This is a genomic window from Streptosporangium sandarakinum (genome assembly GCF_050942225.1).
GTDB lineage: Bacteria > Actinomycetota > Actinomycetes > Streptosporangiales > Streptosporangiaceae > Streptosporangium > Streptosporangium nondiastaticum.
On record NZ_CP192034.1, the window covers coordinates 6,751,052 to 6,807,978 of the forward strand.

At 73.5% G+C, this 56,927-nt stretch carries 47 protein-coding genes and 1 pseudogene (1 of these 48 cut by a window edge); 18 read left to right on the forward strand and 30 right to left on the reverse strand.

Annotated elements, in window-relative coordinates:
• Positions 1 to 17: 17 nt before the first annotated feature.
• From ACQP10_RS31015 to ACQP10_RS31025, 3 genes are all read right to left on the reverse strand, one after another.
• Positions 18 to 2,504: an ATP-binding protein gene (locus ACQP10_RS31015; RefSeq protein WP_433540207.1), complete on the reverse strand. Its 2,487-nt coding sequence runs from the start codon at positions 2,502 to 2,504 to the stop codon at positions 18 to 20.
• 356 nt (positions 2,505 to 2,860) lie between these two features.
• A complete protein-coding gene (locus ACQP10_RS31020) occupies positions 2,861 to 4,360 on the reverse strand; it encodes a peptidoglycan D,D-transpeptidase FtsI family protein (RefSeq protein ID WP_399500204.1) in 1,500 nt (499 codons plus the stop codon).
• Positions 4,361 to 4,517: 157 nt separating this feature from the next.
• Positions 4,518 to 4,880: a MerR family transcriptional regulator gene (locus ACQP10_RS31025; RefSeq protein ID WP_312873491.1), complete on the reverse strand. Its 363-nt coding sequence runs from the start codon at positions 4,878 to 4,880 to the stop codon at positions 4,518 to 4,520.
• Between the two features lie 91 nt (positions 4,881 to 4,971).
• On the opposite strand from ACQP10_RS31025, the gene ACQP10_RS31030 reads away from it, so the two are divergent.
• Positions 4,972 to 5,910, forward strand: a complete 939-nt coding sequence (locus tag ACQP10_RS31030) for an aldo/keto reductase (protein ID WP_346019291.1) — start codon at positions 4,972 to 4,974, stop codon at positions 5,908 to 5,910.
• Between the two features lie 104 nt (positions 5,911 to 6,014).
• On the opposite strand, the gene ACQP10_RS31035 is transcribed toward ACQP10_RS31030, so the two are convergent.
• Positions 6,015 to 6,671, reverse strand: coding sequence for a TetR/AcrR family transcriptional regulator (locus ACQP10_RS31035; protein WP_433540208.1), 657 nt, complete (start codon positions 6,669 to 6,671; stop codon positions 6,015 to 6,017).
• Between the two features lie 71 nt (positions 6,672 to 6,742).
• On the opposite strand from ACQP10_RS31035, the gene ACQP10_RS31040 reads away from it, so the two are divergent.
• The 3 genes from ACQP10_RS31040 to ACQP10_RS31050 all read left to right on the forward strand — a co-directional run bounded on the left by ACQP10_RS31040 (position 6,743) and on the right by ACQP10_RS31050 (position 10,196).
• On the forward strand, positions 6,743 to 8,074 hold the full coding sequence (locus tag ACQP10_RS31040; RefSeq protein ID WP_433540209.1) for a GH1 family beta-glucosidase: 1,332 nt from the start codon (positions 6,743 to 6,745) through the stop codon (positions 8,072 to 8,074).
• A 295-nt stretch (positions 8,075 to 8,369) separates the two neighbouring features.
• On the forward strand, positions 8,370 to 8,768 hold the full coding sequence (locus tag ACQP10_RS31045; RefSeq protein WP_179824740.1) for a hypothetical protein: 399 nt from the start codon (positions 8,370 to 8,372) through the stop codon (positions 8,766 to 8,768).
• 9 nt (positions 8,769 to 8,777) lie between these two features.
• Positions 8,778 to 10,196 carry a hypothetical protein gene (locus ACQP10_RS31050; protein ID WP_433540210.1) on the forward strand — a complete coding sequence of 473 codons (1,419 nt, stop codon included), beginning with the start codon at positions 8,778 to 8,780 and terminating at the stop codon, positions 10,194 to 10,196.
• A gap of 45 nt (positions 10,197 to 10,241) precedes the next feature.
• On the opposite strand, the gene ACQP10_RS31055 is transcribed toward ACQP10_RS31050, so the two are convergent.
• A complete protein-coding gene (locus ACQP10_RS31055; RefSeq protein WP_433540211.1) occupies positions 10,242 to 11,159 on the reverse strand; it encodes a coiled-coil domain-containing protein in 918 nt (305 codons plus the stop codon).
• A gap of 186 nt (positions 11,160 to 11,345) precedes the next feature.
• Here ACQP10_RS31055 and ACQP10_RS31060 point away from each other — a divergent pair, with 186 nt between their 5' ends.
• Positions 11,346 to 12,779, forward strand: coding sequence for an aldehyde dehydrogenase (locus tag ACQP10_RS31060; RefSeq protein ID WP_346019286.1), 1,434 nt, complete (start codon positions 11,346 to 11,348; stop codon positions 12,777 to 12,779).
• A 214-nt stretch (positions 12,780 to 12,993) separates the two neighbouring features.
• Here the strand turns inward: ACQP10_RS31060 and ACQP10_RS31065 are convergent, their stop codons facing one another.
• Positions 12,994 to 13,788, reverse strand: a complete 795-nt coding sequence (locus ACQP10_RS31065) for a GbsR/MarR family transcriptional regulator (RefSeq protein ID WP_346019285.1) — start codon at positions 13,786 to 13,788, stop codon at positions 12,994 to 12,996.
• A gap of 261 nt (positions 13,789 to 14,049) precedes the next feature.
• Here ACQP10_RS31065 and ACQP10_RS31070 point away from each other — a divergent pair, with 261 nt between their 5' ends.
• Both ACQP10_RS31070 and ACQP10_RS31075 read left to right on the forward strand, forming a co-directional pair.
• Positions 14,050 to 14,712: a DUF4097 family beta strand repeat-containing protein gene (locus tag ACQP10_RS31070; RefSeq protein ID WP_346019284.1), complete on the forward strand. Its 663-nt coding sequence runs from the start codon at positions 14,050 to 14,052 to the stop codon at positions 14,710 to 14,712.
• An 80-nt stretch (positions 14,713 to 14,792) separates the two neighbouring features.
• Complete coding sequence (locus ACQP10_RS31075) at positions 14,793 to 15,938, forward strand: serine hydrolase domain-containing protein (protein ID WP_433540212.1); 1,146 nt, start codon at positions 14,793 to 14,795, stop codon at positions 15,936 to 15,938.
• 111 nt (positions 15,939 to 16,049) lie between these two features.
• On the opposite strand, the gene ACQP10_RS31080 is transcribed toward ACQP10_RS31075, so the two are convergent.
• The 4 genes from ACQP10_RS31080 to ACQP10_RS31095 all read right to left on the reverse strand — a co-directional run bounded on the left by ACQP10_RS31080 (position 16,050) and on the right by ACQP10_RS31095 (position 21,579).
• Positions 16,050 to 17,180 carry an acetate/propionate family kinase gene (locus ACQP10_RS31080; RefSeq protein ID WP_433540213.1) on the reverse strand — a complete coding sequence of 377 codons (1,131 nt, stop codon included), beginning with the start codon at positions 17,178 to 17,180 and terminating at the stop codon, positions 16,050 to 16,052.
• Between the two features lie 113 nt (positions 17,181 to 17,293).
• On the reverse strand, positions 17,294 to 19,390 hold the full coding sequence (pta, locus tag ACQP10_RS31085; RefSeq protein WP_433540214.1) for a phosphate acetyltransferase: 2,097 nt from the start codon (positions 19,388 to 19,390) through the stop codon (positions 17,294 to 17,296).
• A gap of 106 nt (positions 19,391 to 19,496) precedes the next feature.
• Positions 19,497 to 20,447 carry an alpha/beta hydrolase gene (locus ACQP10_RS31090; protein WP_346019280.1) on the reverse strand — a complete coding sequence of 317 codons (951 nt, stop codon included), beginning with the start codon at positions 20,445 to 20,447 and terminating at the stop codon, positions 19,497 to 19,499.
• A gap of 184 nt (positions 20,448 to 20,631) precedes the next feature.
• Positions 20,632 to 21,579 (reverse strand): AMP-binding protein, encoded by a 948-nt coding sequence (locus tag ACQP10_RS31095; protein ID WP_346019279.1) that lies wholly within the window; start codon positions 21,577 to 21,579, stop codon positions 20,632 to 20,634.
• A 283-nt stretch (positions 21,580 to 21,862) separates the two neighbouring features.
• Here ACQP10_RS31095 and typA point away from each other — a divergent pair, with 283 nt between their 5' ends.
• Positions 21,863 to 23,716: a translational GTPase TypA gene (gene typA, locus ACQP10_RS31100; RefSeq protein WP_179824756.1), complete on the forward strand. Its 1,854-nt coding sequence runs from the start codon at positions 21,863 to 21,865 to the stop codon at positions 23,714 to 23,716.
• A gap of 144 nt (positions 23,717 to 23,860) precedes the next feature.
• Positions 23,861 to 24,508 carry a superoxide dismutase family protein gene (locus tag ACQP10_RS31105; protein ID WP_346019278.1) on the forward strand — a complete coding sequence of 216 codons (648 nt, stop codon included), beginning with the start codon at positions 23,861 to 23,863 and terminating at the stop codon, positions 24,506 to 24,508.
• Positions 24,509 to 24,629: 121 nt separating this feature from the next.
• On the opposite strand, the gene ACQP10_RS31110 is transcribed toward ACQP10_RS31105, so the two are convergent.
• Positions 24,630 to 25,463, reverse strand: coding sequence for a polysaccharide deacetylase family protein (locus ACQP10_RS31110; protein ID WP_346019277.1), 834 nt, complete (start codon positions 25,461 to 25,463; stop codon positions 24,630 to 24,632).
• Positions 25,464 to 25,733: 270 nt separating this feature from the next.
• Positions 25,734 to 26,309: a helix-turn-helix domain-containing protein gene (locus ACQP10_RS31115; protein WP_346019276.1), complete on the reverse strand. Its 576-nt coding sequence runs from the start codon at positions 26,307 to 26,309 to the stop codon at positions 25,734 to 25,736.
• An 85-nt stretch (positions 26,310 to 26,394) separates the two neighbouring features.
• On the opposite strand from ACQP10_RS31115, the gene ACQP10_RS31120 reads away from it, so the two are divergent.
• Positions 26,395 to 27,243: a DMT family transporter gene (locus tag ACQP10_RS31120; RefSeq protein WP_346019275.1), complete on the forward strand. Its 849-nt coding sequence runs from the start codon at positions 26,395 to 26,397 to the stop codon at positions 27,241 to 27,243.
• A 94-nt stretch (positions 27,244 to 27,337) separates the two neighbouring features.
• Here ACQP10_RS31120 and ACQP10_RS31125 read toward each other — a convergent pair whose 3' ends face one another.
• Positions 27,338 to 27,925 (reverse strand): sigma-70 family RNA polymerase sigma factor, encoded by a 588-nt coding sequence (locus ACQP10_RS31125; RefSeq protein WP_179826336.1) that lies wholly within the window; start codon positions 27,923 to 27,925, stop codon positions 27,338 to 27,340.
• A 276-nt stretch (positions 27,926 to 28,201) separates the two neighbouring features.
• Between ACQP10_RS31125 and ACQP10_RS31130 the strand changes: the two genes are divergently transcribed.
• The gene (locus tag ACQP10_RS31130; RefSeq protein WP_346019274.1) at positions 28,202 to 29,290 is read left to right on the forward strand and encodes a PLP-dependent cysteine synthase family protein; all 1,089 of its coding nucleotides are present in this window, start codon (positions 28,202 to 28,204) and stop codon (positions 29,288 to 29,290) included.
• 111 nt (positions 29,291 to 29,401) lie between these two features.
• On the opposite strand, the gene ACQP10_RS31135 is transcribed toward ACQP10_RS31130, so the two are convergent.
• Positions 29,402 to 30,430 carry an ABC transporter substrate-binding protein gene (locus tag ACQP10_RS31135; RefSeq protein WP_346019273.1) on the reverse strand — a complete coding sequence of 343 codons (1,029 nt, stop codon included), beginning with the start codon at positions 30,428 to 30,430 and terminating at the stop codon, positions 29,402 to 29,404.
• A gap of 97 nt (positions 30,431 to 30,527) precedes the next feature.
• Here ACQP10_RS31135 and ACQP10_RS31140 point away from each other — a divergent pair, with 97 nt between their 5' ends.
• From ACQP10_RS31140 to ACQP10_RS31150, 3 genes are all read left to right on the forward strand, one after another.
• A complete protein-coding gene (locus ACQP10_RS31140) occupies positions 30,528 to 31,583 on the forward strand; it encodes a FecCD family ABC transporter permease (protein ID WP_346019272.1) in 1,056 nt (351 codons plus the stop codon).
• A 44-nt stretch (positions 31,584 to 31,627) separates the two neighbouring features.
• Positions 31,628 to 32,704: a FecCD family ABC transporter permease gene (locus ACQP10_RS31145; protein ID WP_346019271.1), complete on the forward strand. Its 1,077-nt coding sequence runs from the start codon at positions 31,628 to 31,630 to the stop codon at positions 32,702 to 32,704.
• 80 nt (positions 32,705 to 32,784) lie between these two features.
• On the forward strand, positions 32,785 to 33,567 hold the full coding sequence (locus ACQP10_RS31150) for an ABC transporter ATP-binding protein (RefSeq protein WP_346019270.1): 783 nt from the start codon (positions 32,785 to 32,787) through the stop codon (positions 33,565 to 33,567).
• A 78-nt stretch (positions 33,568 to 33,645) separates the two neighbouring features.
• Here the strand turns inward: ACQP10_RS31150 and ACQP10_RS31155 are convergent, their stop codons facing one another.
• A complete protein-coding gene (locus tag ACQP10_RS31155) occupies positions 33,646 to 34,560 on the reverse strand; it encodes a LysR family transcriptional regulator (RefSeq protein WP_346019269.1) in 915 nt (304 codons plus the stop codon).
• A gap of 171 nt (positions 34,561 to 34,731) precedes the next feature.
• Between ACQP10_RS31155 and ACQP10_RS31160 the strand changes: the two genes are divergently transcribed.
• From ACQP10_RS31160 to ACQP10_RS31170, 3 genes are all read left to right on the forward strand, one after another.
• Complete coding sequence (locus ACQP10_RS31160; protein WP_346019268.1) at positions 34,732 to 35,784, forward strand: zinc-binding dehydrogenase; 1,053 nt, start codon at positions 34,732 to 34,734, stop codon at positions 35,782 to 35,784.
• Positions 35,781 to 36,782 carry an alpha/beta hydrolase family protein gene (locus ACQP10_RS31165; protein WP_433540215.1) on the forward strand — a complete coding sequence of 334 codons (1,002 nt, stop codon included), beginning with the start codon at positions 35,781 to 35,783 and terminating at the stop codon, positions 36,780 to 36,782. The genes ACQP10_RS31160 and ACQP10_RS31165 overlap by 4 nt, the downstream gene beginning before the upstream one ends.
• A 199-nt stretch (positions 36,783 to 36,981) precedes the next feature.
• Positions 36,982 to 40,209: a penicillin acylase family protein gene (locus ACQP10_RS31170; protein WP_433540216.1), complete on the forward strand. Its 3,228-nt coding sequence runs from the start codon at positions 36,982 to 36,984 to the stop codon at positions 40,207 to 40,209.
• A gap of 103 nt (positions 40,210 to 40,312) precedes the next feature.
• Here ACQP10_RS31170 and ftsY read toward each other — a convergent pair whose 3' ends face one another.
• From ftsY to ACQP10_RS31230, 12 genes and pseudogenes are all read right to left on the reverse strand, one after another.
• Positions 40,313 to 41,431: a signal recognition particle-docking protein FtsY gene (ftsY, locus tag ACQP10_RS31175; protein ID WP_386148623.1), complete on the reverse strand. Its 1,119-nt coding sequence runs from the start codon at positions 41,429 to 41,431 to the stop codon at positions 40,313 to 40,315.
• Positions 41,432 to 41,641: 210 nt separating this feature from the next.
• Positions 41,642 to 45,355: pseudogene (gene smc, locus ACQP10_RS31180) on the reverse strand (chromosome segregation protein SMC).
• Positions 45,356 to 45,791: 436 nt separating this feature from the next.
• Entirely contained in the window at positions 45,792 to 45,983 is a 192-nt protein-coding gene (locus ACQP10_RS31185) for a hypothetical protein (RefSeq protein ID WP_189247703.1), read from the reverse strand.
• Positions 45,984 to 46,171: 188 nt separating this feature from the next.
• Positions 46,172 to 46,447, reverse strand: coding sequence for an acylphosphatase (locus ACQP10_RS31190; RefSeq protein ID WP_346019263.1), 276 nt, complete (start codon positions 46,445 to 46,447; stop codon positions 46,172 to 46,174).
• Positions 46,444 to 47,310 (reverse strand): bifunctional DNA-formamidopyrimidine glycosylase/DNA-(apurinic or apyrimidinic site) lyase, encoded by an 867-nt coding sequence (mutM, locus tag ACQP10_RS31195; protein ID WP_179824790.1) that lies wholly within the window; start codon positions 47,308 to 47,310, stop codon positions 46,444 to 46,446. The genes ACQP10_RS31190 and mutM overlap by 4 nt, the downstream gene beginning before the upstream one ends.
• 138 nt (positions 47,311 to 47,448) lie before the next feature.
• On the reverse strand, positions 47,449 to 48,168 hold the full coding sequence (rnc, locus tag ACQP10_RS31200) for a ribonuclease III (RefSeq protein ID WP_346019732.1): 720 nt from the start codon (positions 48,166 to 48,168) through the stop codon (positions 47,449 to 47,451).
• 229 nt (positions 48,169 to 48,397) lie between these two features.
• Positions 48,398 to 48,577: a 50S ribosomal protein L32 gene (rpmF, locus tag ACQP10_RS31205; RefSeq protein WP_179824792.1), complete on the reverse strand. Its 180-nt coding sequence runs from the start codon at positions 48,575 to 48,577 to the stop codon at positions 48,398 to 48,400.
• Between the two features lies 1 nt (position 48,578).
• Positions 48,579 to 49,133, reverse strand: a complete 555-nt coding sequence (locus ACQP10_RS31210) for a YceD family protein (RefSeq protein ID WP_346019262.1) — start codon at positions 49,131 to 49,133, stop codon at positions 48,579 to 48,581.
• 65 nt (positions 49,134 to 49,198) lie between these two features.
• Complete coding sequence (coaD, locus tag ACQP10_RS31215) at positions 49,199 to 49,675, reverse strand: pantetheine-phosphate adenylyltransferase (protein WP_179824796.1); 477 nt, start codon at positions 49,673 to 49,675, stop codon at positions 49,199 to 49,201.
• A 16-nt stretch (positions 49,676 to 49,691) separates the two neighbouring features.
• On the reverse strand, positions 49,692 to 50,261 hold the full coding sequence (gene rsmD, locus ACQP10_RS31220) for a 16S rRNA (guanine(966)-N(2))-methyltransferase RsmD (RefSeq protein WP_346019261.1): 570 nt from the start codon (positions 50,259 to 50,261) through the stop codon (positions 49,692 to 49,694).
• Positions 50,262 to 50,833: 572 nt separating this feature from the next.
• Complete coding sequence (gene recG, locus ACQP10_RS31225) at positions 50,834 to 53,005, reverse strand: ATP-dependent DNA helicase RecG (protein WP_346019260.1); 2,172 nt, start codon at positions 53,003 to 53,005, stop codon at positions 50,834 to 50,836.
• A gap of 113 nt (positions 53,006 to 53,118) precedes the next feature.
• A complete protein-coding gene (locus ACQP10_RS31230) occupies positions 53,119 to 54,696 on the reverse strand; it encodes a DAK2 domain-containing protein (protein ID WP_346019259.1) in 1,578 nt (525 codons plus the stop codon).
• 250 nt (positions 54,697 to 54,946) lie between these two features.
• Between ACQP10_RS31230 and rpmB the strand changes: the two genes are divergently transcribed.
• Positions 54,947 to 55,132, forward strand: a complete 186-nt coding sequence (gene rpmB, locus ACQP10_RS31235; protein ID WP_179824804.1) for a 50S ribosomal protein L28 — start codon at positions 54,947 to 54,949, stop codon at positions 55,130 to 55,132.
• Positions 55,133 to 55,269: 137 nt separating this feature from the next.
• Here the strand turns inward: rpmB and thiD are convergent, their stop codons facing one another.
• The 3 genes in view from thiD to ACQP10_RS31250 are tightly spaced (at most 28 nt apart) and all read right to left on the reverse strand, a layout consistent with a single transcriptional unit that may run on beyond the window.
• Positions 55,270 to 56,064 (reverse strand): bifunctional hydroxymethylpyrimidine kinase/phosphomethylpyrimidine kinase, encoded by a 795-nt coding sequence (gene thiD / locus ACQP10_RS31240; RefSeq protein WP_179824806.1) that lies wholly within the window; start codon positions 56,062 to 56,064, stop codon positions 55,270 to 55,272.
• Between the two features lie 28 nt (positions 56,065 to 56,092).
• The gene (locus ACQP10_RS31245; protein WP_433540217.1) at positions 56,093 to 56,671 is read right to left on the reverse strand and encodes a hypothetical protein; all 579 of its coding nucleotides are present in this window, start codon (positions 56,669 to 56,671) and stop codon (positions 56,093 to 56,095) included.
• Positions 56,668 to 56,927, reverse strand: partial view of a hypothetical protein gene (locus ACQP10_RS31250; protein WP_433540218.1) — the 3' portion only. 127 nt of this gene lie beyond the right edge of the window; 260 of the gene's 387 nt are visible here — the last part of the coding sequence; its start codon lies off the right edge, out of view; it ends in the stop codon at positions 56,668 to 56,670. Before ACQP10_RS31250 ends, ACQP10_RS31245 begins: the two co-directional genes overlap by 4 nt.

Consider the following 56,927-nt stretch of genomic DNA (forward strand, 5'->3'; position numbering starts at 1 on the left):
CGCCGCGGGCGGGTCCCTCAGGCGCGGTTGTGCTCGATGACCCAGGTGGCGACCTGGGTGCGTGAGGAGAACCCCAGCTTCGCCAGGATGTTGGCCACGTGCCGGGCCGCGGTCGCCGGGCTGATCACCAGTTCGTCGGCGATGGCCTTGTTGCTCAGGCCGCGGGCCACCAGCTCGGCGATCTCCCACTCGCGGCCGGTGAGGGTGGTCAGCGGGGCGGCCACCGGGCCGCGGGCGGCCGCCGGCGGCCCGCCGGCCTGCTCGCCGTCCGGCTCGTCGTCCTGGAGGGCGTAGCGGATCGCCTGCTCCTGCGTCATCTCCTGGCCGTGCGCCCAGAGCTGGGCGACGAGGGCGTCGCCGAGGCGGGTGCGGGCGGGCTGGAGCAGCTCCTCCATCCGGGCGCCGAACCCCGACGGCAGGGAGGCGCCGCACATCGAGCCGCGGATCGCGGCGGAGGCGCCCGCCAGCCGTACGGCCCGGCGGTCGTCCTCCTCGGCCAGCGCGAGCTGCGCGAGCGTCTCGATCCGCCGGGCGACGCCGAGCCGCTGGCCGGTGCCCAGGCACAGCCGCAGGCTCTCCACCAGCCGGACGCGGGCGGTCGCCAGGTCGCCCTGGGCGAGGGCTATCCGGCCCAGCCCGGACAGGCAGGTGATCGTCTGCCAGTGCGAGGTGATGTCCTGCAGCAGGTCGAGGGCCTGCTCGTAGTAGGCACGGGCCTCGGCCAGGTCGCTGCGCAGCCAGGCGACCTGCGCCAGGCCGATGAGCGCGACCGGCTCGGCCCAGTGGTTGTCGAGCTCGTGGGCGATGGCCAGCGCCGCCTCGAACGACCGCTGCGACTCCTTGGCGCGGCCCTCCGACAGGGCGAGGGTCCCCTCCATGGAGCGGATCACCATCTCGTGCCAGGGGTCGTCCACCTTGCGCACGGCCTCCAGCGCCTCGTCGAGACAGGCCCTGGCCGCCTCCGGCCGCCGCTGGTAGATGGCCACCCAGGCCAGGATGGCGAGCGCCCCGCTCAGCGGCCCGTGCAGGCCCGTCGTCCGGCACAGCTCGGCGGCGGCGGTGCAGGCGACCTGTGCGGTGTCGGGGTCGCCCTGGCCGAAGGCCACCTGGCCGCGCAGCGCGAGGGCGTCGCCGCGCACCCGCGGGGACAGCAGCGCGGGCTCGGTCTCCAGCAGGCGGTCCAGCCATTCGTCGGCGGGGGTGAACCGGCCGCCGGCGATGGTCGGCCAGCGCAGCAGCACCAGCAGGCGCAGCGCGCTCTCGGGGTCACCGGTGTCGGCCGACCAGCGCACCGCCGCCCAGATGTTGGACTGCAGCTCGTCCAGCAGGACCAGCTGCGGGCAGATCTCCTCCCACGTGGGGCGGGGGTGGCGGACGATCAGCCGGTGGACCCGGTCGGCGATGCCGACCATGTGGTCGCGGTGCCGCTGCCGCAGCGGGCCCTCCTCGCCGGAGGCGTCGAGCTGCTCGGCGGCGTACTGGCGGATCGTCTCCAGCATCCGGTAACGCGTCTCGCCCGCGGCCGCCGCGTCGGCCAGCACCAGGGACTTGTCGACCAGGCCGCACAGCACGCTGAGAATGTCCTCGGCGCACAGCCCGTTGCCCGAACAGACCTGCTCGGCCATGTCGAGCGTCCAGCCGCCGGTGAAGACCGCGAGCCGCCGCAGCAGGATCCGCTCGGGCTCCTTGAGCTGCTGGTAGCTCCAGTCGACGGTGGCCCGGAGCGTCTGGTGCCTGGCGGGGGCGGTGCGGTCGCCGGCCGACAGCAGCCGGAAGCGGTCGCGGATGCGGGCGTGGATCTGCTCCACGGTCAGCGCCCGGCACAGGGCGGCGGCCAGCTCGATGGCGAGCGGCATCCCGTCGAGCGCCTCGCACAGGCTGGCGATCTCCGCGGTGTTCTGGTCGGTCACGGCGAAGCCACGCGAGGCGGCGCCGGCCCGGTCGACGAACAGCCGTACGGCCTCGCTGCCCGCCGGGTTCTGGGCGTCCGCCCCGGGCAGCGAGAGCGGCGGCACCCGCCACACCGTCTCCCCCGCCACCCGCAGCGGCTCACGGCTGGTGGTGAGCACCCGCACCTCGGGGCAGACGGTGAGCACCATGCGGCAGAACCGGGCGCACTCCTCGATGAGGGACTCGCAGTTGTCGACGATGAGCAGCAGCCGCCGGTCGGCGAGGGCGTCGATCAGCGTCTCGGCCAGCGGGCGCGACGGTTCGGCGCCGACGCCGAGCGCGGCGGCCACCCGGGGCACGATCTGGTCGCCGGGCACCGCCTCGGCCAGCTCCACCAGCCACACGCCCCCCGGGAAGCCGTCGGCCACCTGGGTGGCCACCCGGACCGCCAGCCTGCTCTTGCCGATGCCGCCCGCCCCGCACAGCGTCACCACCCGGGCGACGCCGAGCAGATGGGTAAGCTCCTCCACGTCGGCCTCGCGGCCGATGAAGGTGTTGGGTTCGAGGGGCAGGTTGCCCGCGGTGAGGGAGGAGTGCGCGGTGTCCTGTGTCATCGGCTCTTGGTCGCGGTGTCCTGGTCTCGGCGGTCGGTGGCATCCGGTGGTGCGTCGCGGGGCGGCCGTCACAGAAAGTGTGACACCAATTACCGTGCCGTGCCCAGGCTTAACACCATTTCGGATCTCCGGATCACCTGGCCGTATCCCCGCGCCGTCCCCACGTGAGGCCCGTGCGGTCGCCGGGGGGCACGGCCGATGAGGGGGACACCCTGGGGCTGACCCGTATAACGGTCATCGCTCTTATCCCGGCGGCGCGCCCGCATAACGGTCATCGCCCGCGCTCCCACGGCGGGCTCACACGACGGCCGCCGGCCGCGCCCGACGCGCGGGCGCGGGCCCGCGCACCGGGCGGTCTACTCCCCCGGCCCGTTCCGTTCCCCCCGGCCGGGGGGCGGAAGGACCGCGCGCATGACGGCCCTGGCGATCGGGGCCGCCACCTCGCCGCCGAATCCGCCGTGCTCCACGACGACCCCCACCGCGACCCTGGGGGCGTCGGCCGGGGCGAACCCGGTGAAGATCGCGTGGTCCTCGCGGGAGGCGGCGTTCTCTGCGGTGCCGGTCTTGGCGGCGACGTCGATCCCCGGGATCGCCGCCGCCGTGCCCGTACCACCGGGCCGGGTGACGGCGATCATCATCGCGGTCAGCCGGTCGGCCTCGTCGGCGCCGAGGACCCGTCGATACCTCGACGGCTGGGCGTTGCCGATCACCGTGCCGTCGGCGAGGCGCACCTCCTCCACCAGGTAGGGACGCATCAGCTCGCCGTCGCCGGCGATCGCGGCCGAGAACATCGCGATCATCAGGGGGGTCGCCCGGGTGTCGAACTGCCCCAGCGCCGACATGGCGGTCTGCGCCCGGTTCATCCGCTCCGGGTAGACGCTCATGGCCACCGGCATGGGCACGGCGAGGTCGGCGGCGCCGAACCCGAACGCCTCGGCCTGCTCGCGCAGCGCGTTCTGGCCGAGATCCAGGCCGATCTTCGCGAACGGGGTGTTGCAGGAGACCTTGAAGGCGTAGGCCAGCGAGGGGTGGCCGTCGCCGCAGGCCGCGCCGCCGGAGTTGCGCACGCGCACGCGGGTGCCGGGCAGGCGGAACGCGGCGGGCGCGCTGACGGCGGTGGCCGGGCCGTACCGCTCGGAGCTGAGCGCGGCGGCGGTCGTGACGACCTTGAAAGCCGAGCCGGGCGGGTAGGTCCGCTGGATCGCCCGGTTCAGCAGCGGCCGGCCGGGGGCCCTCTGCAGCCTCCGGTCGGCGGCGTCGAGCACGGCGGCGTCGAAGGTCGCGTACAGGTTCGGGTCGTAGGAGGGGTAGGAGGCCATGGCCAGGATCGCGCCGGTGTTCGGGTTGATCGCGACGACCGCCCCGGGCCGTCCGGTGGCGCGCAGCGCCCGGTAGGCCGCCCGCTGCGCGCGGTCGTCGAGGGTGAGCTTGAGGGTGGCCCCGCTGCGGATGCCGTCCATCAGCGAGCGCACCCTGACCTCGGGGTCGCTGCCGGACAGGGCGGGGTCCTCGGCCGCCTCGATGCCGGAGGAGCCGTAGAGCGAGAGGTAGCCGGTCACCGGCGCGTAGAGGGGGCCCCGGGGGTAGACGCGCCGGTACCGGTAGGTGCGGTCGCCGCTCCTGCGGCTGGTGGCGATCACCGTCTCGTCGCGGAGCACGATGTCGCCCCGGGGACCGTCGAAACGCTCGATCATGCCGCGCCGGTTGCGGGGGTCCCCGGCGAGCCGGTCGGCCCGGAACGCCTGGATGTAGGTGGTGTTGACGAGCAGGGCGAGCAGCATCACCTCGCACGCCACGGCGACGCGCCCGAGCGGAGCGTTCATCCGCCGCGCGCGCTGCGTCGCCACGGCCCTCATGGCCCTCCCCCCGATCCCCTTTCCGGTCTAACAGGCAGATCGGAAAGGGGCCGCCGCACAGGGGCAAAGCGGCCGTACGGCTTGCGGACCGCCGCCGGGACCCGCTCCGCGGCTCCTCACCGGCTCCCCGTCGGGGGCGGGAGACGGCGGGACGGGCTCAGTCCACCACGGACCGGTAGTAAGCGATCTTGGCGCGGATGGCCCGCTGCCGTTCCTGGAGGGTGGCGATCTGCGCCTCCACCCGCTCGTCGTGGGCCTCCAGCAGCGCGATGCGGTCGCGGACCGTGTGGTCACCGGCCCTGGCCAGCTCCGCGAAACGGACCATCTCCGCGATCGGCATGCCGGTGTCGCGCAGGCAGCGCACCATGCCGAGCCAGCCGATGTCCTCCTCGGAGAACCTGCGCTGGCCGGCCGCGTTGCGGCGGATCGACGACAGCAGCCCGATCCGCTCGTAGTAGCGCAGGGTGTCGAGGCTGAACCCGGTCTCCTCGACCACCTGGCCCGGGGTGTACACGCTCACGTCCGGCAGCATCCCACCTGGAGCGTGCTCCAGGTCAAGGCCGGGAGCCGGATTTGACCTGGAGCACGCTCCAGGTCGCAAGGTTGGGCCCATGACACGGATTCCCTTCGCCCTGGGCACCATTCCCTTCGGCACCGCCCTGGACGACCGGGCGACCTTCGCGATCCTCGACCGGTTCGCCGAGGCCGGCGGCACGATCCTGGACACCGCGAACAACTACCCGTTCTGGGTCGAGGGCGCGACCGGCGACGAGAGCGAGCTGGCCATCGGCCGCTGGCTGGCCGCGCGGGGCAACCGCGACCGGATCACGCTGAGCACCAAGTGCGGCGCGCGCCCCACCGTTCCGGGCGACCGTACCCTCGACTCGATCGAGGGCCTGTCCGCGGCCGCGATCCGCCCGGCCGTCGAGGGCAGCCTGCGCCGGCTCGGCACCGACCACGTCGACGTCTACTGGGCGCACGTGGAGGACCGGTCCGTGCCGCTGGAGGAGACGCTGGGCGCGTTCGCCGAGCTGGTCGAGGCGGGCAAGGTGCGGGAGATCGGCGCGAGCAACCTGCCGGCCTGGCGGCTGGAGCGCGCCCGCGCCGTGTCGGCGGCGCACGGCCGGCCGGCCTACACCCACGTGCAGCTCCGTCACACCTACCTGCGGCCCCGTCCTGGGACGCGGGTGCCGGAGGGCGCGCACGTCCTGGTCCAGGACGACATGACGGACTACCTCCGCTCGGAGCCGGGCCTGACCCTGTGGGCCTACAACACGCTGATGGCCGGCGCCTACACCCGCCCCGACCGGCCGCTGCCGGAGGTCTACGACCACCCGGGCACCGCCCGGGGACTCGCCGTGCTGCGCGAGGCCGCCGACGAGCTGGGCGTGACCGTCAACCAGGTGGTGCTGGCCTGGCTGATCGGCGGGGACGTCCCGACGATCCCGATCGTCGGCGTGAGCTCCCTGTCCCAGCTCGACGAGGCGCTCGGCGCGGTGGACCTCAAGCTCGACGACGAGCTGCGCGCCCGCCTGGAGGCCGCACGCTGAACCGCCCGGACCCCGTACGGCACGCCGCCCGGACGCCGCCCGATGGACGGGTGCGAGGCGGGCGGCCGCGGGGCCGGACGCGGCGGGCCGGGAGGGGCAGGCGGTCAGGTGCGGGGCAGGAGACCCGCGAGGTAGCGGCGGATCAGCAGCTTGCACTCGGCGATCAGGTCGGGGTCGCCGTCGGGCCGGGTGCGGAAGGCGAGCTTGAGGACGGCGTCGGCCGCCTCGACCGCGACGACGAGCGCGCGGTCGAGGCCCGGCCCGGCGGCGCCGCCCGCCTGCTCGACGACGAGGGTCCGGAGCCGGTCGGCCACGATGGCGTTGTTCTCCAGCGCCGCGTCGAGCATCCGCTCGGTCCCCCTGATCGCCGGGCCGCCGGGCGCGGACAGCACCTCGCCGAAGTCCACGATGCCGAACCCCGGCGTGGTGCGCTTCATGGCCACGAACTCGTCGACCGCCAGATCGGTCATCTCCGCCCAGTCCGACAGCGGGGCGGCCGACAGGCGGGCCACGATCCGGCCGAGGAAGGCGTCCAGGTTGCGCAGCGCGAGCGCGCGCACCAGCGCCTGCTTGTCGGAGAAGAACTGGTAGAAGGTCCCGATCGGCACCCCGGCCCGGCGCGCGACCTCCTTGGTGGTCAGTGCCTCGTACCCCACCTCGTCCAGCAGCCGCGCGCACTCGTCGAGCATCCGCTCGACGCGTTCCGCGCTGCGCCGCTGGGCGGGGCGGCGGCGCAGCGTTCCCCCGGCGACGTTCGTCATCGCTCCATCATCTCGCACACGGGGGGACCGGCGGTTAACATGAGCCGGACTCATACCACTCGGAGGTCAGGATGTTCCTTTGGGGTACGGCCACCGCTTCCTACCAGATCGAGGGGGCCGTCTCCGAGGACGGCCGGGGCGTCTCGGTCTGGGACACCTTCGCCGGCGAGCCCGGCCGCGTCCGGGACGGGCACACCGGCGAGGTCGCCTGTGACCACTACCACCGCTGGCCCGAGGACGTCGAGCTGATGGCCGGGCTGGGGGTGAACTCCTACCGCTTCTCCGTCGCCTGGCCCCGCGTCCAGCCCACGGGTTCCGGGCCGGTCAACCAGGCCGGCCTGGACTTCTACGACCGGCTGGTGGACGCCCTGTGCGCGAGGGACATCGTCCCGGCGGTCACGCTGTTCCACTGGGACCTGCCCCAGGAACTGGAGGACCGCGGCGGCTGGCTGGACCGCGACACCGCCCACCGGTTCGCCGAGTACACCGCGGTCGTGGCCGACCGGCTGGCCGACCGGGTGCCGATGTGGATCACCCTGAACGAGCCGTTCGTGCACATGGTCTTCGGCTACGCCCTGGGGACCCACGCTCCCGGCAGGACCCTGCTCCTCGACGCGCTGCCGGTGGCCCACCACCAGCTCCTCGGGCACGGTCTGGCCACGGCGGCGCTGCGCGAGCGGGGCGCCGGCCGGGTGCTGATCACCAACAACTGCACCCCGGTCCGGGCGGCCTCCGCGGACCCGGCCGACGTGGCCGCCGCGCACGCCTACGACACGCTGCACAACCGCCTGTTCAACGATCCCGTACTTCTCGGGAAATATCCGGATATGTCGGCGTACGGCGTGCGCCTCGACTGCGTCCGGGACGGCGACCTCGACCTGATCTCCGCTCCGCTCGACGGCCTCGGGATCAACTACTACAACCCCACCCGGATCGCCGCCCCCTCCGACGAGGGCCTGCCGTTCACCGACGCGGGGATCACCGGGTACCCCACCACCGCCTTCGGCTGGCCCGTCGTCCCCGACGGCCTGCGCGAGCTCCTGACCGGGCTCAAGGCCCGGTACGGCGACGCCCTGCCGCCCGTCTACGTCACCGAGAACGGCTGCTCCCAGCACGACGAGCCGGGCCCGGACGGCACGGTCGACGACCGGGCCCGCATCGACTACCTCGACGGCCACATCGCGGCGCTGGACCGGGCGCGCGCCGAGGGCGTGGACGTGCGCGGCTACTACGTGTGGTCCCTGCTGGACAACTTCGAGTGGGCCGAGGGCTACCACCAGCGCTTCGGGCTGGTCCACGTCGACTTCGCCACCGGGCGGCGCACCCCGAAGGCGTCCTACCACTGGCTCCGGGAGCGGCTGGCGGAGCGGACCGGAGCGGACGCCGGCTCCCGGGAACCCTGACGGCGGTCCGGCCGGTCGGCCGTCCGGGCGCCCGGATGGCCGACTGGCGGACACTCGAAGGCCGGGCATCCGGACGCCCGGACGCTCCAGGACCCGGACGCCCAGGTGCTTCAGGGGAAATATCCCTTTTTCTCTACCCGGAGGGGTGTTTTCTGTACGGCCCATGGCCGTTCGAGTAGGCTCCTTGATCACCGGTGCCGCGGGCGCGGGAGGCGTCCCGTGAAGGCCACCGGGAAGGGTGCCGGGCGAATCCGCGCCGCCGCGTACGCCCCGGACGGTCGTGTGGAGGTGCATCATGGCGGATCCAGACAAGCGTCTGGCCGAGGACCACAGCTGGCTGGAGTCCCAGTGGCCCGGGCTGGAGGTCAAGAAGGACCAGACCGAGCACAACCCCACAAAGATCAAGAACTGTGTGACGGAGCTCCAGGACATCCTGGAGCGCATGCAGGGCAGCGAGAAGGGCTCGTTCGGCACCGTTTCGGCCAAGACGAACGTCATGACGCTGAGCGCCCTGGCCAAGGACTGGCCGGCGGGCAAGGCCCTCGGTGAGACCCTGGAGAACGGCAACCGGGAGTTCACCCAGGTGTACCAGGAGGTCATCCAGAAGCTCCAGGCCGCCATCCTGCTGCTCCAGAGCGGGGCCGGCACCTATGACGGCGCCGGCCTCGCCAATGGCGGAACGAAGAGCGTCTAGGAGACCGGGATGGACATCTCCAAGAAGACCCACATGATCAAGACCAGCTGCTATGACTTCTCCGTCAGGGGCGACCAGCCGGTGGCCAGGGTCAAGCAGATCATCGAGACCCTGGACGGCGAGTCCATCAAAAACGCCGGTACCGCCTACCTGGACGCCTGCTCCCTGCTGGCGGAGTGCCAGCGCGCGGTCGAGAACGTCAGCAAGACCCTGGCCGAGTGCTGGAACGACAAGGCGTCGGTCGAGGCGCAGACCGCGCTGCGGTACATCCACGCGACGGCGCGCGAACTCTCCAACAAGGGCAACATGATGGGCCGCCCCCTGGAGTCGCTCGGCGACGCCCTCCCCGCCTACAAGGAGACCGGCGAGGGCGGGTTCGCGCCCTCGTGGAGCGAGAACACCTTCACCTTCAACGACGACGTCTCGGACTTCTACGACACAAAAGACGGCGTCCAGTGGGGGTCGCAGAACCAGCTCGCCAAGGAGCACCTGGAGAAGCTCAACGCGGAGATCCAGAAGTGGCACACCCTGCTTCCCGACTCCCTGCGCAAGGAGCTGCCGAGGATCGAGCCGCCGACCGTGCCCACCCCGCCCTTCCCGACCGTGGACTACCCCGGCGGGTACCCGAGTGCGGGACCGTACGGCCCCGGCGGGACGGGACCGTACGGCGCGGGGCCCTACGGGAACGGCCCGGACGGGACGGGACCGTACGGCACCGACCCCTTCGCCACCGATCCCAACGGGACCGGCCCCAACGGGACCGGTCCCAACGGCACGGACCCCGACGGGAGCGGAGACCTGCCTCCGGGCGCCTACCCCGGTGACGGCGGCACCGGGCTTCCGGGGCAGAACGGGCCGGGTGCGGGGATGCCCGGGGGTGCGGGCGGGAACGGCACCGGCCCCACCGGCGGCCTGACCGACCCGTCCAAGGGCCTGACGGACCCGTCCGGGAATCTGACGGACCCGTCCCGGAACCTGACCTACCCCGCCGGATACGACGCCGGCAACGCGCGGACCACCGACCTGTCGTCGTTCCAGCCCCCGCAGGGCTACGACGGCATCGGGAATCCGAACCCGAACAACCCGAACCTGTCCGGCCTGAACACCTCCACCGGCACCTCCCCCTACGCCTCTCCCACGTACACGGGTTCGCCGACGAACACCGGCACGGGGACAGGCACCGGCACCGGTGGGATCGGCTCGTCCGGGTCGTTCGGCACCGCCGGAGTGCGCGCCGCCGCGCTGAACGCCGCCGAGGGCGCGGCGGGCAGCGGCATGTTCATGCCGCCCATGGGCGCCATGGGCGGCGCCGGTGCGGGCGCGGGCGAGCAGGAGCAGGAGAGCGGCAGCAACCTGTGGGAGCACGACGACGTGTGGGGCGCCAACGACCACGAGGGCGCCGTCGACGGCCACATCGGCAGCGTCTGACGCCGTCGCCGGGCCGCCCGCCGGACGGGCGGCCCGGCGGCGCGGTCAGAACACCGAGACGTGGACGTGGTCGTAGTGGTTGGCGGTGACACCGCCCCGGTCCGACATCATCCGCCAGCCGCCGCCTGAGCGGACGTCGTAGTAGCGCTGCTGCCAGATGAGGTACATCACGCCGAGGCGCGCGCCGTTGTCGATGACCCACTGGGCCAGGCGGTCGCCGCGTTCCTTGTCCGCCGGGGACGGCATCCGGCCGCCGCCGCTCATCATGAAGTCGCAGGCCCGGCCGCTGCCGTGATCGCCGGGGTCGCCGGAGCGCAGGCAGCCGTAGCTGTAGGGCATCGGGAAGTTCCGGAGGACCTCGTTGCGCACGGTGACCATGCGGGGGGTGAGGCCGTCGCTGCCGGAGGGGGTCTCGAAGCCGTACTTGGCCAGCAGCCCCTCGATCCGGACCCGGTCCTTCTTCAGTTTGGCGATGTCGGCCTTCAGCGCGGCGACCTTCTCGTCGGCGGTCTTCTCCGCCTTCTCGGCCTTGTCGATCAGGTCCTGGAACCGGCTGAGCTGGTTGGCGCGCAGGCCGGCGAGATAGGACATGGTGGCGGCGCCGCCCAGGGCGGCCGAGACGTCGCCCTGGAAGCTCAGCAGGTTGTCGCCGTCCAGCGGGACGCTCATGTAGGAGGTCTGGGCGAAGCGCACCACGTCGGCCCGGGCGGCGGCCAGTGACCTGCGCAGGCTCTTGACGCTCGTGGTCGCCTTGCCGGCCCGCACGCGGATGTCCTCCAGGCTCTGCACCTGGCCGCGGTACGCCTTGTCGAGCCGGTCGGCCTCGCGGGTCAGCCTGCGCAGCTCGGCCTCGGGGTCGGGCTTGGCTACGGCGGGGACGGCGGCGGCCCCGGCGGACAGGAAGGGTGTCAGGAGCAGGGCGGCGAGCAGGACGACGAGCACGGCCGGGCGGCTCCGTCTCACGCTTCGCTCACCTCCAGAGCCGCACGGACGGAGCGAAACTATAGAAGGTGATCTTTTAAATCGCCACCGGAACGGTCGAACTCCGCCTCACCGGCGCATCGCCGCCTCGCCCCCCTTGCCATCAACGGCAGAACATGATTCCGTCTCACCACCGGGAGGGCCCTCGGCGACAGGAGGCAGGACGACATGCGCCAGCACGACACGCTGTTCATCGGGGGCGACTGGGTGACCCCCGCCGGCACCGGGACCATCGACGTCGTCTCGCCGCACACCGAGGAGGTCGTCGGCCGCGTTCCCGACGGGACCGCCGCCGACATGGACCGCGCGGTGGCCGCCGCCCGGCAGGCGTTCGACCACGGCCCCTGGCCGCGCATGACGATGGCCGAGCGCGCCGCCGTCGTCGGCAGGCTCGCCGAGATCTACGCGTCCCGGCAGGAGGAGATGGCCGAGCTCATCACGATGGAGATGGGCTCGCCCATCACCTTCTCCCGGATGGCGCAGGCCCCGCAGCCGCTCGGCATGCTGCAGTACTACGCCGAGCTCGGCCGCACGTTCCCCGTGGAGGAGGAGCGCCCGGGGACCTTCGGCCCGGTGACCGTGCGCCGGGAGCCGGTCGGCGTGGTCGCCGCCGTGGTGCCGTGGAACGTCCCGCAGTTCGTCATCATGATCAAGCTCGCCCCCGCGCTCGTCGCGGGCTGCACGGTCGTGGTCAAGCCCGCCCCCGAGACGCCGCTCGACTCCTACCTGCTGGCCGAGATGGTCAAGGAGGCCGGCATCCCCGACGGCGTCGTCAACATCGTCGCCGCCGGGCGCGAGGCCGGCGAGCACCTCGTCTCCCACCCCGGCGTGGACAAGGTCGCCTTCACCGGCTCCACCGCGGCGGGCCGGCGCATCGCCGCGATCTGCGGCGAGCAGCTCAAGCGGTGCACCCTGGAGCTCGGCGGCAAGTCGGCCGCGATCATCCTGGACGACTGCGACCTGCCCTCGGCGATGGGCTTCCTGTCCATCGCCACGCTGATGAACAACGGCCAGGCGTGCGTGGCCCAGACCCGCATCCTGGCCTCGCGCAACCGCTACGACGAGGTGGTGGAGGCGGTCGCCGGGATGGTCCGCGCCATGCCGGTCGGCGACCCCGCCGACCCGGCCACCGGCATCGGCCCGCTGGTCGCCGAACGGCAGCGGGAGCGGGTCGAGAACTACATCAGGATCGGCATCGACGAGGGCGCCAAGCCCGTCCTCGGCGGCTTGGAGCGGCCCCGCGACCGGGGCTGGTACGTCGCCCCCACGGTCTTCGCCGGGGCCACCAACGAGATGCGCATCGCCCGCGAGGAGATCTTCGGCCCGGTCCTGACGGTGATCCCGTACGAGAACGAGGACGACGCCGTCCGCATCGCCAACGACAGCGACTACGGCCTGCACGGCACGGTGTGGACCGCCGACCCCGAGCACGGCGTGGAGATCGCCCGCCGGGTGCGCACCGGCTCCTACGGCGTCAACCTCCTGATGATCGAGAACAGCTCGCCGTTCGGCGGGTACAAGAGCAGCGGCCTCGGCCGGGAGCTGGGCCCGGAGGGCCTCGCGGCCTACCTGGAGTACAAGTCCATCGCCCGCCTGGGCTGAGCCGCCACTGAGCCGCCGCCGACCCGGCCGTGCCGTACGGCTCTGCGGAAAACCGTACGGCGCGGCCGGAAGCGTGGATGGCCGGCCCAGCGCGCCCCCGCGTCGCTGGACCGCCGCCGCTGCGGTGGAGCATGCCCCACGTGCCCCGGCATGCGGGTCTACGTGCCCCTTGGACGTCTCCCGGCGGGTTCAACCCATCCGTTCTAGGTAGACGTCATTCATCCGAGATTGGTTCGTGAAATCCGGCAAAGTTTTTTCGGAGCTCCGAACCCGGCCCGGCGGTGTCGCCCGGGGCCGCCCCGGTTTTGGCGTGGAGGACCTCGCGGGCCTGCTCGGCGGCGCGGAGGAGGTTCTCGGTGATGAAGTCGTGGAACCGGGCGACGTTCTCCAGGCGGACGGCGGCCGGAGTGCCGGGGCCGAGGATGGCGACGCCCTGCCGCGCGGTCTCGATGAGCTGGTCGTTGGCCCGGGCGCTGCGGATCATCGACTGGTACCACAGGTCGTCGTCGACGACGTAGCGCTCGCGGCGGCGTTCGTCGCGTTCCCGGCGGACGAGGTCCAGGCCCTCCAGGAACGTGATCGCCTTGGAGACGGAGGCGGGGCTGACCTGGAGGCGCCGGGCGAGCTCGGAGGCGGTGAGGCTGCCGGCGTCGGTGGTGTAGAGGCAGCCCAGCACCCGGGCCATCATCTTGGGCAGGCCCGAGATCATGAAGACGGTGGTGAGGGCCTCCTGGTAGTCGCGCACGGCCTCGGCGTCGCGCCCGTAGGGCTGGGGGACCGACTCCGCCTCCCGGGGCGCGGCCTGCCCGCGCCGGTGGGTGCGCCGCTGGGTGGCGCGGTGGGCCAGGTCGGCGCGGTAGCCGGTGGGGCCGCCGTTGCGCATCACCTCACGGGTGACCGTCGAGGTCGGACGGTCGAGGCGGCGGGCGATCTCGGCGTAGGCGAGGCCGTCGGCCAGCCCCAGCGCGATCTGCTGGCGGTCCTGCTGGGTGAGCCTGCCTCCCGGCATCACGCCTCCTTTCGTGCCCCACGGGTGCTCCGTGGGGGTGCCCGGTGTTTCCCGACGCCTCCACCATAGCGTTCTCCTTCAGTCCATTGCAACGCAGGATCATCTCATCGTTGCGTTATGCGAGAGAACGTTGCAATGATTTCTCTGCTACTACCTGCATAAATGTTGCTCTTAAGCAAAGATCTTGTTGCATGAATTCGGAAAGCAACGTAGCTTTCTCGTTGTCGGAAACAACGAGCCGCAAGCACGAGGGAGCACACGATGCACACGTTCGACACCCCCGCCCCGATCTCCGCCGTCCTTCACATCCCCGCCGGACGCGTCCGGCTCATCGCCGCCGACCGCGCCGACACCACGGTCGAGGTCCTGCCCGCCAACGCCTCCAAGAGCCGCGACGTCAAGGCGGCCGAGCAGACCACGGTCGAATACGCCGACGGCGTCCTGCGGATCGAGACCGCGGTGAAGAACCAGTACCTCGGCCCGACCGGAGCCGTCGAGGTGACGGTCAAGCTGCCCGCCGGATCCCAGGTCGAGGCGAAGACGGACGCCGCCGAGCTCCGGACCGTCGGCCGCCTCGGCGACGTCGCCTTCGAGGGCGCGTACCACCAGATCAAGCTGGACGAGACCGCGAGCCTTCGTCTCACCGCGACCGACGGCGACATCGAGGTCGGCCGGCTGGGCGGCCCCGCGGAGATCAGCACCGCGAGGGGCGACATCACCATCGCCGAGGCCACGGGCGGCACGGTCGTGCTCCGCACCCAGTCCGGCGACATCTCGATCACCGCCGCCGCCGGCGTCTCGGCCGCCCTGGACGCCGGCACCACCCTCGGCCGCATCGCCAACGGTTTCAAGAACGACGGCACCGTCGAACTCGACGTCCACGCCACCACCACCAGCGGCGACATCACCGCCCGCAGCCTCTAGCCGTCCCGACCCGGCGGAGTCACGTTCCGCCACCCGTCCGTCCGACGCGTTTCACGTCACATTCGAAGGAGCACACCATCATGTCCGTCACCCCCACCGGCCAGGACGAGTTCACCGCGCGGACCGGGCAGGACCGCCCGGAGCTGCGCAAGATCATCCAGGAGATGGTCGACTCCGGTTTCGTCGGAGTTCGGCTGCGAGTACACGACGAGCGGGGCGAGTGGGCCGCCGGCGCCGGAGCGAGCGAGCTGGGCGGAGCCGAGGAGCCGCCGGCCGACGGGCACGTCCGGATCGGCAGCAACACCAAGACGTTCACCGCCACCGTGGTGCTGCAACTGGTGGCCGAGGGTCGGATCGGACTGGACACCCCGGTGGACGACTACCTGCCCGAGTTCGGGATGGACCGGCGGATCACGGTGCGGATGCTGCTGCAGCACACCAGCGGGGTGTTCAACTTCACCGGCGAGTACTTCGAGGACGGCACGTTCGTGCCGGGGATCCCCGCCACCCCCGCGGGCAAGGAGTGGGTGGACAACCGGTTCCGCAGCTACCGGCCGCAGGAGCTGGTACGGCTGGCACTGTCCAAGCCGGCGAGGTTCGAGCCGGGCACCGACTGGAGCTACTCCAACACCAACTACGTGCTGGCCCGGCTGCTGATCGAGAAGGTCACCGGCCGCCCGGTCGCCGAGGAGATGCAGCGCCTCATCCTGGGGCCGCTCGGCCTGACGGGCACCGTCCAGCCGACCACCGAGCAGGACATCCCCGCCCCGTACGCCCACGCCTACTACCGCTACGAGGAGGACGGCCAGACCCGGACGGTCGACGTCACCCGGCACAACCCCTCCTGGATCTCCAGCGGCGGCGACATGATCTCCACCGCCCGGGACCTGCAGACGTTCATCTCCGCGCTGGTGGGCGGCAGGCTGCTGCCGGCCGAGCTGCTGGCCGAGATGTTCACGCCGGAGTCCAAGGCCGGCTACGGCCTGGGGGTGTTCGTGCAGGAGGTGCCGGGCGGCGGCACCGTCATCACCCACAACGGCGGCATGGCCGGCCACGCGGCGCTGATGTACAGCACGCCCGACGGCGGCACGACCCTGACCGCCGCGCTGAACTACGTGGACGACACCGCCATGTCCGCGGGTGCGGCGTTCCAGCAGGCGACGCAGCGGCTCGTCGCCGAGGTGTTCGGCGGCGGCCAGGCCGACGCGGCCGACCCGGCCCGGTAGAGGGGGCCGGGCACCGCGGGCTCGCCTCACGGGCCCGCCCGCCGGCCCCCGGCGGGTCCCGTACGGTCCCTCACCGGTGCGGCGAGCCCCCGGCGGGTACCGGCCGGCTCCTCACCGGTGCCGCTCGACCACCTCAAGGGTCTGGTGGGCGATCTCCAGCTCCTCGTCCGTGGGGATCACCGCCACCCGCACCGGGGAGTCGTCGGCCGAGATGATCCGCTCCCCGCGCGCGTTGCGGCCCGGGTCGAGCACGATGCCCAGCCGCTCCAGTCCGGTCAGGGCCCGTTCCCGGACCGGCGCGGAGTTCTCCCCCACGCCGCCGGTGAAGGCGATCACGTCCACCGAGCCGAGCACCGCGTAGTAGGCGCCGACGTACTTGCGCAGCCGGTGGCAGTAGACCGACATGGCCAGCTCGGCGGCCGGATCGCCGGCGGCCAGCCGCTCCTGCACCGCGCGCATGTCGTTGTCCCCGCACAGGCCCAGCAGGCCGGAGCGCCGGTTGAGCAGCGTGTCGATCTCCTCCGGGGACATGCCCGCGGTCCGGACGAGGTAGAGGAGCGCCCCCGGGTCCACGTCGCCGCTCCGGGTGCCCATGACCAGGCCCTCCAGCGGGGTCATGCCCATCGAGGTGTCCACGCAGCGCCCGCCGGACACCGCCGAGGCGCTGGCCCCGTTGCCCAGGTGCAGCACGATCACGCCGGCCGACGGCGTCCCGGCCAGGCGGGCGGCCTCACGCGAGACGTAGGCGTGCGAGGTGCCGTGGAAGCCGTAGCGGCGTATCCTCCACCGCTCGGCCACCTCCCGGTCGATCGCGTAGGCCGCGGCGGCCGGGGGGATCGTGGCGTGGAAGGCGGTGTCGAAGACCGCCACCTGCGGCAGGTCGGGCCGGAGCCGCCGCACGGCCTCGATGCCGGCGAGGCCGGCCGGGTTGTGCAGCGGGGCGAGCGGGATCAGCTCCTCGATCTTCCCGACCACGTCGTCGGTGATCAGGGTGGGCTCGGTGAAGGTGACGCCGCCGTGCACCACCCGGTGCCCGACCGCGGTCAGCTCGGGCGAGTCGATCCCCAGGCCCCGCCCGGCCAGCTCGGCGCCGATCAGCTTCAGCGCCGCCTCGTGGTCGGGCACCGGGGAGCCGGGCTCGCCGATCCGCTCCACCGTCCCGGACGCCAGCCGCTCGTCGCCCTCCAGCAGCCGGTACTTCACCGAGGAGGATCCGCTGTTGACCACCAGTACGCGCCCCACCGCTCCCTCTTCCCTCCCTGCTCCGCCCGCCGCCCCCGGCTCCTGCCGGAAGTCCCCGGAAGCCTCCGGGAAACGCCCACCGGGTTCTCCCGCGCCGCCGCGCGGCCCGGTGCTCACCTGCCCGCCGTACGGCCCGCCACGCCCTGTCCGACACCTTCCTGGGCCTGGATGGCGCCTTCCTGGGCCTGGATGGCGGTGATGGCGACCGTGCTGACGATGTCGGCGACCAGCGCGCCCCGCGACAGGTCGTTCACCGGCTTGCGCAACCCCTGCAGGACCGGTCCGATCGCCACGGCCCCGGCGGAGCGCTGCACCGCCTTGTAGGTGTTGTTGCCGGTGTTGAGGTCGGGGAAGATCAGTACGGTGGCCCGCCCGGCGACCTCGGAGCCCGGCAGCTTGGCCGCGGCGACCCGGGGGTCCACGGCCGCGTCGTACTGGATCGGCCCCTCCACCAGCAGGTCCGGCGCCCGCGAGGCCACCAGGGCGGTGGCCTCGCGGACCTTGTCCACGTCGGCGCCCCGGCCGGAGGCGCCGGTGGAGTACGACAGCATCGCCACCCGCGGCTCGACGCCGAACCGCCTCGCCGTAAGGGCCGAGGAGATCGCGATGTCGGCGAGCTGCCCGGCGTCCGGGGCGGGGTTGATCGCGCAGTCGCCGTAGACGAGCACCCGGTCGGCCAGGCACATGAAGAACACCGACGAGACGATCGAGGTGCCGGGGACCGTCCTGACGATCTGGAAGGGGGGCAGGATCGTGGCCGCGGTGGTGTGCGCGGCGCCGGAGACCATGCCGTCCACCATGCCGCGGTGCAGCATCATCGTGCCGAAGAAGTTGACGTCGCCGATCACGTCGCGGGCCCGCTCCAGGGTCATCCCCTTGTGCGCCCGCAGCGCCGCGTACTCCTCGGCGAACGGCTCGCGCAGCGGGGAGGTCAGCGGGTCGACGACGGTCACGCCGGACAGGTCGAGGCCGAGGGCGCCGATGCGCCTGCGGACCGCCTCCTCCCGCCCCAGCAGGGTGATGTCCACGATGCCGCGGCGCAGCAGGACGTCGGCGGCCTGCAGGACGCGGTCCTCCTCCCCCTCCGGGAGCACGATGTGCCGCCGGTCGGCGCGGGCCCGCTCCAGCAGGGTGTGCTCGAACATCATCGGCGTGATCCGCTCGGAGCGGGCCAGCTCGATCCGGTCGGCCAGGTCGGCGGTGTCCACGTGGGCCTCGAAGTGGCCGAGCGCCGTGTCGATCTTTCGGGGGTTGTCGGCGGTGAGCCGGCCCTCCAGCCCGGCCAGCGCGGTCGCGACGGTGAAGCTGTCCGCGGCGGCCGACAGCACCGGCAGCCCCGGCGCGAGGCCGGTGGTGAGGGCCTTGACCGCCTCGGTCGGCTTCTCCCCCAGGGTCAGCACCACGCCGGACGGCCTGGCCGTGCCCGCCGCCTCCGCCGCGGCCGAGGCGAGCAGCAGGTCGGCGCGGTCGCCCGGGGTGATCGTCAGCGCCCCGTCGGCCAGGTGTTCCAGGAACAGCGGGAGCATGGCGCCGCCGAAGACGAACCCGAACACGTCGCGGCGCAGCCCGTCCTCGTCGCCCTGGACGTGCTCGGCGTCCACGGCCTGCATCACCTGGCCGACGGTCGGGGCCGACAGCGACGGGTGCTCGGGGATGGCGTAGCAGGGCACCGGCAGGCCGGGCCGTACGGTCACCCCCTCGGGCACCCGGTTGGCGACCACCGCGAGCACCGTGCCACCCAGGTCGGTGAAGACCTGATGGGCGGTGCGCATCTCCATCTCGGCCTCGTCGGCGCGCTCGCCGTGCGCGCCCACCACCACGATCACCGGCGCGCCGAACTCGGCGGCCAGGCGCGCGTTGAACGCCGTCACGGGCGGCAGGACCTCGGCGTCGAACGAGGCGCCCAGCACCAGCAGCGCGTCGCACTCCGGCTCCAGCGTGTGGAAGTGGCCGACCAGCCGGCTGACGAGCTCCTCGGCGCCGTGCCGGGTGTAGACCTCGGCGGCGGCCGCGGCCGTCATCCCGACCGCCGAGACCGCGGGGCGGTAGCGGGCGGTGAGCAGTTCGAGGGTGCGATCCTCCCCGTCCCGGGAGATCGGCCGGAACACCCCGGCCCGGCCCACCCGGCGGGTGAGCAGCTCCATCAGGCCGAGCTCGACGATCTGCCTGCCGTCTCCGCGGCCGAGACCGGCCACGTAGATGCTCCGCATGGGCGCCCGCCCCTCCCTTCGGCACGGTGCCTCGCGACGCCTCACGACGCCTCGCAAGACCCATAAGACTCATAAGACTCGTAAGAGGAGTAAACACCCTCGGTAATCAGGTCCTGGCGCTGACCCATGCGCCGATCCGGCGGATCAGCTCCGGCGTGGCCGCCGTCTCGGCGTGGCCGAACCCGGGTTCGAGCCACAACTCCCTGGGGTCGCGGGCGGCGCCGTAGAGCTGCAGGGCGTGCTCGACGGGGAAGAAGGAGTCGGAGTCGCCGTGCACGACCAGCAGCGGCGTCGGCGTGACCGTCGCGGCGGCCTCGTAGGGCGCCAGCGGCACCGGGTCCCAGCCTCCCTTGCGGATCCGGGTGCCCCGGCCCAGCCGCGTGGCCCAGCGGCCCAGCCGCCGCTCGATCGCCCAGTGCACCTGCCGCATCGGCTTGGTGCCGCGGTAGTACCACCGGGCCGGGGAGCTGATCGAGACCACGGCGTCGACCCGCCCGCGCCCGTCGCCGAGCGCGGCGTTCACGAGCTCCGGGCCCGGCCCGCCCCGGCCGGGGAGCGGCGCGTCGCCGTCCAGGCCCACCGGCCCGTCCATGACCGGGCTCAGCACAGCGGCTGCCTCCAGGCCGCCGCCGGCACCGCTCAGCAGCCCGTCCCCGGCCGGGCCCACCATGGCCCCGCCGGAGCGCGTCGCGCCGCGCAGCCCCGCGTGCCGCACGACCACGGCGCCGCCCATGGAGAACCCGACGGTGGCCACGCGGGTGTATCCGATCATCCTCGTGTGCCGTACGGCGGCCTCCAGGTCGAGGACCTCCAGGTCGCCGACCGTCGACAGGCCCCCGGAACGGCCGTGCCCGCGGAAGTCGAAGGACACGACGCCGCCGAACTCGCTGAGCACATGGGTGATCCGCCGGGTGGTGAGCTCCCTGAGCGAGCCGGTGAACCCGTGCGCCACGACGATTCCCAGGTCCGCCGCGCCGCGCGAGGGCGTGTGCGCGGCGTCGATCCGGACGTCGTCCTCGGTCATGAACATCGCCGCGAAGGATGGCGCGAAAGACATGTTTCGAGCTTAGAACCTGAGGTCAGGACTCCTTCCCACGGCCGAGGCCTCACGACGCGCGGGGCGCGGGACGCCCCGCGGCGCCGGGGATCCCGGCCCCGGGGATCCCCGGCCTCGGGGAACGCCGGGAGGCCGACGCGGGCAACGGCTCCGGGACGGAGCCATGGGGGTTTCCCGCCCCGGGTCAGCCCCTGGGGATGACGAGCTCCGTCGATCGTCCGTACGCCGACACGGTGACCCGCGGCCAGCGATTCCCGGCCGGCCGCGCGACCGCCCACGGCGGCACCGCGGCGACGGTGATGCCGTACTCCTCGATGAGCGCCCGGCACTCGCCCGGCGTGGCGCCCGGGGCCGCGACGACGTGCGCCCCGCCCATCAGCGCCAGGTCGAACAGGACGGCCTGGGCGCGCGGCTCGGTGGTGACGACGAGCACGCGGTCACGCTCCCTGAGCATCGCCTCCGGGGCCAGCCGCCGCAGCTCCGCCACCACCCCGGCGTGGCTGATCACCCGGCTGCCGTCGAAGGTCAACGCGGGCGCCTCCGCGCCGCCGCGCGACCGGACGGCCGCGCCGCGCCGGGGCGGAACGCCCGGCCCGCGGCTCGGCGGCGCGCTCGGCCCCCGCTGGGGCGGCACGCTCGGCCCGCGCCGCGGCTGGGCGCCGGGGTCGCGCTGCGGCGGGACCACGGGTCCGCGGTGCGACGGGGCCCCCGGGCCGTCGGGCCGGGGGGACGCCACCTCCTCCAGGGTGAGGATCTGCCGGACGCGGGAGTCGCCGGCGACCCGCATCGACCACTCGGCCTGCGCCCGGTCGGTGATCATCATCCGCGCGCGGCTCGCCGCCAGGCACTCGTAGAAGACGTCGCGGTCCAGGTCCGCCGCGAGCGGCACCACCAGCGCCCCGGCCGCCGCGGCGGCGTGCACGGCGAGGGGGAAACCGGGCCCCGGGGGGAGGCGGACGACCACCCGGTCCCCGGGCGCGACGCCGCGGTCGCGCAGTTCCGCCGTCGCCGGGCCGATCCGCCCGGCGAGCGCGGCGTAGGAGAGGACGTCGCCGGTGGCGGCGTCGGTGACCGCGGGTCGCTCCCCGCGGTGCCCGGCGGCGCTCAGCACCACATCGGTCCAGGTCGGCATAAGATCACGATAGAAACTCAGGTCCTCCCGCGCATGGTCAGGAATATGCAGACGGCTGACCATTTCCCCGGCGCCCGCATTGTCTCCCCGGCGGTCTCCCCGAGGTCCGTGGCGCGTCCGGCCGGGAATCCCCGCCGGTAGGAGCGGCCTTCCGGCCACCGGACCGGATCCCTCCGCCCGCGGAGCATCGCGGTGAGCGTGAGAGGGATCGGCGGCATCACCTAAAATAGGTAGGCCGCACGTTCGGCGGCCAGCCTCCACGATCAAAGAGTGAGACTCCACCATGCCTCTGAACAGCCGCGACGACCTGCGGAACATCGCGATCATCGCGCACGTCGACCACGGCAAGACCACTCTCGTGGATGCCATGCTCTGGCAGTCCGGAGCCTTCCGGGCCAACCAGGACGTCGACGACCGCGTCATGGACTCCAACGACCTCGAACGCGAGAAGGGCATCACCATTCTCGCGAAGAACACCGCCGTACGGCACGGCGGCATGACCCTCAACATCATCGACACCCCCGGCCACGCCGACTTCGGCGGCGAGGTCGAGCGCGGCCTGTCGATGGTGGACGGCGTCGTGCTGCTGGTCGACGCCTCCGAGGGCCCGCTGCCGCAGACCAGGTTCGTGCTGCGCAAGGCGTTCGCCGCGAAGATGCCGGTCATCCTGTGCATCAACAAGGTCGACCGCCCCGACGCCCGCATCAAGGAGGTCGTGGACGAGGTCTACGAGCTCTTCATGGACCTCGACGCCACCGAGGATCAGATCGACTTCCCGATCGTCTACGCCTCGGCCAAGGCCGGCCGCGCCTCGCTGAACCGTCCCGAGGACGGCGGCCTGCCCGACTCCGAGGACCTGGAGCCGCTGTTCGAGGTCATCAAGGAGACGATCCCCGCCCCGACCTACGACCCCGACGCCCCGCTGCAGGCGCACGTCACCAACCTCGACGCCTCGTCCTACCTCGGCCGGATCGCGCTGTGCCGGGTCCACCAGGGCGTCATCAAGAAGGGCCAGCAGGTCGCCTGGTGCCGTACCGACGGCAGCATCCAGCGGGTGAAGATCACCGAGCTGCTGATGACCGAGGCGCTGGAGCGCAGGCCCGCCGAGGAGGCCGGGCCCGGCGACATCATCGCGATCGCCGGCATCCCGGACATCATGATCGGCGAGACCCTGGCCGACCCCGACGACCCGCGTCCGCTGCCGCTGATCACGGTGGACGAGCCCGCGATCTCGATGGTCATCGGCACCAACACCTCGCCGCTGGTCGGCAAGGTGAAGGGGGCCAAGGTCACCGCCCGCATGGTCAAGGACCGCCTGGACAAGGAGCTGGTCGGCAACGTGTCGCTGCGCGTCCTGCCGACCGAGCGCCCGGACGCCTGGGAGGTGCAGGGCCGCGGCGAGCTGGCGCTGGCCATCCTCGTCGAGCAGATGCGCCGCGAGGGCTACGAGCTGACCGTCGGCAAGCCGCAGGTGGTCACCAAGACCATCGACGGCAAGGTGCACGAGCCGGTCGAGCGCCTGACCGTCGACTGCCCGGAGGACTACCTCGGGGCCGTCACCCAGCTCCTGGCCGTCCGCAAGGGCCGCATGGAGCACATGACCAACCACGGCACCGGCTGGATCCGGATGGAGTTCGTGGTCCCGGCCCGCGGCCTGATCGGCTTCCGGACCGAGTTCCTGACCGAGACCCGGGGCACCGGCCTGGTGCACCACGTCTTCGAGGCGTACGAGCCGTGGTTCGGCGAGCTGCGCACCCGCAACAACGGTTCGCTGGTCGCCGACCGCTCCGGCCCGGTGACCGCGTTCGCCATGCTGAACCTGCAGGAGCGCGGCGTGCTGTTCGTGTCGCCGGGCACCGAGGTCTACGAGGGCATGATCGTTGGTGAGAACTCGCGCTCCGACGACATGGACGTGAACATCACCAAGGAGAAGAAGCTCACCAACATGCGCTCCTCCACCGCGGACGAGACCGAGAAGGTCATCCCGCCGCGGCAGCTCTCCCTGGAGCAGGCGCTGGAGTTCATCCGCGAGGACGAGTGCGTGGAGATCACCCCCGAGGCGGTGCGCATCCGCAAGGTCGTCCTGGACGCCGCCACCCGGGGCCGTTCCGCCGCCCGCGCCAAGCGCAACGGCTGACCCCCTCGGCCCCCGCGGCTCCCGGGCGGGGCGCGGTCCTTTCCCCTCCCTTTCCCGGCGGCGTGATTGTCACCTGATCTTCGAGGTAGGAGACTCGCAGGGCGCTCCCCGCACGACGGGGAGCGGACGAATTCGGGGGAGATCATGCTTCGTGAAGTCCATTTGACGCTGGCCCTCGCGCTCGGGGCGGGCGCGGCGACCGTGGCCGCCGCTCCCGCGCCCGGCCCGTCGGGCACCGCGCCGCCGGCGCGCCCGTCGGGACCGGCCGGCGAGCCGTCGTCGGGCCCGTTCGGCGGCCAGGTCGGCGCCACCATCAAGGACGCCGACGGCCGGGCGGTCGGCATGCTGCGCATCGCGGGGGCCGACTCCGACAAGCCCAGGGTCGTGGTCGTCGTCAGCGACCTGACCCCGGGGCAGCACGGCTTCCACATCCACGCCAAGGGCGTCTGCGACCCCAAGTCGACCGATCCGGCGACGGGCAGCCCGTTCTTCAGCGCGGGACCGCACTTCGACCTGGACTCCGAGGCCCACCCGTACCACTCCGGCGACCTGCCCGACCTCATGGTCGGTAAGGACGGCACCGGCCGGGCCGTCCTGGTGACGGACCGCTTCCGGGTGCAGCAGCTCTTCGACGCCGACGGCAGCTCCGTCGTCATCCACGCCCTGTCCGACAACCACGCCAACATCCCCGACCGCTACCACAGCGGGCAGGGCCAGGGCGGGCCCGACGCCGAGACGCTCAAGGCCGGCGACTCCGGCAGGCGCGTCGCCTGCGGCGTGATCGAGCGCTAGCGAAGCGACCGCCCGCCCGCGTGGTCCGGGAACGGCGAAGCGGCCGCCACGCCGGTCCGCGGTCAGGCACCGGCGCGGCGGCCGTCCGCCCGTTCCGGTGGCGACGCGGACCGGCGGGCGGTCACTGGTCGCGTTCCCGCTCGCTGTAGCCCACGCCGGGGCGGAGCGGCTTGCCGTACAGCTCCGAGACCGTGACGAATACGAAGCCCCGGCGGGTGAGTTCCTTCAGGATCCGGGGGGCGGCGTCCACCGTGGTGCGGTGGATGTCGTGCATGAGCACGATCGACCCGGGCTTGATCGCGGTCGCGCGCCGCGCGACGACCGGGGTGACGCGGTCGCGCCAGTCCAGGGTGTCCACGTTCCACAGGATCTGGGCCAGCCCCATGCGCCGGGCCACGGCCGCGACCCTGCCGTCGGTGGCCCCGTACGGCGGGCGCATGAGGGTCGCCCGGACGCCGGTCCTGCGCTCGATGACGTTCTGGGTGCGGGCCAGCTCGGCCCGGACCGCGCTCTCGGACAGGGCGGTGAGCTGCGGGTGGCTCCAGGTGTGGTTGCCCAGCTCGTGCCCGTCGCGCACCATGCGGCGCAGCGCGCCGTCGGCGTTGGCCAGGACCATCCCCCCGACGAGGAAGAAGGTGGCCCTGGCGTGGTGCCGGGCGAGGATGTCGAGCAGCCTCGCGGTGTCGTGCCCGGGGCCGTCGTCGTAGGTCAGCGCCACGCACTTGGCCTTCCCGCAGTCGATCTTCTGCCTCGGGGGCGGGAGGGGGTAGCCGCGTCTGGGCCAGCCCGGCTGGATCCCGGCGAGCTTCAGGGCGAGTTCGGCGGGATCGACCGGCCGGCGGCTGGGGGCCGCGGACGGGGTGGGCGCGGGTCCCCGGGTCTGCGCGCGGTGGACGGGGACGGCGCACGCCCCGGCCGACAGGAGAAGCGCCACCGGGACGATCCATCGCCGCATGCCCGCCGCCCTCCGAAAATCGCCGCGGGGCGAGAGGTGATCCTGGACCGCGTCTCCCCGCACGATCTCGGCCAGTTCCTCCCACCAGGATGGGACATCGACCGGCAATTCAATGTATCGACGCGCCCTTAGGGCGCATGTCGGCGACAGGTGTACCCGGTCGGCGGCGGCACCCCACCTGTCCTCCCGGCCACGGACGCCTACTGGCCGGGCGTCCCCCGGGGCGCGGACGCCCGTCGGCCGGGCGTTCCGGGGCACCACCGAGGACTCCTACTGGTCGGGCGTCCCCCGCGGCTCGGTCACGACCATCACGAATCGCAGCGGGGTGTCGCCGAGATTGGCGTACCGGTGCGGCCGGTCGGCGCTGAACAGGACGGCCCCGTCGGTCGGGACGAGGTGGCTCCTGCCGTGGACCGACAGGGAGAGCTCCCCTTCCAGCACGGTCAGCATCTCGCGGGTGCCCGGCGGGTGGGCGTCGCCGTCGTGGTGCTCGCCCGGGGCCAGACGCCAGTCCCACAGCTCCAGGATCGCGGGGGCGTCGCTGCCGACCAGCAGCCGGGCGGAGCTCTCCTCGCCGTGCGGGAAGGTGACGACGTCGGCGGGGGCGACGACCCGGACGACCGGCGTGTCCGCGACCTCGACCATCCGGGCGACCGTCACGCCGAGCGCGTCGGCGATGCGGGTCAGGGTGTTGATGCTCGGGTTGGTCCGCCCCTGCTCGACCTGGACGAGCATGCCCCGGCTGACGCCCGAGCGCGCGGCGAGCTCGTCGAGCGTCATGTGCCGGTGCGCCCGCTGGGCACGGACGTTGTTGGCGATGGCGCCGGTGATGGTCTCAGGGTCCATCGGTTCATTCTAATGAACATGATTTACACCACAGTGCACCTTATCTGGTGTACAAATAGTGCAACCTATTGCACCAGGGGGAGACATGTCGGCGGTGGTCCTGGCGACGGCCTGCGCGGTGGTGTACGGCACCGCGGACTTCTTCGGCGGCCTGGCGACCCGGCGGTCGAAGGTCGTCATGGCGGTGGTCGCGCTGTCGCAGTCAGCGGGCCTGGTGACGGTCGTCGTCCTGCTGCCGTTCCTGCCGGGCCGCCCGTCGGCGGAGGCGCTGGGCTGGGGCATGGCGGCGGGCCTGTCGGGCACCGTCGGACTGGTGCTGTTCTACCGCGCGCTCGCCACCGGGACGATGTCCGTGGCGGCGCCGATCACCGCGGTCACCTCGGCGGCGCTGCCGGTGATCTTCGGGGTGGTCACCGGGGACCGCCCGGAGCCGGTGGCGCTGGGCGGCGTGGCGCTGGCGCTGGTCGCGGTGGTGCTGGTGAGCCGCGAGTCCCCCGCGGCGGAGTCCGGCCCGCGGCGCACCCCGGTCCTGGCCGCGCTCGTCGCCGGGGCGGGCTTCGGCGGCTTCTTCGTGCTACTGGCCCAGAGCCCCGACGAAGGCGGCCTGTGGCCGCTGGCCGGGGCCAGGACGGTGTCGATCACCATGATCGTTCTGCTGGCCGCGGTCACCGGCCGGACGCTGCGCCCGGGGCACGGGGTGCCGCGCATCGTGATCACGGCGGGAGTGCTGGACATGACGGCCAACGTGCTGTTCCTGCTCGCCCAGCAGCGCGGGATGCTGAGCCTCGTCGCCGTCCTGGTCTCGCTCTACCCGGTGAGCACGCTGCTGCTGGCCCGCCAGGTGCTGGGCGAGCGGCTGAACGCGGTGCAGGCCGCCGGGGTCGGCGTCACCCTGGTCGCGGTCACGCTGATCGCCGCGTCGCCGTCACCCTGAGCCTCCGTTCCCCCGGCGGAGCGGGCGACGAGGCCGGGAGAAGGCGGGCGCGGCGCCGTACCGGCGGGCCGGGCGGCGCCGCGTCCGGGGAGGGTCAGGCGGCGCGGCGCTGCTCGGGCAGCCGGACCGCGCCCTCCTCGCGGGCGTAGTCGGCCAGCATGGTCCGCAGCTGGCGGCGGCCGCGGTGCAGGCGGGACATGACCGTGCCGATGGGGGTGCCCATCCGGTCGGCGATCTCCTTGTAGGCGAAGCCCTCGACGTCGGCGAGGTAGACCGCCACGCGGAACTCCTCGGGCAGGGCGCGCAGGGCGTTCATCACCGCGGTGTCGGGCAGCTGCTCCAGCGCCTCGGTCTCGGCGGACTTCAGCCCGGAGGACATGTGGGACTCGGCGGCGGCGAGCTGCCAGTCCTCGATCTCCTCGGTGGCCGAGAGCTTGGGCGAGCGCTGCTTCTTGCGGTACTCGTTGATGAAGTTGTTGGTGAGGATGCGGTGCAGCCACGCCTTGAGGTTGGTGCCCTCGCGGAACTGGTGGTAGGAGCTGAACGCCTTGGCCACGGTCTCCTGGACCAGGTCCTCGGCGTCCGCCGAGTTACGGGTGAGACGCATCGCGGACGCGTAGAGCTGGTTGGTCACCGGCACGACATCTCGCTCGAACCAGTCGTTGCGCTGCTCTTCGGTCATCGTGATCACGTGATCCCCCTCGGACCTTCCCCCAGTAACATCCGGCACATCGTGCGATGCCCCTTCCCCTGACGGGCCATCGCATGCTCCCAGGCATCCCGTAAAGGTGCCGTTAAGAGTCCTAGCTGGTCAGGGGGTCGGATTCTGGCTGCATCGGTGGCGGACGGACACACGCCCCATAGCCGGACAAGTATCGTTATCGTAACATCTTTCCCTTGGAATAGTCGTAAAGTGTGTCCACTCTCACATCATCGCAGCTCACGCTACCTTTGGCCCATGCAATCCCCGATGGACCAGGTGGATCGGCACGATCCCCGTACCCGCTCCTGGGTGGCCGAGGCCATCCGGCGGGTCGAGGCCGACGCGCACCGGAGCTGTGACACCCACCTCCACGTCTTCCCCCTCCCCGCCCACTGGGGAGTGAACCTCTATCTGAAGGACGAGTCCGTCCACCCGACCGGTTCACTCAAGCACCGGCTCGCCCGCTCCCTGTTCCTGTACGGCCTGGCCAACGGATGGATCGGCCCGTCCACCACGGTCGTGGAGGCCTCCAGCGGGTCCACGGCGGTGAGCGAGGCGTACTTCGCCCGGCTCGTCGGCCTGCCGTTCATCGCGGTGATGCCCGCCTCGACCTCGCCGGAGAAGATCGCCCTGATCGAGTTCTACGGCGGCAAGTGCCACCTCGTGGACGACCCCAAGGCGATCTACTCGGAGTCGCGCAGGCTGGCCGCCAAGGCCGGCGGCCACTTCATGGACCAGTTCACCTACGCCGAGCGGGCCACCGACTGGCGCGGCAACAACAACATCGCCGAGAGCATCTTCCAGCAGATGGAGATGGAGCCCCACCCCGAGCCGGCCTGGATCGTGGTCGGCGCGGGCACCGGCGGCACGTCCTCGACGATCGGCCGCTACATCCGCTACCGCCGCCACCTCACCCGCCTGGCCGTGGTCGACCCCGAGGGGTCGGCCTTCTACCCCTCCTGGGAGAGCGGCGACACCACGGTCACCGCCCCGGGCTCGCGCATCGAGGGCATCGGCCGCCCCCGGGTGGAGCCCTCCTTCATGCCCGAGGTCATCGACCGCATGATCCGCGTGCCGGACGCGCTGTCCATCGCGGCCATGCGCTGGGTCCGGGAGGTCACCGGCCGCGACGTCGGCGGCTCCACCGGCACCAACGTGGCGGCGGCGGTGCGGATCCTGCGCGAGATGCGCGCGGCGGGCGAGCGGGGCAGTGTCGTCACGCTGATCTGCGACGGCGGCGAGCGCTACCGCGGGACGTATGACAACGACGACTGGCTGGCCGAACAGGGCCTGGACATCAACCCGCACCTGCGCGACCTGCGTGCCTTTCTGTCGGAGGTGTGACGCGGGACCCCACCCGCGTCCGGGCCTGTGCGGCCCCGCACCCGGCCGGGACGGGGGCGGGCGCGTACACCGCGCGCCCGCACCGCCCGCCGGCCCGTCCGTCCGGCGCGCTCAGGCGGCCTTCGCCGGATCGACCTCGAAGATCTTCGCCAGGTCGTCGAGCATGGCGTGGGCGCCCTGGATGCCGACGGCGCTCATCCACGTGGTGTCGGAGACGTCGTGCTTGGCGCCCTTCAGCCGGTCCCACAGCGGGTTGGCCTCGAACTTCTTCCTGATCGGCTCGACCGACGGGTCGTCGTAGGCGGCGACGAAGATGTGGTCGGCGTCGAGCTGGGTGATGTTCTCCTGGCTGACGTCCACCGCGATGGCGTCCGCGCTGGTCGGCTGGTCCTTCGGCCTCGGGAAGCCGACGTCCTTCAGCACCAGGCCGGAGTAGGAGTTCTCCACGTAGAGGCGGACGGTCGGCTCACCGGCGAAGCGGGCGACCGAGACGGTGGGCATCCCGCCCTCCTTCGCCTTGATCGACTCGCCGATCTTCGCGGCCCGGTCCTGGTAGGCGGTGATCCGCTGCTCGGCCAGGTCCTCCTTGCCCAGGGCCCGGCCCATGAGCCGGAGGTTCTCCTTCCAGATGGCGCCGGTGGTCTCGCTGAACACCGTCGGCGCGATCTTCGACAGCTTGTCGTAGAGCGCCTCGTGGCGGACCTTCGCCGAGACGATCAGGTCGGGCTTGAGCGCGACGATCTTCTCCAGGCTGGGCTGCTCCAGCGTGCCGACCGACGTGGCGTCCCCGGCGTGCCCGAGGACCGGGGCGAGGTAGTCGGGCAGCTTCTCCTCGATCGACCGGTAGGTGGTGTAGCCGGCGACGTCGGTCTCCAGGGTCAGCACCGCGTCCACGAAGCTCTGGTCGAGTGCCACGACCCGCTTGGGCTGCGCCGGGATCTCGGTCTCGCCCATGGCGTGCTTGACCGTGCGGGGGAACGCCGCGGCGCCGGCCGTACCGCTCGCCTGCGGGTTGGGCGCCTGGGCGTCCGAGCCGGGGCCGGCGGCCGTCCCGGTGGACGAACCCGACCCGCAGGCGGCGAGCCCGAGGGTCAGCACGGCTCCCGCGACGCCGGCGGCCAGGGTACGCAACACTCTCATCCGATTTCCTTTGCTGAAGCCACACCTAATTTAGATTAGGCATACCTAACCTGACATACTTGCCTGAAGCCCGGCAACCGACCCGAGAGGAGCGCGGGTGAGCACAGCGGTGACCCCCGTCCGGCCGCCGGCGTCCGGCAGGCCCCGGTCGGCCCGCCCGCGCCCGTCCCTCGTCCTGGCCGGGCTGCTCGGCGCCGTGGCGGTGGCGGCCGTGCTGAGCGTCATGGTCGGCGCCCGGCCGGTGCCGCCCGCCGACGTCTGGCACGCGCTGACCGGCCCGACCGGCACCGAGAACGACATCGTCGTCTCCTCGCTGCGCGTCCCCCGGACCGCCCTCGGCCTGCTGGCCGGGATCGCGCTCGGCGTGGCGGGCGCGCTGATGCAGGGCCACACCCGCAACCCCCTGGCCGATCCCGGACTGCTCGGCGTCACCCAGGGCGCGGCCTTCGCGATGGTGGCCGCCATCATGGTGTTCGGCGTGACGAGTCTGTACGGCTACATCTGGTTCGGCCTGGCCGGGGCGCTGGTGGCCAGCGTGGGCGTCTTCGCCCTCGGCATGGCCGGCGGTGGCCGGGGCGGTCCCACCCCGGTGACGCTGGCCCTGGCCGGCACCGCGGTCAGCGCCTTCCTCTACGCCCTCACCTCCGCCATGGTCCTGATGGACGAGCAGGCCATGGACGTCTTCCGGTTCTGGCAGGCCGGGTCGATCGCGGGCCGCGGCGCCGACGTCGCCTGGCAGGTCCTCCCGTTCGTCGCGGCCGGCCTGGTCCTGGCGCTGGTCAACGCCCCCGGCCTCAACACCCTCGCGCTCGGCGAGGACGTGGCCCGGGCCCTGGGCCAGAACGTCGCGCTGACCCGCACCGTCGGCGTCGCCGCGATCACGCTGCTCAGCGGCGCCGCCGTCGCGGCCTGCGGGGCGCTCGCCTTCCTCGGCCTGATGGTGCCGCACCTGGCGCGTCCCCTGTCGGGACCCGACCACCGGCTGCTGCTGCCGTACTCGGGGTTGCTCGGCGCCGCGGCCCTGCTGGGCGCCGACGTGGTGGGCCGGGTCGTGGCCCGGCCCGGCGAGCTGGAGGTCGGCGTCGTGCTCGCCCTGCTGGGCGCGCCGTTCTTCGTCGCGCTGGTCAGGCGCAGGAAGCCGTTGCGTCTGTGACCTCCCCGCCGATCCCCTCGCCCCATCCGGAAGGCGTCCCGCCCGTGTCCCCTGTCCCCGTACGGCTCGCGCACGAGCGGCCGCTGCGGCTCGGCCCGGCCTCCTGGCTGCTGCGCCTTCGCTCGGCCGCCGCCGCCCTGGTCCTGCTGGCCGCCGCGGTACTGCTGATGGCGCTGAACATGCGTCTCGGCGACATCCCGATGAGCGTCGCCGAGGTGTTCCGGGCGGTCACCGGCGACGGGCCGGACCACTTCGTCGTGATGGAGCTGCGGCTCCCCCGCGCGCTGACCGGCGTCCTCGTCGGCGCGGCGCTGGCCCTGGCCGGCGCGATCACCCAGGCCATCGCCCGCAACCCGCTGGCCAGCCCCGACGTCCTCGGCGTCACCACCGGATCCAGCGTCGCCGTGGTCGGGGTCATCGTGACCGCCGGGAGCGCCGCGGGCGGCGCGGGCGGCGTCCTGGCGAGCGTGGGCGTCCCCCTGGTGGCCCTGGCCGGCGGGCTGGCCGGGGCGCTGGCCGTCTACCTGCTGGCCTGGCGCGGGGGCCTGGACGGCTACCGCCTCGTCCTGGTCGGCGTCGGCGTCTCGGCGGTGTTCACCAACGTCAAGTACTGGCTGCTGACCGTCGGGGACGTCACCGACAGCGGCCGGGCCATGGTGTGGATCAGCGGCTCGCTGAACGGCCGGGGCTGGGAGCATGTGGTCCCGGTCGCGATCGCGCTGGCCGTACTGGTCCCGGCGGCGCTGGCCGGCACCCGGTCGCTCGGCGCGCTGCGCTTCGGCGACGACACCGTGACCGGCCTGGGCGTGCGGACGAACCTCGCCAGGGGCCTGCTCATCCTGGCCGCCGTGCTGCTCGCGGCGGTGGCCACCGCCGCGGCCGGGCCGATCGCCTTCGTCGCCCTGGCCTCGCCGCAGATCGCGCTGCGCGTGGCCGGGGTCGCCCAGCCGCCGCTGGTCGTCTCGGCGCTGTGCGGGGCCGTCCTGGTCACCGCCGCCGACCTGGCCGCCCGTACGGTGGCCGCCCCCGCCGAGCTCCCGGTGGGCGTGGTCACCGCGGTCCTGGGCGCCCCCTACCTGATCTACCTGCTCATCCGCGCGCGCCGGGGGGCACGCGCGTGAACGGCGGGCACCGGCCGGACGACCGATCTCCGGAGCGGCGGGCTCCCGGAACGCACCGGGGACACGGAGAGGAAGAGAACGTGAGGCTGCAGGCGGTCGGCGTGAGGCTCGGCTACGGTGACCGCGTCATCGTCGACGGTCTCGACCTGGGGATCGAGGCCGGCACGGTCACCACGATCATCGGGCCCAACGGGTGCGGCAAGTCCACGCTGCTGCGCGCGCTGGGACGGCTGCTGCGGCCGTCCGGCGGCGAGGTGCTGCTGGACGGCAAGCGCATCGACCGGATGCCGACCAAGGAGGTCGCCCGGGTCCTGGGCGTGCTGCCGCAGGCGCCGACGGCCCCCGAGGGGCTGACCGTGGCCGACCTGGTGGCCCGGGGACGGCACCCGCACCAGACCTGGTACCGGCAGTGGTCGTCCGGCGACGAGGCGGCGGTCGGCGAGGCACTGGCCATGACGGGCCTGGACGGCCTGGGCGAGCGCCCGCTGGACGAGCTGTCGGGCGGGCAGCGGCAGCGGGCGTGGATCTCCATGGCCCTGGCCCAGGGCACCGACCTGCTGCTGCTCGACGAGCCGACGACCTTCCTCGACCTCGCCCACCAGGTCGAGGTGCTGGAGCTGGTCCGCCGGCTGCACCGCGAGCACGGCCGGACCGTGGTGATGGTCCTGCACGACCTCAACCTCGCGGCCCGGTACGCCGACCGGCTGGTCGCCATGCGCGCCGGCCGGGTGATCGCGTCCGGGACGCCGCACGAGGTCCTCACCGAGCCGCTGCTGGCCGAGGTCTTCGACCTGGAAGCCAAGGTCATCGAGGACCCGGTGGCGGGCACGCCCCTGGTCGTCCCGGTCGGCGTCCGCCACTGATCCTCCCGGCCGGCGTCCGCCGCCGGCCCTCCCGCCCTCCCGCGCGGCGCCCCGGCGGCCCACGCCGTACGGCGCTCCTCAGGGCAGCCAGTCGCGCCGCGGGTCGTACTCCAGCCACCGGCTGCGGCCCGCCTCCTCCAGGAACGCCTCCACCAGCGGACCGGCCGGTGGAGACCCTTCGGAGCTCCGCCACAGCAGTGACCAGGCGTACAGCGGGATCGGGTCCACCAGCGGTATCGACCGGACGCCGGGGACGTCCGGCAGGGGGCAGTCGGCGGGCAGCAGCGAGAAGCAGCCGGGATCCGCGGCGATGCGGCCGGCGAAGTGGTCGAGCCCGAGATTGGGGCCCTGTTCCCGGCCGGTGACGCCGAAGTGGTCGGCGAAGCGGCCGAGGAAGTCGAGCCGGTCCAGCGGCCCCGGCGTCCACAGCACGCTGGTGCGCAGTTGCTCGGGCCGCAGGGCCGGCTCGGCCGCCAGGGAGTGGTCCACGCTGACCACCGCGTCGACGGGCTCCAGCCGCACCAGCCGGTGGGTGAGCCCCTCCGGCAGTGGCGGATGGACCCTGCCGAACCCGATGTCGGTCTCCCCGCGCAGCAGTGCCGCCGCCACGAACGGCAGGTCACGGCCGTGTCCCAGTTCGAGTTCCAGTCCCTCGGCGCGCGCCGCGACGCGGGCGAGCGTGCGCATCGGCGCGTAGAGATGGCCCCACACGTCCACCCGCAGCGGCCGGCGCTCGTCGCGCACGGCGGCCACGGCGAGATCCCCGGCGGCGAGCGCCTGCCGGGCGGGCGCGAGGAAGCGCCGCCCGGCCTCGGTGAGCCGTACCCCCTGCCCGCCGCGGTCGAGCAGGCGCGCGCCGAGCCGGGACTCCAGGGCGGCGATCCGCTTGGACAGGGCCTGCTGGGAGATCGACAGCTCCACCGCCGCCCGGCCGAAGTGCAGTTCCTCCGCGGTGAGCACGAACGCGCGGACCTGTGCCAGGTCGAGATCCACGGCCCACACCTTATGGCGTGTTTCGTTGGGCTTTCGCCCACTGTGGTCATTCAGACGGCTCCTCGTCGCGATGAAGGCCCACGGAACGGGCCTCGGGTGACAACCGATGGTTGTCGCCCTCCCCCGCCGGTTGTTGGCCGGGGCGCCCGCGCCTCCGGTTCCATGACCGGCATGAAGAGACTGATCGCCACCGGCGAGCCGGAACGCCCGGTGGAACTCGCCGAGGACGCCCAGCCCGTCCCGGCCGCGGACGAGGCCCTGGTCAGGGTGGAGGCGTTCTCCGTCAACCGGGGGGAGACCTTCCTGCTGGAGAACCCGCGCCCGGGGCTCCTCCCGGGCAAGGACGTCGCGGGCCTGGTCGTGCAGGCGGCGGCCGACGGCTCGGGCCCGGCGGCCGGCACCCGCGTCGTGGGGCACCCGCCGTACGGGGGCTGGGCCGAGTACGTCGCGGTCCCCACCCACTCGCTCGCCGAGCTGCCCGGCTCCGTCGCCTCCGTCCGGGCCGCCGCCCTGCCCCTCGCCGGGATCACCGCGCTGCGCCTGCTCCGCGTGGCCGGCGCCGTGACGGGCCGGCGGATCCTGCTCACCGGCGCCTCGGGCGGGGTGGGCCACTACTTCACCGAACTGGCCGCCGCGGCCGGAGCCGAGATCACGGCGGTGACCGCCTCGCCCGAACGCGGCCGGCGGCTGATCGAACTGGGCGCCGCGGAGGTCGTGCACGACGTCGCCGACGCGCGCGGCCCCTTCCCGCTGGTCCTGGAGTCCACCGGCGGCGCCGCCCTGCCCGTCGCGCTCGCCGCGCTGGCCCCGGGCGGCACGCTGATCTGGTACGGCCAGGCCGGCCGGACCCCGGTGACCCTCGACTTCTTCGGCCTCCTCTCCGGGCCGGAGAACGCCGTGATCCGGCACTTCCACTACGCCGGCGCCCCCTACGGCGAGGACCTCGCCACGCTGGTCCGGCTGGTGGACGCCGGACGGCTGCACCCGGAGATCGGCCGGGTCGCCGACTGGGCGGAGACCGCGAGCCTCCTGGTCGACCTGCGGGAGAGGCGGGTCCGGGGCAAGGCCGTCCTCACCGTCGGCGACCCTCCCGCCGCCGGCCCCGTCGCGGGAGAGCCCTTCGCCGTCGGTGAGCCCTCCGCCGGTTCCACCGGCGGAGAACCTCTCACCGTCCGGGAGCTCCGCACCGCCGGAGAGCCCCGCACCGCGAAGGAGTCGCGATGAGCGTCGCCGAGTTCGCCGAGGCCAACTTCAGCCGCGCCACCGCCGCCGGCCTCGATGCGCACGAGTACCGCCGCGTCACGGCCGGGCTCGCGTCCCTCGACGACTGGCCGGACGCCTTCGTCCGGGCCGGGCGGCGCCACCTCGACCTGGCCCGGACGGCGGCGTCCGCGGTCTCGGCGGGCGAGCACCACCGGACGGCCGCCAGGTGGTTCCACTTCGCCGCCCTCGTGCCGCACCCGGACCGCGCGCTGGCCGCCCTGGCCGCCGCCGAGGCCGACGCCGCCATGGGCCGCGCCCTGGAGGTCCTGGAGCCGGAGGCCAGGAGGATCGAGGGCCCCGGCTTCACGGGCCGGCTCCGCGGCCCCGCCGACGCCGCGGCGACCGTCGTGATCGTGCCCGGCATGGACTCCGGCAAGGAGGAGTTCCACGCCGTCGCCGACACGTTCCTGCGCAGGGGCGCGGCGGTGTTCGCCATGGACGGCCCCGGGCAGGGGGCGCTCGCGGCCACCACCGTCGTCCGCCCCGACTACCACCGGGTGGTGGGCGATGTCATCGACGCCCTCGGCGTCGAGGGGATCGGCCTGGTGGGGCTCAGCCTGGGTGGTTACTACGCCGCCGAGAGCGCCGCCCTGGAGCCCCGGGTCAGGGCCGCCGTGACCGTCAGCGGTCCCTTCCGCCTCGACTGGGACGCGCTGCCCGAGTTCGTGCACGACACGCTGACCCAGCGCGCCGGCGGCGCCGGCGCCGCCCGGGACTTCGCCCGCCACGTGGACCTGACGGACCTCGCCCCGCGCATCGCCGTACCGCTGCTGGTGGTGGACGGCGGCCGGGACGCCATCCCCGGCGTGGTCAACGGCGAGCCGCTGGCCCGCCTCGCGCCGCGCGGCGAGTACCTGCTCGTCCCGTACGCCGACCACCTGCTCGGTGAGGCCCACCCCGACTGGCTACCCGCCGCGGCCGACTGGCTGATGGCGCGGCTGGGGGCGCCCGGACGCTGACGAGGCGACCGGCACGACCGGGGCGATCGGGGCACCGGCGGCTCCGGCCGGGCCGCCGCGCGAGGTCCGCGCCGCGCCGCCGCCGGGCGGGCGGCGCGGGCCGGGTGAGCGGGTGGAAGAGGCAGACGCGGTTACCGGATGGACTGTTGCCCGGCCGGTAACCGGGGCGTATGTTCCTCCCAACATCCGAGTGCTCCTCATGTTCTGGGGGTCCCCCGTGCACTCACGTCTCCGGCGGATGATCGCCGCCGCCTCGGCGTTCGCGATCGTCGCGCTCACCCTCCCCCTCACCTCCCCCGCCCCGGCGTCGGCGGACACCTTCGTCCCCGACGACCACTGCCTCGGCCAGTGCGCGGACATCCTGCCACCCGGCGAGAACGGCAACGCCACGCTGGTCGAGATCCTCGCCAACCAGGCGGCGGGCACGATGCCCCGGCACAGCACCGACCAGCTCGGCCCGTACGCGAACCTCGTCTCCGGCTACACCGGACTGACCAACGAGCAGATCTCGGCGTTCTTCAACGACGCCTCCTTCGGCGTACCGGACGGGCGGGTGGAGAGCACCGTCAGCCCGCGGTCCGACGTGAAGATCGTCCGTGACCGGGCCACCGGGGTCCCGCACATCACCGGCACGACCCGCGAGGGCACGATGTTCGGCGCCGGATACGCCGGCGCGCAGGACCGGCTGTGGGTCATGGACCTGATCCGGCACGTCGGCCGGGGCGAGCTGACGCCCTTCGCCGGCGGCGCGCCCGGCAACCGCGCGCTGGAGCAGAGCGTCTGGATCAACTCCCCCTACACCGAGGCGGACCTGCAGGCGCAGCTCACCCGCCTGCGCGACTCCGGCCCCCGGGGCGCGCAGCTCTACGCCGACGTGCGGGCCTACATCGACGGCATCAACGCCTACATCGACTACTGCATGGCCAACCGGAACTGCCCCGGCGAGTACGTCCTCACCGGCCACCTCGACGCGATCACCAACGCGGGCGGTCCCCAGGACTTCACCATGACCGACCTGATCGCGATCTCCGGCGTGGTCGGCGGCCTGTTCGGCGGGGGCGGCGGCGCGGAGATGCAGTCCGCGCTGGTGCGGGTCGCGGCCCGCGCCCGGTACGGCGTCACCGCCGGCGACCGCGCCTGGGAGGCGTTCCGGTCGCGCAACGACCCGGAGACCACCCTCACCCTGCACGCCGGCCAGAGCTTCCCCTCGGGGAACGCGCCCGGCGCCACGGGCGTCGTCCTGCCCGACGCCGCCACGACCGCGCCGGTGGACATCACCGAGAACGAGCGGGGGTCGGCCACCGGCCCGGCCCTCACCGCCCGCTCCGGCGAGGCCGCCAAGGGCGTGCTCGGCGGACTGACCGTGGACAACGCCAGGCCCGGCATGTCCAACGCCGTCGTGGTGTCGGCCGCGGAGTCCGCCACCGGCCACCCGGTCGCGGTGTTCGGCCCGCAGACCGGCTACTTCGCCCCGCAACTGCTCATGCTGGAGGAGCTGTCCGGGCCCGGCATCCGGGCGCGCGGCGCGGCGTTCGCCGGGCTCAACCTGTACGTGCTGCTCGGCCGGGGCACCGACTACGCCTGGAGCGCCACCTCCAGCGGCCAGGACATCACCGATACCTACGCCCTGCAGCTCTGCGAGCCCGGCGGCGGGACCCCGACCACGGCGTCGGACCACTACCTCTACCGCGGCGTCTGCACGGCGATGGAGACGCTGCGCAAGACCAACTCCTGGAAGCCCAACACCGCCGACACCACCGCGGCCGGCTCCTACGACCTGGTGATCAAGCGGACCAAGTACGGGCTGGTGACCTGGCGCGGCACCGTCGGCGGGCAGCCCACCGCCTTCGCCTCACTGCGCTCGACCTACGGGCACGAGGCCGACTCGGCGGTCGGGTTCCAGCGGTTCAACGACCCGGCGCAGATGGGCGACCCGGCGGGCTTCACCGACGCCGCCTCCGACATCGGGTTCGCGTTCAACTGGTTCTACGTCAACTCGACCCGCTCGGCGTACTTCATGTCGGGCGACACCCCGGTCAGGTCCGCGGTCTCCGACCCGAACCTGCCGATGACGGCCGACGCCGCCCACGAGTGGGCCGGCTTCGACCCCGACGCCCGCACCGCGACCTACACCGCCCCCTCGACCCACCCGCAGGCCGTCGACCAGGACTACTTCGTCAGCTGGAACAACAAGCAGGCCAAGGACTACGGCGCCGCCGACGGCAACTTCAGCTTCGGCCCGGTCCACCGGGTCGACCTGCTGGACGCCCCCGTCAAGGCGGCCCTGGCCGGCCCCGGCAAGCTCGACCGGGCCGGCACCGCGAAGATCATGGCCGAGGCCGCCGTCACCGACCTGCGCGGCAAGGAGGTCCTGCCCCACCTGCTCCGGGTGATCGGCGCCGCCCCCGCCGACCCGGCCCTCGCCTCGGCGGTCGCCGGGCTGAAGGCGTGGGCCGACTCGGGGGCGAAACGGGTCGAGACCGCGGCGGGCAGCCGGACGTACGCGCACGCCGCGGCGATCCGCGCGTTCGACGCCTGGTGGCCCAGGCTCGTCCAGGCCGAGTTCCGGCCGGAGATGGGCGAGGACCTGTACCGGTCCCTGACCGGCGCCCTGCAGATCAACGAGTCCCCCTCCGGCCACCAGCGGGGCGACTCCTCCGGTCAGCCCGGCTCGGCCAACGAGGCCCAGGCGCACAAGGGCTCGTCGTTCCAGTACGGCTGGTGGGGCTACGTCAGCAAGGACCTCCGGGCGGTGCTCGGCGAGCCGGTCACCGGGCCGCTGCCCGCGAAGTACTGCGGCGACGGCACGGTGGCGGGTTGCCGGACGGTGCTGCTGGACAGCCTGGCGGCGGCCCTCGCCGAACCCGCGGCGACGACCTACCCCGCCGACGACGTCTGCTCCGCGGGCGACCAGTGGTGCGCCGACAGCGTCCGGCACTCCCCGCTCGGCGGGATCAAGCAGCCGCTGATCTCCTGGCAGAACCGGCCGACCTACCAGCAGGTCGTGTCGTTCCCCTCGCACCGGGGCGACCCGATCGGCAACCTCGCGGCCGGCCGTACGGCCAAGGCGTCCAGCTCCGAGCTGTTCCTGCTCTACCCGGCGAGCAAGGCGGTGGACGGCGACCCGGCGACCCGCTGGTCGAGCGCCCGCAGCGACGACGAGTACCTCCAGGTGGACCTGGGCTCGGCGAAGACCGTGGCCCGGGTGCTGCTGCGCTGGGAGTCGGCCCACGGCTCGGCGTACTCGATCCAGACGTCCGCCGACGGGTCGTCCTGGACGACCGTCTTCTCCACCACCGCCGGGAACGGCGGCGTGGACAACGTGACGTTCGCCCCGGTGAGTGCGAGATACGTCCGGATGAAGGGCGAGAAGCGCGCCACCTCCTACGGCTACTCGCTCTACGAGATGGAGGTCTACTCCCGCTGACCCCGGCGGGGAACGCGCCGAAGACCGCGAGAACATGAAGGCGGACGCCCCCGGGATGGTTCCCGGGGGCGTCCGCGTGACTCGGGTGGTTCGACGGGCGCTGTCAGTCTCCGAGGAGCGCGTCGACGAAGACCTCGGGGTCGAAAGGCGCCAGGTCGTCCGGGCCCTCGCCCAGTCCGACGAGCTTGACCGGGACGCCCAGCTCCCGCTGGACGGAGATGATGATCCCGCCCTTGGCGGTGCCGTCCAGCTTGGTCAGGGCGATGCCGGTGACGTCCACGACCTCGGCGAACACCTGGGCCTGGCGCATGCCGTTCTGGCCGGTGGTGGCGTCGAGGACGAGCAGGACCTCGTCGACCGTGGCCTTCTTCTCGATGACCCGCTTGACCTTGCCCAGCTCGTCCATCAGGCCGGTCTTGGTGTGCAGCCGGCCGGCGGTGTCCACGATCACCACGTCGGCCTTGTCGGCCGTGCCCTTGGCCACGGCGTCGAAGGCGACCGAGGCGGGGTCGCCGCCCTCCGGGCCGCGCACGACCTCGGCCCCGACCCGGTCTCCCCAGGTCTGGAGCTGGTCGGCGGCGGCGGCGCGGAAGGTGTCGGCCGCGCCGAGCACGACCGAGCGGCCGTCTCCGACGAGGGAGCGGGCCAGCTTGCCGGTGGTGGTGGTCTTGCCGGTGCCGTTGACGCCGACCACGAGCACCACGGCCGGCCGCTCGCCGTGCGGCTGGACGTGCAGGGTGCGGTCGAGGTCGGTGCCGATCTGGGTGAGCAGCTCCTTGCGGAGCAGGGCGCGCACCTCGTCGGGCGTGCGGCTGCCCAGGACCTTCACCTGCGTCCGCAGGTCCTGCACCATCGCCTGGGTCGGGGCGATCCCGACGTCGGCGGTGATCAGGGTCTCCTCGATCTCGTCCCACGTGTCGTCGTCGAGACGGTCACGCGAGAGCAGGTCGAGCAGGCCCTTGCCGAGGGTGTTCTGTGAGCGGGCCAGCCGGGCGCGCAGCCGTACCATCCGGCCCGCGGACGGCGGCGGGATCTCCACCGCCGGGGGCGGGACGACCATCGGCTCGGCCGGCGTGGTCCGCGGAGGCGGGATGGTGGTCGTCGCCTCTTGGTCCTCCACCGCCCCCCTGGGCGGTGCCTGTGTCTCCTCCGGGATCCGCACCTCGGGCGGCTCGACCGGCGGAGGCGCCGCCTTGCCGCGCGGCCGGAGCAGCAGGAACATGCTGCCGGCCGCCAGCACCAGGATGGCGACAGCGATCGCGATTATGCCGATGGGTTCCACAAGACCACAGTTTTCCAGACGGCGGGTGATGCTCCGACCCCGAGGGGTCCGAGCCGCTTCCATGCCCCCTCATCCGCGGTTCAATCCCGCGTCCCGCGAACCGGCGCCCGTACGACCGGGCCGGAGGCGTCCGCGGCCGGGCGGGCCGGGTCAGTCCTCCTGCTCGCGCAGCCGCTGGCTGATGACGTGGGAGACGCCGTCGCCGCGCATCGACACGCCGTACAGCGCGTCGGCGATCTCCATCGTGCGCTTCTGGTGGGTGATCACGATGAGCTGGGAGGTCTGCCGCAGCTCCTCGAACAGGGTCAGCAGGCGCTGGGTGTTGGTGTCGTCCAGCGCCGCCTCGACCTCGTCCATCACGTAGAACGGCGAGGGCCTGGCCTTGAAGATCGCGACGAGGAAGGCCACCGCGGTCAGCGACCGCTCGCCGCCCGACAGCAGCGACAGCCGCTTGACCTTCTTGCCGGGCGGCCGGGCCTCGACCTCGACGCCGGTGGTCAGCATGTCGGAGGGGTCGGTCAGCAGCAGCCTGCCCTCGCCGCCGGGGAAGACCCGGGTGAAGATCTGCTCGAACTCCCGCGCCACGTCCTCGTAGGCTGCGGCGAAGACCTGCTCGACCCGCTCGTCCACCTCCTTGACCACGAGCAGCAGGTCGCGGCGGGTCTTCTTCAGGTCCTCCAGCTGCGAGGTCAGGAACGCGTGCCGCTCCTCGAGCGCGGCGAACTCCTCCAGCGCCAGCGGGTTGACCTTGCCGAGCTGGGTCATCTGCCGTTCGGCCGTCTTCGCCCGCTTCTCCTGCTCCTCGCGGACGTAGGGCACGGGGTCGCCGTCGGCCGCCGGGACCGGCTGGTCGGGGCCGTACTCGGCGATCAGGACGTCGGTCTCGACGCCGAACTCCTCCGTCGCCCGCGCCTGGAGCTGCTCCAGCCGCAGCCGCCGCTCGGTCCGGGCCACCTCGCTGCCGTGGGCGCGGTTGACCAGCTTGTCCAGCTCCGCCGTCAGCTCGCGGACCCGGACGCGCACCGACTTCAGCGAGGCGTCGATCCGCCCGCGCGCCTGCTCGGCCTCGTCGCGCTCGGCGGCGGCGGCCGTCAGAGACACCTCCAGCGTGGCGAGCGCCCGCTCGGCGCCCCGGACGACCGCCTGGGCCGTGCGGGCCTGCCGGCGCCGCCGCTCCCGCAGCTCGGCCGCCCTGGCCCGCTCCTCGCGCTCCTGCTCGGCCGCCCGCTCCAGCTCCTCGGCCCGGCCCGCGATGCCCTTGACCCGCTCCTCGGCCGTCCGTACGGCCAGGCGGGCCTCCATCTCCTCCTGGCGGGCCTCGGCGCAGATCCCGGCCAGCTCGTCGCGCAGCTCGGTGGTGGGCTCCTCGGTGAGCTCCTCGGCGCTCTCGGCGGCGGCGAGCCGCTCCTCCAGCTCGGCGAGGCCCGCCGCGTCGCGGTCGCGGGCCTCGCGGGCCGTCGCCACGCCCCGGGCCAGCCGCTCGCACTCGCCGCGGGCGGCGGCGGCCGCGGCGTCGAGCTGGGCCAGGCGGCGGGCCGCGGCGGCGGCCCGCTGGTCGGCGTCGCGCTGGCGGGACCTCAGCTCGTCCAGTACGGCCTGCGCCGCGTTGACCCCCGCCTGGGCGGTCTGCACGCCCGACTGCGTCTCGGCCACCCGCGCCTGGGCGGCCTCGACGGCGAGCTGCGCCTCGCCCTCGGCCTCGGCCGCCTCCTCCAGCGCGACGGCGGCCCGCTCGGCCTGGTGCCGGGCCCGCTCCAGGTCGGCGGCGGCCTCGTCCAGCGCGGTCCGCATCTGCAACGCGGAGCCGCCGTCGGCCGAGCCGCCCCGGGCGACGTGCGCGCCCAGCAGGTCGCCGGCGCGGGTCACCGCGCGCAGCCCGGGCCACTGCTCGACCGCCTTGCGCGCGGTCTCGAGGTCGTCGACCACCAGCACGCCGCCCAGCAGGTGCTCGGCGGCGGCGCGCAGGCCGGCGGGGACCTCGACCAGGTCGAGCGCCCACTCGGTCCCGGCGACCGGCACCGGGCCGCGGGGGAGCCGCCCCGGGACCGTCTCCGGAGCCGTCGCCGTCCGCGGCGATGACCAGGTCCGCCCGGCCGCCGTCCCGGCCGCGCAGGAAGTCGATCGCGTCGGCCGCGCTCTGCAGCGACTCCACCGCGACGGCCTCGGCGGCGGCGCCCAGCACCGCGGCGACGGCCGCCTCCGCGCCCTGCCGTACGGCGAGCATCGCGGCGACCGGGCCGAGCACCCCGGCGAGGTCGGCGGCGAGCAGGGCAGCTCCGCCGTCCACCCCCTGGCCAGGCTCAGCTCCAGCGCCTCGCGGCGGGCCTCCAGCGCGGCGACCTGCCGCTGCGCCTCCGCCTCGGCCTTGCGCGCCGCGGCGAGGGCGGATCGGGCCGCGCCCAGGGCGGAGGTCGGGCCGGCGACGGCGGCCTTGGCGTCGTCCACCAGCTCCCTGGCCCGCTCGACGGCGTCCCGGGACTCCTCGACGGCCGCGAGCGCCATCTCCAGCTCCTCGGCGAGGGCGGCGAGGACCGGGTCGGCGGAGGCGGGGTCGGCGCCCTCCTGGCTGTCGTGCTCGGCCTGGGCGGTCTCGGCGCGCCGCAGCGCCTCCTCCAGGGAGCGCTCCAGCCGCCCGATCTCCGCCTCGGCGGCCTCGGCGCGGCTGCGCGCGGCGCCGACCCGGCCCCGCAGGGCCGCCAGTCCCTCGCGCCGGTCGGCGGCGGCCCTGGCCTCGGCGGCCAGCCGGCGCTCCTCGACCGCCAGCGCCGACTCGGTCTCGGCGCGCCGGGCCACGGCCGCGGCGAGCGTCTCCTGCGCCTCGGCGAGCAGTTCCTCCAGCACCCGCTCCTGCTCGCGGACCTCCTCGGCCTCGCGCTCGTAGTCCTCCGGGTCGCGGCCGTGCCGCTCCACCGCGGTGTCGCTCGCGTGCCGGTGGCGCTCGGCGGCCAGCCCGGCCAGGCCGCGCAGCCGGTCGCGCAGCGAGGCGAGCCGGAAGTAGGTCTCCTGGGCGGCGGCCAGCCTCGGCTGGGCCTCGGTCTCGGCGGCCTCCAGTTCGGCCTCGGCCTGCTGGCCCTCGGCGAGCTCGGCCTCCACCGCCGTACGGCGGGCCAGCACGGCCGCCTCGTCGGCGACCTCCCGCTCCAGCGTGGCGCGCAGGGTGAGCACGTCGTCGGCGAGCAGCCGCAGCCGGGCGTCGCGCAGGTCCGCCTGGATGACGGCGGCCCGGCGGGCGATCTCGGCCTGCCGGCCCAGCGGCTTGAGCTGGCGGCGAAGCTCGGTGGTGAGGTCCTGGACCCGGGTGAGGTTGGCCTGCATCGCGTCCAGCTTCCGCAGCGCCTTCTCCTTGCGCTTGCGGTGCTTCAGGACACCCGCGGCCTCCTCGATGAACGCCCGGCGGTCCTCCGGGCCGGCGTGCAGCACCTGGTCGAGCTGGCCCTGCCCGACGATGACGTGCATCTCACGGCCGATGCCGGAGTCGGACAGCAGCTCCTGGATGTCGAGCAGGCGGCAGGTGTCGCCGTTGATGGCGTACTCGCTCTGGCCGGCCCGGAACATCAGGCGGCTGATCGTGACCTCGGTGTAGTCGATGGGCAGCGCGCCGTCGGTGTTGTCGATGGTGAGCGTGACCTCGGCCCGGCCCAGCGGGGCCCGGGAGGAGGTGCCGGCGAAGATGACGTCCTCCATCTTGCCGCCGCGCAGGGACTTGGCGCTGTGCTCGCCCATGACCCAGGCCAGGGCGTCGACCACGTTGGACTTGCCGGAGCCGTTGGGGCCGACGACGGCGGTGATGCCCGGCTCGAAGCGCAGGGTGGTGGCCGAGGCGAACGACTTGAAACCGCGCAGGGTGAGGGTCTTGAGGTACAACGAGATCCCCCGTCCTCCCGCGTGATGGTCGGCCCCGGCGCCGCGCGTCGGCGCGGGTCACGGCACGGGCGCCGGTGCCCCGGTCGCGCGGGCGGCCCGGCTTCTCCACCCGGGACGTCACCGCTCCCGCCTGGGCAGACTACCGTTCTTCGGCGGTGCCCGCCCGCGGGAGATCGGGCCGTTCCTCAGGGAAGGGACACGTCCGGCCGGAGACGGGGAACGCCACGACGGGCGCACGCCGGAGGCGGCTCGGAAAGGAGACGCCGTGGCGGGCCGTGCCGGGCGTGATCCGCGGCGGGGAACGCCGCGACGGGCCGCGTCGGACGCGGCCCGTAACAGGGGATGTCATGGCGGGCCGCTTCGTTCCGCGCGGCCCGCGACATGACAAGGGACGCCTCAAGAGGCGTCCCTGGACAATGTGTGTTCGCCCCGGCCTCTAGGTGAGAGCCGGCTCACGATCCTGCAGGCGGGTGAACTCCTCGTCACGGTTGCCCGCGAGTTCGGCGTTCTGGGCCTGGAGCCGGGTGAGCTCTGCCTCGAGATCACGGATGCGCTGCTGGAGACGGCGCATTTCCGAGACCATCCGAGGGTCAGGACCGCCGACGTGGCCGAGTAGAGCCTTCGCCATGTTAAGGGTCCTCCACGCTGAGTGACCAGACTGGTTCGCGCACTTCTTGCCGCGGGAGGGGTGCGCGTGGTTCTTATCAAGAGTCGCACCGGTGTGGGAGACGGTCAAGCTGAACGCTCCATGTGGATGCACCCGTGGGCACTCTCGACATTAGATTATACCCTAATTTGGCGAATCAGGGAAATGGTTTAACGTTCCGCGAAGCCGGTAGATGATCCTTTTGCCTCGCTCCAACGTTCTACCACCCCGTCAACCCGCCCCGGCGTGCGCCCGCCGCGCAGCAGGGCGAGCAGTTCCTCGCAGGACTCCCGGGGGCCCTCGGCGACGACCTCCACCCGGCCGTCGGCGGTGTTCCTGGCCCAGCCGGCCAGGCCGAGCTCCAGCGCCCGAGACCGCGTCCACCAGCGGAAACCCACGCCCTGGACGTATCCCCTGACCCAGGCGGTCAGCCGGACGGCGCTCACGCCGCGACCCCGCGCGGGCGCGGCTGGCAGCGGGGGCAGCTGTAGGAGGAGCGGTTCATGAACGACTCCCGGACGATCGGCGCGCCGCACCGCCCGCACGGCTCGTCGCGCCTGCCGTACACGTTCAGCGCCCGCTCGAAATAGCCGCTCTCGCCGTTGACGTTCACGTACAGGCTGTCGAAGGACGTGCCACCCTCGGCCAGGGCCTCGGACATCACCCCGCGGGCCGCGTCCAGCAGCTCGGCGATCTTCGGCCGGGTCAGCGTCGCCGTGGGCCGCGACCCGTGCAGCCGGGCCCGCCACAGCGCCTCGTCGGCGTAGATGTTGCCGACCCCGCTGATCAGCGACTGGTCGAGCAGCGCCCGCTTGACCTCGGTCCGCCGGGCGCGCAGCCGGTGGGCGAAGCCGTCCTCGTCGAAGTGCTCCTCGAACGGGTCGGCCGCGATGTGGACGATCGGCTCGGGGACGTCCCGGCCCGCGGCGCGGGCCAGCGGGGTGACCAGCACGTGCCCGAAGGTCCGCTGGTCGACGAAACGCAGCTCGGGGCCGCCGTCGGCGAAGGCGATCCGGATCCGCAGGTGCTTCTCCAGGGGCGAGTCCGGCTCGACCACCAGCAGCTGGCCGCTCATCCCGAGGTGGGCCAGGACCGCGTCGGAGCCGTCCAGCGGCAGCCAGAGATACTTGCCCCGCCGCTGGGCCGTCCCGACCGTGCGGCCCGCCAGCCGGGAGGCGAACTCCTCGGCGCCGGGGACGTGGCGGCGGATCGCCCGGGGGTGCAGCACCTCGGCGTGGGCGACGACCCGGCCGGACACCCAGCGTTCCAGGCCGCGTCGTACGACCTCCACCTCCGGCAACTCGGGCATGCCGGTCCCCCCTCTCTCAGGACGGCGTCCGCGGACGCCGTACCCGGGCCGTTCAGGGCGCCCACGGTACCCGCGGCGCCCGGCAGGCGCATCCGGGGACGCGGCGCCCGTCCGGGACGTCCGGTACGTCCGGGACGCTCAGGACGCGGTGTCGACCTCGCGCTTGTCGCGGTCGCTGCGGATGCGGTTCCAGGCGGCCTCGGCGGCCTGCTGCTCGGCCTCCTTCTTGGAACGCCCGGAGCCCGAGCCGTACTCCTCCCCGCCGAGGCGGACCACGGCGGTGAAGGACTTGGCGTGGTCGGGGCCGCTCTCCTCGACGTGGTAGTCCGGCACGCCGAGCGACTCGGAGGCGGTGAGCTCCTGCAGGGAGGTCTTCCAGTCGAGCCCGGCGCCCAGCGACGCCGAGCGCGTGATGAGCGGGTCGAACAGCAGGTGGACGACGCGGAACGCCTCGCCGAGGCCCTTGTCGACGTACACCGCGCCGATCAGCGCCTCCAGCGTGTCGGCGAGGATGGAGGACTTGTCACGCCCCCCGGTGCCCTCCTCGCCCCGGCCCAGGCGCAGGAACCTGCCGAGCTCCAGCGTGCGGGCCACGTCGGCGAGGGCGCGCATGTTGACCACCGCGGCCCGCAGCTTGGCCAGCTGCCCCTCGGGCAGGTCGGGGTGGTTGCGGTAGAGGGTGTCGGTGACCACCAGGCCCAGCACCGAGTCGCCCAGGAACTCCAGGCGCTCGTTGGTCGGCAGCCCGCCGTTCTCGTAGGCGTAGGAGCGGTGGGTCAGCGCCCGCTCCAGGAGCGCGGCCTCCAGCCGCACCCCGAGGACCCGCTCCAGCTCGTCACGGGCCAGTTCGACGGCCATCGGCTTGACGCTTGCACCCAACGTCTTCTCCTCGCTCTTCGACGGTGAACGCGCGATGGCGAGAGAGGACGGGAGTGCCCGAAGACGTGGTGGGCGCCGGGAGGGTGCACGTCGCCGTGACCCCGGCGTCCACCACAGCCGCGGGCGAGCCGCCATCGCGTCGGATGGAACGTAAGACGCCGGCCAGGCCCGAAAGGGACCCGGCCGGCATCCGTCAGTCAGAACGCGATCAGGCGGAGGGCTCGATCACCTGACGGCGGTTGTAGGTGCCGCAGGACGGGCACGCCACGTGCGGACGCTTCGGCGAGCGGCACTGGGGGCAGCTCACGAGCGAGACCGCGGCGGCCTTCCACTGCGACCTGCGGGAGCGAGTGTTGCTCCGCGACATCTTGCGCTTGGGGACAGCCACGTCAGCTCTCCTGATCGTTGTTATCTTCCGGAACCAGACCTTGCAGCTTGGCCCAGCGGGCGTCGATCACCTCATGCTTGTGACCGGGCTCGGCGTCCGCCAGCCTGACCCCGCACTCCGAGCAGAGCCCCTCGCAGTCTTCGCTGCAGACCGGGCTCAGCGGCAGTGTCAGCACCACCGCGTCACGGAAGACGGGTTCGAGATCGAGCAGTTCACCGTCGAGAAGCGAGTCGTCCTCGGCGGCATCCTCCGCCGAGTAGAAGAACAGCTCCTGGAAGCTCACTTCGGTCTCCGAAGTGATCTCTTCCAGGCACCGTGCGCACTCCCCCCGCAGCGGGGCCTGCGCCGTGCCCGTGACGAGCACGCCCTCCATGACCGCCTCAAGCCGGATGTCCAGCTCGACGTCGGCGCCCACAGGGACGCCGATCATCTCGACGCCGAGGTTCGCCGGTGCCGGAAGGGTGAGGGACATCTGCCGCATACTCCCCGGCCTCCGCCCCAGATCATGGGTGGAGATCACCCACGGGGCTCGGGGGTCGAGGGTCTGCAGAGTCATGTCGCTCTCATCAGGCATGGCGAATCACCGCCGTCGTGCAAGGCAAAACAAGAGAATACCAGGGCCTAGCCCCTGAGCCGTTCCACCAGCCGCCGTTCGACCAGTTCCGGCACCAGGCCGTTGACGTCCCCGCCGTAGCGGACGATCTCCTTGATGCGGCTGGAGGACAGGAACGACACCTCCGGGCCGGTCGCCATGAACAGCGTCTCCACCCCCGACATCCGGTAGTTGAGCTGGGCCTGCTGCAACTCGTAGTCGAAGTCGCTGATCGCGCGCAGTCCCTTGACGATCGCCGGGATCTCCTGCTGCCTGCAGTAGTCGACCAGCAGGCCGTGGAACTTGTCCACCCGGACGTTGCCGTACTCCTTGGTGACGGACAGGAGCATCTCGATGCGCTCCTCGACCGTGAACAGGCTCTTCTTCTCGATGTTGATCAGGACGGCTACGACGACCTCGTCGTACTGCCGGGAGGCCCGGCCGATGATGTCCAGATGGCCGTTGGTAACGGGATCGAACGATCCAGGGCATACAACGCGACGCAAGGTGAAACCCCCTGCTCTATGGATTCCCGGCGGCGCGACCGTACCAAACGGACGCTTCGCCGTAGCGACGGACCCTCTCCTCTTCGTACCCGGAAGGCCACTCAATGGCCCCGCCCCGGCTCTCCCGCTCCACCGCCACCAGCGCGTCCCCGGCCAGCCAGCCGTGGTCGCGCAGCCGCTCCAGCACGGCCCGCACCTCCGCGTCGGTCACCGCGTACGGCGGGTCGGCGAACACCAGGTCGTACGGCTCCGCGGCGCCCCTGGCCAGCACCCGCTCGACCCGGTCGGCCGCGAGCTCGGCGCCCGGCAGGCCCAGGCTCGCGATGTTCGTCCTGATCGTCCGGACCGCCTTGGCGTCGGACTCCACCAGCAGCGCGTGCGCCGCCCCGCGCGACAGCGCCTCCAGCCCGATCGCGCCGGACCCCGCGTACAGGTCGAGCACCCTGGCGCCGTCCAGCGGGCCGAGCAGCGAGCCCACGGTGGAGAAGATGCCCTCCCTGGCCCGGTCGCTCGTGGGGCGGGTGCCCCGCCCCGGCGGCACCGCCAGCCGCCGTCCCCCTGCGCTTCCCGCGATCACTCGGCTCACCGGCCCATTGTCCCAGCCGTTCCGGCACGGCCGCCCGGGCGCTCCCCCGGCCCTCCCGCGGTCGCCCGCGACGGACCGGGCGCACCGGAGGCGGAACGGCCGGCGGAACGGTCGGCCACGGGCCGCCGGCGGGAGGGCGGCGAAGGGCGGCGGCGCACCCCGGCGTGTCGCGGCGCATCACATAACCGCAGGTCAAAAGGGTTTCGCCAGGTGATCTAGGTCAAGAGTGGGCAAGGAGCGGCGACGAAACCGCAAGGGTCGTTCCCCCCGGCCCCCGCGCCTTGCATGATGAGTCCTGCGGCCTTCGACAGTCCCAGGGGAAGGCCGACCGGCGTGGTCGTGAGCCCTTCCGCACGCCGGTGCTCTCGGCACCTGACCCGAGAGTGGGCCCAGGCGGGGACGGCATTCGGGGGGAGGCCGTCCCCGCAGTTGGGCTTTTCTGATCTCCGCCGCACGGCGCCCCGCCCGCGCCGGCGTCCGCCGGTCCCGCGCCGGCGTCCGGAGCGGCCCCTCCCCCGCCGCCGCGGCCTCTCATGACCGGCCGTGCGGTCCCGCGCCTTCCGCGCCCGCCGTCAGGCCTTCTCCAGGTACTCGGCGCGCTCGTCGGCCAGCAGCCGGTCGATCTCCGTACGGAGCACCGGGTGCCCGATCAGCTCGGGGTCGGCCGCCAGCATCTCCTCGGCGTCCGCGCGGGCGGCGAGGATGACCTCCTCGTCGCGCAGGAGCTGGAGCATCTTCAGCGACGACCGGCGCCCCGACTGGGCCACGCCGAGCACGTCGCCCTCGCGGCGCTGCTCCAGGTCGACGCGCGACAGCTCGAAGCCGTCGAGGGTCGCCGCCACCGCGTCGAGCCGCTGCCGGGCGGGCGTGCCGCCCGGGGCGTCGCTCACCAGCAGGCACAGCCCCGGCAGCCCGCCCCGGCCGACCCGGCCGCGCAGCTGGTGGAGCTGGGAGACGCCGAACCGGTCGGCGTCCATGATCACCATAACCGAGGAGTTGGGGACGTCCACGCCCACCTCGATGACCGTGGTCGCCACCAGGACGTCGACCTCGCCGCGGGAGAAGGCCCGCATCACGGCGTCCTTCTCCTCCGGGGGCAGCTTGCCGTGCAGCACCGCCGTACGGAGCCCGGAGAGCGGCCCCTCCGAGAGCATCGCGGCCACGTCGAGCACGGCCAGCGGCGGCCGCCGCTCGTCGTCGCCCTTGGCCAGGTCTCCCTCGTCGCCCTCCAGGTCGCCGATGCGGGGGCAGACGATGTACGCCTGCCGGCCCAGCTCGACCTCCTCGCGCAGCCGCGTCCAGGCGCGGTCGAGGAAGTGCGGCTTCTCGGCCGCGGGCACCACGTGCGTGGTGATCGGCGCGCGGCCGGAGGGGAGCTGGGAGAGCGTGGAGACCGTGAGGTCGCCGAAGACCGTCATGGCGACCGTGCGCGGGATCGGGGTGGCGGTCATGACCAGCACGTGCGGGCGCCCCTCGCCGGCCTTCTCGCGCAGCGCGTCGCGCTGCTCGACGCCGAAGCGGTGCTGCTCGTCCACCACCACCAGGCCCAGGTCGGCGAACTGCACCCGCTCCTGGAGCACCGCGTGGGTGCCGACCACGATGCCGGCCGCCCCCGAGGCCGCGTCGAGCATGGCCGAGCGGCGGGCCGCGGCGCCCAGCGAGCCGGTCAGCAGCGCGACGGAGGTGCCGCCGAACATGCCGCCCGTGGCCAGGTCGCCGAGCATGGCGGTGATCGAGCGGTGATGCTGCTGGGCGAGCACCTCGGTGGGGGCCAGCAGCACGGCCTGCCCGCCGGCGTCGACCACCTGGAGCATGGCGCGCAGCGCGACGACGGTCTTGCCCGCGCCGACCTCGCCCTGCAGCAGCCGGTGCATGGGGTGGGGCCGGGCGAGGTCGTCGGCGATCTCCTCGCCGACGTCCCGCTGCCCCTCGGTGAGCTGGAACGGCAGGCGCGCGTCGAAGTCGGCCAGCAGCCCGTCGCCGCGCGGCGGCCGGGGCGTGGCCGGCCAGGAGCCTGCCGCCATCTTGCGCTGCACCAGCACGGCCTGCAGCGTGAACGCCTCGTCGAACTTCAGCCGCTTGCGCGCCCGGGACACGTCGGCGTGGTCGCGCGGCCGGTGGATCGCCAGCAGCGCCTCGGCCAGGCCGGGCAGCCGGTGCCGGGTGCGCAGCTCGGCCGGGAGCGGGTCGTCGAGCGGGCCGAGGGTGTCGAGGACGACCCCCAGCGCCCGGCGGATCGCCCACGGCGTCACGTCCTTGCCCGCGGGGTAGATCGGCACCAGCGCCGCGGCGAACTCCTCGGCGTCCGCCTCGGTCTCGTCGAACATCTCGAACTCGGGGTGGGAGAGCTGCCACCTGCGCTTGTCGCCCTGGCCGAACGCGCCGACCTTGCCGGCGAACATGCCGCGCCGCCCCGGCCGCAGCCGCGTCTCGGCGATGTGGGACGCCCGGCCGAAGAAGGAGAGGTAGATCTTGCTGCGGCGGCCGTCGACGACCTCGACCTCCAGCCAGGTGCCGCCCTTGTTGCGCATCGGCCTGCGCATGAGCCTGGTCACCTCGCCCACCACGGTGACGTGCTCGTCGACCTGCAGGTCGTCGAGGTCGGTCAGCTCGCCCCGCTCGGCGTAGCGGCGCGGGTAGTGCCGCAGGAGGTCGCCGACGGTGCGCAGGCCGAGAACGCTCTCCAGCAGCTTGGAGGTCTTGGGATCCAGCGCTTTCGTCAGCGGCTCGTCGAAGCTCGTCACCCCACGTTTCTACCGTGTCGGACGGACAGAACCGGCGCGTGCCGCCCCACCGGGTCCGCGGAACCGTACGGCACGCCGCCGGGCCGTGCCGCCGGGCCGCACCCGGGCGCGGCTCACTCCACGCCGACGAGCAGCGGGTAGCCGCCCTGACCGCCCTCGTACACGACGACCTCCACGTCGGGCCTCTCCTCGGCCAGGTGGTCGCGTACGGCGCCGGCCAGGCCGGGCGGCGCGCCGACGCCCTCCAGCATGGTCACCAGCTCGCTGGCGGGGGTCATCATGCGGCGGACGATCTCGATCGCGACGCCGGTGACGTCGGCGCCGACCACCGCCGCGTCGCCGTCGACCACGCCCAGGACGTCTCCCGGCGCGACCAGTCCGGCGCTCGTCATGACCTCCCGGTCGGCCACCCAGACGTGCCCGTGGCGGGTGTGCGCGGCGGCCTCGGTCATGGCGACCACGTCGTCGTCGAAGCGGCGCAGCGGGTCGTGGACCGCCAACGCGGCCAGCCCCTGCACCGAGGCCCTGGTGGGCAGCACGGCCACGGTCAGGCCCTCCTCCCGGGCGATCTCGGCGGCGGCCGCCGCCACCTCGCGCGTGCCGTCGTCGTTGGGCAGCACCGCGACCTCCGAGCCCGCCTCGCGGATCGCGGCGAGGACCGCCGCCAGCGGCGGGCTGGACCCGGGCTCCCTGCGCACCACCACCGCTCCGGCCTGCCCGAACACCGCGCCCAGCGCGGGGCCCGCGGCCACCGCCACCACGCCCCGGCGGCGGGCGGGCGGATGGGTGTGCCCGGGTCCGCCGAGGTAGGTCACCCTGATCCGGTGGGGCCTGCCCGCCGCCATGCCCGCCTCGATCGCCGCCCCCGCGTCGTCCACGTGGACGTGGACGTTCCACAGGTCGTCGCCGCCCACGACCACCAGGGAGTCGCCGAGCGCGTCGAGCTCCCGGCGCAGCCGCCCGACCGCGTCCGCGCCGGCGTCCAGCAGGTACATGACCTCGTAGCAGGGCCCGCCCTGCGGCTCGGCGGCAGGTCCGGGCACGGCCCCGCGGGCCGGCGCGGGGACGTCGGGCCGGCCGGGGTAGGAGCCGGTGACCACCGCGGCGAGGCTCTCCAGGATGAGGGCCAGCCCTGCCCCGCCCGCGTCCACGACCCCGCTCCTGGCCAGCACGTCGAGCTGGCCCGGCGTACGGCGCAGCGCAGCGCGCGCCTCCTCGGCGGCCTTCCCGGCCACCGCCGCCAGGTCCGCCGACAGCCCCCGCACGGCCCCGGCGGCGGCGGTGAGCACGCTGAGCACCGTGCCCTCCACCGGCCTGGCCACCGCCTCGCGGGCCAGTTCGGCGGCCCTGACCAGCCCGCGTCCGAGGTCGGTCCCCCGGCCCTCGGCGGTCCGCAGCACCTCGGCGAGGCCGCGCAGCGCCTGGCTGACGATGACGCCGGAGTTGCCGCGGGCCCCGAGCAGCGCGCCCCGGGCGAACACCTGCCAGGTGGTCGCGGTGTCGGCGTCGGCGGGCAGCCCGTCGAGCGCCTCGGCCGCCGAGAGCATGGTCAGGTGCAGGTTGGTGCCGGTGTCGCCGTCGGGGACGGGGAAGACGTTGAGCGCGTCGATCTCCCGCCGGGCCCGGCCCAGGGTCTCCGCGGCCAGCCGGGACCAGCGCCGCACCGCCGGCGCGTCGAGAACCTGCAGCATGCCCGCCCTCCTGCCCGTCGCCGCGGGATCGCTCCGCCGCGCGTCCCACCGGACCACGGAAGCGACCCGCCGGGGATGCGCTACGGTTGTCCTGGAGATTATCTCCGTTCGACCAGGCGTGACGGCTCCTGTTGGCACGCACGGCCGGACATCGGATATCCTCGTGTGGCCAGCCGGTCGTCCCGGCGTGCCCGATGACCGCCCGCTAGCGAGGCGGATCGAGCCTCTCTACCGATCTAAGGAGCGAATCGTGGCTTCCGTCTGCGACGTCTGCGCTAAGAAGCCGACCTTCGGCAACAACATCTCCCACTCGCACCGCCGCACCCGCCGCCGCTGGAACCCCAACATCCAGACCGTGCGCGCGGTGGTGAACGGTACGCCGAAGCGGATGAACGTGTGCACCTCCTGCATCAAGGCCGGCAAGGTCGCCCGCTAGTCAGACCTCCCGCGCAGCCCGCCGTACCCGCTGAGGGAACGGCGGGCTGCCGCCTTTTCCGGGGCCGCTCCCGCATGGTCCGCCCGGCCCGCCGCCGCGGCGCGCCCGAGGGCCGGGCGGAGCCGGGACCCGGGCCGTCAGCGCCAGAGCCAGCCGTGGTCGACGGGGCCGATGCCCGCGCCCAGCGGGAACCCCCGGGCGATCGCGCCCGTGACGTACTCCTTGGCCCTGCCCACCGCCCCCGGAACGTCCTCGCCGAGGGCGAGGTAGGAGGCGATGGCCGAGGCCAGCGTGCAGCCGGTGCCGTGGGTGTGCCGGTTGTCGTGCCGTTCGGCGGTGAAGCGGAACTCCCGGACGCCGTCGGTCAGCAGGTCGACCGGCGCGCCCGGCAGGTGGCCGCCCTTGACCAGCACCCAGGCGGGCCCCATCGTGAGGACCGCGTCGGCGGCCCGGCGCATGTCGCCCTCCTCCTCCACCTTCACCCCGGTGAGCTGGGCCACCTCCCAGAGGTTGGGGGTGACGACGGTGGCCGTCGGCAGCAGCCGGGTCCGCACCGTGTCCACGGCCTCGGGCGCCAGCAGCGCGTCGCCGTGCTTGGAGACCCCCACCGGGTCCACCACCACCGGCGCGTCCACCCCGGCGAGCACCTCCGCGACCGTCTCGACGAGCACGGGTGAGGCGAGCATCCCCGTCTTGACGGCCTGGACCCCGATGTCGCCCAGCACCGAGTCGAGCTGCGCGCGCACCGCCTCGGGGGGAAGCTCCCAGTACCCCTGCACGCCCAGCGAGTTCTGCGCCGTCACGGCGGAGATGACGCTCATGCCGTGCACGCCGAGGGCGAGCATGGTCTTCAGGTCGGCCTGGATGCCCGCGCCGCCGCCGGAGTCGGAACCGGCGACGGTCAGTACGCGGGGAGGGATCGAATCGGTCATACCGCCATCCAACCAGGTGCGGTCCCGCTCAGCCGACCGTGCACTTCCCCTGCGGGCTTCGGCAGGTCCTCGGGGTCTCGGCCCGGCCCTGCGCGGTCACGGTGAGGACCAGCCTCTCCCCCGCGTCCATGTCCTCGGCCGACTCGATCACCAGGGTGTCGCCGTCCTGCCGCCAGCCGGCGCCCTCGACCGAGGTGACCTCGCCGCCGACCGGCAGGCTCAGGTCCAGCCCGGGGAGGCGCTCGTCCGCGGCGACCACGAGCCGGGCGGTGTACGCCTGCTGCCTCTGCCGTACGACGCCGAACCCGACCCGCAGGGCCGCGCCCGGGACGGAGGCGGCGGCCGGCTCCGCCGTGGACGACTGCGTGTCGGGGGTCTGCTCGACCGGCGGCGGGGTGGTGGCCTGCGGGGTCTCCGCCGTGTCGTGCCGGGGGCCGGTGGTGGGGCCGACGACGTACGACTGGTCACCGGGGCCGGGGGTGGCGTCCTCGCCGGACCTGTCGACCGGCCGCGAGTGCTGGGAGCGGCGCGGGACACGGGTGTCCTCCGGACGCGGCGTCGCGGTGGGCGTGCGGCCGGAGCGGCGCTGCTGCGTCCGGGGCGTCACGGGAGCCGGGGTCGCGCTCTCCCCGGCGGCCGGGGACTCCCCGGCGGGCGGCTCGGTCTCGTCGCCGGGCGGGCTCTCCTCCTCCGGGGGAGCGAGGCGGAGCCGTCCGGCTCGTCGAAGGCCGTCGCGTGGCAGCCGCGCGGCGGGCACGCCGCGTCCGGGGCCGTCTCCGAGCCGCTCAGCAGGCGGACGCCCCCGAAGGTCCCGCCCAGCACCACGGTCACCGCGGCGACGGCGAGCACGGTCTTCTTCCCCC

Excerpts from the sequence above, each read along its gene's own strand:
- ACQP10_RS31075 (WP_433540212.1), top strand. The coding sequence starts at position 14,793 with ATGTCCGTCACCCCCACCGGCCAGGACGAGTTCACCGCGCGGACCGGG.
- mutM (WP_179824790.1), bottom strand. The coding sequence starts at position 47,310 with ATGCCCGAGTTGCCGGAGGTGGAGGTCGTACGACGCGGCCTGGAACGC.
- rnc (WP_346019732.1), bottom strand. The coding sequence starts at position 48,168 with ATGGCCGTCGAACTGGCCCGTGACGAGCTGGAGCGGGTCCTCGGGGTG.
- ACQP10_RS31160 (WP_346019268.1), top strand. The coding sequence starts at position 34,732 with ATGAAGAGACTGATCGCCACCGGCGAGCCGGAACGCCCGGTGGAACTC.
- ACQP10_RS31130 (WP_346019274.1), top strand. The coding sequence starts at position 28,202 with ATGCAATCCCCGATGGACCAGGTGGATCGGCACGATCCCCGTACCCGC.
- ACQP10_RS31070 (WP_346019284.1), top strand. The coding sequence starts at position 14,050 with ATGCACACGTTCGACACCCCCGCCCCGATCTCCGCCGTCCTTCACATC.
- ACQP10_RS31035 (WP_433540208.1), bottom strand. The coding sequence starts at position 6,671 with ATGACGAACGTCGCCGGGGGAACGCTGCGCCGCCGCCCCGCCCAGCGG.
- ACQP10_RS31185 (WP_189247703.1), bottom strand. The coding sequence starts at position 45,983 with ATGGCGAAGGCTCTACTCGGCCACGTCGGCGGTCCTGACCCTCGGATG.
- ACQP10_RS31165 (WP_433540215.1), top strand. The coding sequence starts at position 35,781 with ATGAGCGTCGCCGAGTTCGCCGAGGCCAACTTCAGCCGCGCCACCGCC.
- ACQP10_RS31135 (WP_346019273.1), bottom strand. The coding sequence starts at position 30,430 with ATGAGAGTGTTGCGTACCCTGGCCGCCGGCGTCGCGGGAGCCGTGCTG.
- ACQP10_RS31170 (WP_433540216.1), top strand. The coding sequence starts at position 36,982 with ATGTTCTGGGGGTCCCCCGTGCACTCACGTCTCCGGCGGATGATCGCC.
- ACQP10_RS31110 (WP_346019277.1), bottom strand. The coding sequence starts at position 25,463 with ATGCGGCGATGGATCGTCCCGGTGGCGCTTCTCCTGTCGGCCGGGGCG.
- ACQP10_RS31210 (WP_346019262.1), bottom strand. The coding sequence starts at position 49,133 with ATGACTCTGCAGACCCTCGACCCCCGAGCCCCGTGGGTGATCTCCACC.
- ACQP10_RS31090 (WP_346019280.1), bottom strand. The coding sequence starts at position 20,447 with ATGTCTTTCGCGCCATCCTTCGCGGCGATGTTCATGACCGAGGACGAC.
- ACQP10_RS31125 (WP_179826336.1), bottom strand. The coding sequence starts at position 27,925 with ATGACCGAAGAGCAGCGCAACGACTGGTTCGAGCGAGATGTCGTGCCG.
- ACQP10_RS31105 (WP_346019278.1), top strand. The coding sequence starts at position 23,861 with ATGCTTCGTGAAGTCCATTTGACGCTGGCCCTCGCGCTCGGGGCGGGC.
- ACQP10_RS31040 (WP_433540209.1), top strand. The coding sequence starts at position 6,743 with ATGTTCCTTTGGGGTACGGCCACCGCTTCCTACCAGATCGAGGGGGCC.
- thiD (WP_179824806.1), bottom strand. The coding sequence starts at position 56,064 with ATGACCGATTCGATCCCTCCCCGCGTACTGACCGTCGCCGGTTCCGAC.
- typA (WP_179824756.1), top strand. The coding sequence starts at position 21,863 with ATGCCTCTGAACAGCCGCGACGACCTGCGGAACATCGCGATCATCGCG.
- ftsY (WP_386148623.1), bottom strand. The coding sequence starts at position 41,431 with ATGTTCCTGCTGCTCCGGCCGCGCGGCAAGGCGGCGCCTCCGCCGGTC.
- ACQP10_RS31230 (WP_346019259.1), bottom strand. The coding sequence starts at position 54,696 with ATGCTGCAGGTTCTCGACGCGCCGGCGGTGCGGCGCTGGTCCCGGCTG.
- ACQP10_RS31015 (WP_433540207.1), bottom strand. The coding sequence starts at position 2,504 with ATGACACAGGACACCGCGCACTCCTCCCTCACCGCGGGCAACCTGCCC.
- ACQP10_RS31115 (WP_346019276.1), bottom strand. The coding sequence starts at position 26,309 with ATGGACCCTGAGACCATCACCGGCGCCATCGCCAACAACGTCCGTGCC.
- ACQP10_RS31050 (WP_433540210.1), top strand. The coding sequence starts at position 8,778 with ATGGACATCTCCAAGAAGACCCACATGATCAAGACCAGCTGCTATGAC.
- ACQP10_RS31095 (WP_346019279.1), bottom strand. The coding sequence starts at position 21,579 with ATGCCGACCTGGACCGATGTGGTGCTGAGCGCCGCCGGGCACCGCGGG.
- pta (WP_433540214.1), bottom strand. The coding sequence starts at position 19,390 with ATGCGGAGCATCTACGTGGCCGGTCTCGGCCGCGGAGACGGCAGGCAG.
- ACQP10_RS31045 (WP_179824740.1), top strand. The coding sequence starts at position 8,370 with ATGGCGGATCCAGACAAGCGTCTGGCCGAGGACCACAGCTGGCTGGAG.
- ACQP10_RS31020 (WP_399500204.1), bottom strand. The coding sequence starts at position 4,360 with ATGAGGGCCGTGGCGACGCAGCGCGCGCGGCGGATGAACGCTCCGCTC.
- ACQP10_RS31065 (WP_346019285.1), bottom strand. The coding sequence starts at position 13,788 with ATGCCGGGAGGCAGGCTCACCCAGCAGGACCGCCAGCAGATCGCGCTG.
- ACQP10_RS31120 (WP_346019275.1), top strand. The coding sequence starts at position 26,395 with ATGTCGGCGGTGGTCCTGGCGACGGCCTGCGCGGTGGTGTACGGCACC.
- ACQP10_RS31030 (WP_346019291.1), top strand. The coding sequence starts at position 4,972 with ATGACACGGATTCCCTTCGCCCTGGGCACCATTCCCTTCGGCACCGCC.
- ACQP10_RS31060 (WP_346019286.1), top strand. The coding sequence starts at position 11,346 with ATGCGCCAGCACGACACGCTGTTCATCGGGGGCGACTGGGTGACCCCC.